At 71.7% G+C, this 57671-nt stretch carries 48 protein-coding genes and 3 pseudogenes (1 of these 51 only partly in view); 22 read left to right on the top strand and 29 right to left on the bottom strand.

Going from position 1 to position 57671, the window contains the following annotated elements; all coding sequences use genetic code 11:
- On the bottom strand, positions 1–230 hold the 5' portion of the coding sequence (locus ACZ37P_RS34930; RefSeq protein WP_391049870.1) for a chaplin. Its footprint begins 118 nt before the window's first position; the window shows 230 of its 348 coding nt (coding positions 1–230); its start codon is at positions 228–230; the stop codon falls past the left edge of the window.
- A gap of 362 nt (positions 231–592) precedes the next feature.
- Here ACZ37P_RS34930 and ACZ37P_RS34925 point away from each other — a divergent pair, with 362 nt between their 5' ends.
- Entirely contained in the window at positions 593–784 is a 192-nt protein-coding gene (locus tag ACZ37P_RS34925; protein ID WP_188283018.1) for a DUF4236 domain-containing protein, read from the top strand.
- A gap of 41 nt (positions 785–825) precedes the next feature.
- On the opposite strand, the gene ACZ37P_RS34920 is transcribed toward ACZ37P_RS34925, so the two are convergent.
- A complete protein-coding gene (locus ACZ37P_RS34920; protein WP_188283019.1) occupies positions 826–1203 on the bottom strand; it encodes an MmcQ/YjbR family DNA-binding protein in 378 nt (125 codons plus the stop codon).
- 201 nt (positions 1204–1404) lie between these two features.
- Between ACZ37P_RS34920 and ACZ37P_RS34915 the strand changes: the two genes are divergently transcribed.
- Complete coding sequence (locus ACZ37P_RS34915; RefSeq protein ID WP_467350443.1) at positions 1405–1815, top strand: SsgA family sporulation/cell division regulator; 411 nt, start codon at positions 1405–1407, stop codon at positions 1813–1815.
- Between the two features lie 14 nt (positions 1816–1829).
- On the opposite strand, the gene ACZ37P_RS34910 is transcribed toward ACZ37P_RS34915, so the two are convergent.
- Positions 1830–2852: a DUF6745 domain-containing protein gene (locus ACZ37P_RS34910; protein WP_467350456.1), complete on the bottom strand. Its 1023-nt coding sequence runs from the start codon at positions 2850–2852 to the stop codon at positions 1830–1832.
- An 88-nt stretch (positions 2853–2940) separates the two neighbouring features.
- On the bottom strand, positions 2941–3267 hold the full coding sequence (locus ACZ37P_RS34905) for a hypothetical protein (protein WP_188280697.1): 327 nt from the start codon (positions 3265–3267) through the stop codon (positions 2941–2943).
- 195 nt (positions 3268–3462) lie between these two features.
- On the opposite strand from ACZ37P_RS34905, the gene ACZ37P_RS34900 reads away from it, so the two are divergent.
- The 6 genes from ACZ37P_RS34900 to ACZ37P_RS34875 all read left to right on the top strand — a co-directional run bounded on the left by ACZ37P_RS34900 (position 3463) and on the right by ACZ37P_RS34875 (position 9628).
- Entirely contained in the window at positions 3463–4425 is a 963-nt protein-coding gene (locus tag ACZ37P_RS34900) for an STM4015 family protein (RefSeq protein ID WP_391161836.1), read from the top strand.
- Between the two features lie 130 nt (positions 4426–4555).
- Positions 4556–5872: an STM4014 family protein gene (locus ACZ37P_RS34895; RefSeq protein ID WP_467350441.1), complete on the top strand. Its 1317-nt coding sequence runs from the start codon at positions 4556–4558 to the stop codon at positions 5870–5872.
- Between the two features lie 40 nt (positions 5873–5912).
- Positions 5913–6719 carry an STM4013/SEN3800 family hydrolase gene (locus ACZ37P_RS34890; RefSeq protein ID WP_391161835.1) on the top strand — a complete coding sequence of 269 codons (807 nt, stop codon included), beginning with the start codon at positions 5913–5915 and terminating at the stop codon, positions 6717–6719.
- Positions 6716–8176, top strand: coding sequence for an STM4012 family radical SAM protein (locus ACZ37P_RS34885; protein WP_467350439.1), 1461 nt, complete (start codon positions 6716–6718; stop codon positions 8174–8176). The genes ACZ37P_RS34890 and ACZ37P_RS34885 overlap by 4 nt, the downstream gene beginning before the upstream one ends.
- Before the next feature lie 10 nt (positions 8177–8186).
- Complete coding sequence (locus ACZ37P_RS34880) at positions 8187–9089, top strand: STM4011 family radical SAM protein (RefSeq protein ID WP_467350437.1); 903 nt, start codon at positions 8187–8189, stop codon at positions 9087–9089.
- Between the two features lie 89 nt (positions 9090–9178).
- Complete coding sequence (locus ACZ37P_RS34875; protein WP_355349027.1) at positions 9179–9628, top strand: MarR family winged helix-turn-helix transcriptional regulator; 450 nt, start codon at positions 9179–9181, stop codon at positions 9626–9628.
- Positions 9629–9649: 21 nt separating this feature from the next.
- Here ACZ37P_RS34875 and ACZ37P_RS34870 read toward each other — a convergent pair whose 3' ends face one another.
- Both ACZ37P_RS34870 and ACZ37P_RS34865 read right to left on the bottom strand, forming a co-directional pair.
- Entirely contained in the window at positions 9650–11218 is a 1569-nt protein-coding gene (locus tag ACZ37P_RS34870; RefSeq protein ID WP_467350436.1) for a UxaA family hydrolase, read from the bottom strand.
- A gap of 381 nt (positions 11219–11599) precedes the next feature.
- Positions 11600–13711, bottom strand: a complete 2112-nt coding sequence (locus ACZ37P_RS34865; RefSeq protein WP_467350435.1) for an MFS transporter — start codon at positions 13709–13711, stop codon at positions 11600–11602.
- A gap of 518 nt (positions 13712–14229) precedes the next feature.
- Between ACZ37P_RS34865 and ACZ37P_RS34860 the strand changes: the two genes are divergently transcribed.
- A complete protein-coding gene (locus ACZ37P_RS34860; RefSeq protein ID WP_355349036.1) occupies positions 14230–15108 on the top strand; it encodes an SMP-30/gluconolactonase/LRE family protein in 879 nt (292 codons plus the stop codon).
- A 51-nt stretch (positions 15109–15159) separates the two neighbouring features.
- Here the strand turns inward: ACZ37P_RS34860 and ACZ37P_RS34855 are convergent, their stop codons facing one another.
- The 7 genes from ACZ37P_RS34855 to ACZ37P_RS34825 form a co-directional block, all read right to left on the bottom strand.
- Positions 15160–16095 (bottom strand): LysR family transcriptional regulator, encoded by a 936-nt coding sequence (locus ACZ37P_RS34855; protein ID WP_467350433.1) that lies wholly within the window; start codon positions 16093–16095, stop codon positions 15160–15162.
- 268 nt (positions 16096–16363) lie between these two features.
- On the bottom strand, positions 16364–17128 hold the full coding sequence (locus ACZ37P_RS34850; protein ID WP_467350432.1) for an SDR family NAD(P)-dependent oxidoreductase: 765 nt from the start codon (positions 17126–17128) through the stop codon (positions 16364–16366).
- Positions 17125–17883, bottom strand: coding sequence for an SDR family NAD(P)-dependent oxidoreductase (locus ACZ37P_RS34845; RefSeq protein WP_355349045.1), 759 nt, complete (start codon positions 17881–17883; stop codon positions 17125–17127). The genes ACZ37P_RS34850 and ACZ37P_RS34845 overlap by 4 nt, the downstream gene beginning before the upstream one ends.
- A gap of 61 nt (positions 17884–17944) precedes the next feature.
- Complete coding sequence (locus ACZ37P_RS34840; RefSeq protein WP_467350431.1) at positions 17945–18955, bottom strand: ABC transporter permease; 1011 nt, start codon at positions 18953–18955, stop codon at positions 17945–17947.
- The gene (locus tag ACZ37P_RS34835) at positions 18948–19952 is read right to left on the bottom strand and encodes a sugar ABC transporter substrate-binding protein (protein ID WP_401725413.1); all 1005 of its coding nucleotides are present in this window, start codon (positions 19950–19952) and stop codon (positions 18948–18950) included. Before ACZ37P_RS34835 ends, ACZ37P_RS34840 begins: the two co-directional genes overlap by 8 nt.
- Entirely contained in the window at positions 19949–20995 is a 1047-nt protein-coding gene (locus ACZ37P_RS34830; RefSeq protein WP_401725410.1) for an ABC transporter permease, read from the bottom strand. Before ACZ37P_RS34830 ends, ACZ37P_RS34835 begins: the two co-directional genes overlap by 4 nt.
- Positions 20992–22458, bottom strand: a complete 1467-nt coding sequence (locus ACZ37P_RS34825; protein WP_467350453.1) for a sugar ABC transporter ATP-binding protein — start codon at positions 22456–22458, stop codon at positions 20992–20994. Before ACZ37P_RS34825 ends, ACZ37P_RS34830 begins: the two co-directional genes overlap by 4 nt.
- On the opposite strand from ACZ37P_RS34825, the gene ACZ37P_RS34820 reads away from it, so the two are divergent.
- Complete coding sequence (locus ACZ37P_RS34820; RefSeq protein ID WP_391162235.1) at positions 22376–22600, top strand: hypothetical protein; 225 nt, start codon at positions 22376–22378, stop codon at positions 22598–22600. The two genes, ACZ37P_RS34825 and ACZ37P_RS34820, sit on opposite strands and share 83 nt — an antisense overlap.
- Positions 22601–22851: 251 nt before the next feature.
- Here ACZ37P_RS34820 and ACZ37P_RS34815 read toward each other — a convergent pair whose 3' ends face one another.
- A complete protein-coding gene (locus ACZ37P_RS34815) occupies positions 22852–24351 on the bottom strand; it encodes a ricin-type beta-trefoil lectin domain protein (RefSeq protein WP_467350427.1) in 1500 nt (499 codons plus the stop codon).
- A gap of 399 nt (positions 24352–24750) precedes the next feature.
- On the opposite strand from ACZ37P_RS34815, the gene ACZ37P_RS34810 reads away from it, so the two are divergent.
- Positions 24751–26223, top strand: a complete 1473-nt coding sequence (locus ACZ37P_RS34810; protein ID WP_467350426.1) for a serine hydrolase domain-containing protein — start codon at positions 24751–24753, stop codon at positions 26221–26223.
- Between the two features lie 36 nt (positions 26224–26259).
- On the opposite strand, the gene ACZ37P_RS34805 is transcribed toward ACZ37P_RS34810, so the two are convergent.
- From ACZ37P_RS34805 to ACZ37P_RS34790, 4 genes are all read right to left on the bottom strand, one after another.
- Positions 26260–27546 (bottom strand): cation:proton antiporter, encoded by a 1287-nt coding sequence (locus tag ACZ37P_RS34805; RefSeq protein WP_467350424.1) that lies wholly within the window; start codon positions 27544–27546, stop codon positions 26260–26262.
- 62 nt (positions 27547–27608) lie between these two features.
- Entirely contained in the window at positions 27609–29051 is a 1443-nt protein-coding gene (locus tag ACZ37P_RS34800) for a cytochrome P450 (protein WP_467350422.1), read from the bottom strand.
- Entirely contained in the window at positions 29045–30124 is a 1080-nt protein-coding gene (locus ACZ37P_RS34795) for an alpha-hydroxy acid oxidase (protein WP_467350420.1), read from the bottom strand. The genes ACZ37P_RS34800 and ACZ37P_RS34795 overlap by 7 nt, the downstream gene beginning before the upstream one ends.
- Positions 30121–31806, bottom strand: a complete 1686-nt coding sequence (locus tag ACZ37P_RS34790; RefSeq protein WP_467350418.1) for an NAD(P)-binding domain-containing protein — start codon at positions 31804–31806, stop codon at positions 30121–30123. Before ACZ37P_RS34790 ends, ACZ37P_RS34795 begins: the two co-directional genes overlap by 4 nt.
- Before the next feature lie 295 nt (positions 31807–32101).
- On the opposite strand from ACZ37P_RS34790, the gene ACZ37P_RS34785 reads away from it, so the two are divergent.
- A complete protein-coding gene (locus ACZ37P_RS34785; protein ID WP_467350416.1) occupies positions 32102–33631 on the top strand; it encodes a class I adenylate-forming enzyme family protein in 1530 nt (509 codons plus the stop codon).
- 117 nt (positions 33632–33748) lie between these two features.
- Here ACZ37P_RS34785 and glgX read toward each other — a convergent pair whose 3' ends face one another.
- The 5 genes and pseudogenes from glgX to ACZ37P_RS34760 all read right to left on the bottom strand — a co-directional run.
- On the bottom strand, positions 33749–35863 hold the full coding sequence (gene glgX, locus ACZ37P_RS34780) for a glycogen debranching protein GlgX (RefSeq protein WP_467350414.1): 2115 nt from the start codon (positions 35861–35863) through the stop codon (positions 33749–33751).
- 146 nt (positions 35864–36009) lie between these two features.
- A complete protein-coding gene (locus tag ACZ37P_RS34775; protein WP_467350412.1) occupies positions 36010–37053 on the bottom strand; it encodes a zinc-dependent alcohol dehydrogenase family protein in 1044 nt (347 codons plus the stop codon).
- A 103-nt stretch (positions 37054–37156) separates the two neighbouring features.
- Positions 37157–40801 carry an alpha-N-acetylglucosaminidase TIM-barrel domain-containing protein gene (locus ACZ37P_RS34770; RefSeq protein WP_467350411.1) on the bottom strand — a complete coding sequence of 1215 codons (3645 nt, stop codon included), beginning with the start codon at positions 40799–40801 and terminating at the stop codon, positions 37157–37159.
- 273 nt (positions 40802–41074) lie between these two features.
- A complete protein-coding gene (locus ACZ37P_RS34765; RefSeq protein WP_467350451.1) occupies positions 41075–41161 on the bottom strand; it encodes a hypothetical protein in 87 nt (28 codons plus the stop codon).
- 35 nt (positions 41162–41196) lie between these two features.
- A pseudogene (locus ACZ37P_RS34760) lies at positions 41197–41406 on the bottom strand (hypothetical protein); the annotation flags it as partial.
- Between the two features lie 236 nt (positions 41407–41642).
- Between ACZ37P_RS34760 and ACZ37P_RS34755 the strand changes: the two are divergent.
- Positions 41643–42014: a DUF2255 family protein gene (locus ACZ37P_RS34755; RefSeq protein ID WP_467350409.1), complete on the top strand. Its 372-nt coding sequence runs from the start codon at positions 41643–41645 to the stop codon at positions 42012–42014.
- A gap of 48 nt (positions 42015–42062) precedes the next feature.
- On the opposite strand, the gene ACZ37P_RS34750 is transcribed toward ACZ37P_RS34755, so the two are convergent.
- The 4 genes and pseudogenes from ACZ37P_RS34750 to ACZ37P_RS34735 form a co-directional block, all read right to left on the bottom strand.
- Complete coding sequence (locus ACZ37P_RS34750; protein WP_467350407.1) at positions 42063–43061, bottom strand: aldo/keto reductase; 999 nt, start codon at positions 43059–43061, stop codon at positions 42063–42065.
- Between the two features lie 90 nt (positions 43062–43151).
- Positions 43152–44189, bottom strand: a complete 1038-nt coding sequence (locus ACZ37P_RS34745; protein WP_467350406.1) for an alcohol dehydrogenase catalytic domain-containing protein — start codon at positions 44187–44189, stop codon at positions 43152–43154.
- 130 nt (positions 44190–44319) lie between these two features.
- A pseudogene (locus ACZ37P_RS34740) lies at positions 44320–44951 on the bottom strand (IS5 family transposase).
- A gap of 247 nt (positions 44952–45198) precedes the next feature.
- The gene (locus ACZ37P_RS34735; protein ID WP_467350404.1) at positions 45199–45723 is read right to left on the bottom strand and encodes a hypothetical protein; all 525 of its coding nucleotides are present in this window, start codon (positions 45721–45723) and stop codon (positions 45199–45201) included.
- A gap of 410 nt (positions 45724–46133) precedes the next feature.
- Here ACZ37P_RS34735 and ACZ37P_RS34730 point away from each other — a divergent pair.
- Positions 46134–46981 (top strand): IS5 family transposase gene (locus tag ACZ37P_RS34730; RefSeq protein ID WP_467350402.1). Its coding sequence is split into 2 segments (ribosomal slippage): positions 46134–46670 and positions 46673–46981, totalling 846 coding nucleotides; the frame shifts between segments, so codons are not numbered across the junction.
- A 12-nt stretch (positions 46982–46993) separates the two neighbouring features.
- Here ACZ37P_RS34730 and ACZ37P_RS34725 read toward each other — a convergent pair.
- Both ACZ37P_RS34725 and ACZ37P_RS34720 read right to left on the bottom strand, forming a co-directional pair.
- Positions 46994–47344 (bottom strand): hypothetical protein, encoded by a 351-nt coding sequence (locus tag ACZ37P_RS34725; protein ID WP_467350400.1) that lies wholly within the window; start codon positions 47342–47344, stop codon positions 46994–46996.
- Between the two features lie 28 nt (positions 47345–47372).
- A pseudogene (locus ACZ37P_RS34720) lies at positions 47373–47906 on the bottom strand (alpha-L-rhamnosidase C-terminal domain-containing protein); the annotation flags it as partial.
- 367 nt (positions 47907–48273) lie between these two features.
- On the opposite strand from ACZ37P_RS34720, the gene ACZ37P_RS34715 reads away from it, so the two are divergent.
- The 8 genes from ACZ37P_RS34715 to ACZ37P_RS34680 all read left to right on the top strand — a co-directional run bounded on the left by ACZ37P_RS34715 (position 48274) and on the right by ACZ37P_RS34680 (position 57524).
- Positions 48274–48552 carry a hypothetical protein gene (locus tag ACZ37P_RS34715; protein WP_355349093.1) on the top strand — a complete coding sequence of 93 codons (279 nt, stop codon included), beginning with the start codon at positions 48274–48276 and terminating at the stop codon, positions 48550–48552.
- Positions 48553–48756: 204 nt separating this feature from the next.
- On the top strand, positions 48757–49683 hold the full coding sequence (locus tag ACZ37P_RS34710; protein ID WP_467350397.1) for a hypothetical protein: 927 nt from the start codon (positions 48757–48759) through the stop codon (positions 49681–49683).
- 564 nt (positions 49684–50247) lie between these two features.
- The gene (locus ACZ37P_RS34705; protein ID WP_391161812.1) at positions 50248–50988 is read left to right on the top strand and encodes a hypothetical protein; all 741 of its coding nucleotides are present in this window, start codon (positions 50248–50250) and stop codon (positions 50986–50988) included.
- Positions 50989–51235: 247 nt separating this feature from the next.
- Positions 51236–51997, top strand: a complete 762-nt coding sequence (locus tag ACZ37P_RS34700) for a GOLPH3/VPS74 family protein (RefSeq protein ID WP_355349102.1) — start codon at positions 51236–51238, stop codon at positions 51995–51997.
- 125 nt (positions 51998–52122) lie between these two features.
- Positions 52123–52383 (top strand): DUF5133 domain-containing protein, encoded by a 261-nt coding sequence (locus ACZ37P_RS34695; RefSeq protein ID WP_355349105.1) that lies wholly within the window; start codon positions 52123–52125, stop codon positions 52381–52383.
- Between the two features lie 131 nt (positions 52384–52514).
- The gene (locus ACZ37P_RS34690) at positions 52515–52697 is read left to right on the top strand and encodes a hypothetical protein (protein WP_401725744.1); all 183 of its coding nucleotides are present in this window, start codon (positions 52515–52517) and stop codon (positions 52695–52697) included.
- Positions 52698–53030: 333 nt separating this feature from the next.
- Positions 53031–56003 carry an alpha-L-rhamnosidase-related protein gene (locus tag ACZ37P_RS34685; protein ID WP_467350393.1) on the top strand — a complete coding sequence of 991 codons (2973 nt, stop codon included), beginning with the start codon at positions 53031–53033 and terminating at the stop codon, positions 56001–56003.
- 264 nt (positions 56004–56267) lie between these two features.
- Positions 56268–57524, top strand: coding sequence for a S53 family peptidase (locus tag ACZ37P_RS34680; protein ID WP_391049934.1), 1257 nt, complete (start codon positions 56268–56270; stop codon positions 57522–57524).
- The last annotated feature ends 147 nt before the right edge of the window (positions 57525–57671 follow it).

Raw genomic sequence — 57671 nt, 5'->3', positions numbered from 1 at the left:
TAACAGGTGTTGCCGAAGGCGGGGTTCAGCGCGCCGATCAGGTTGATCGAGTTGCCGCAGGCGTTGATCGGCACGTCGATCGGGACCTGGATCAGGTTGCCCGACAGGACGCCGGGCGAGCCGATGGCCGCGCCGGTGGCGTCGGCGTCAGCGGCGGCGACGCCGCCACCGGCAAGCACGATCCCGCCGACGAGCGCGGCCAGGACGGCGCCGTTGCGCATGAGCTTCATGGGTACTCCTTTGGTGCTGGTGGTCTGCACTGAGCCCACCGGCATGCGGAGTGTGATCATCCGCCTTACCGGTGTCCGCACTCAGAGTTCGCCACCCGTCGTCGGCCCGGTAGCTGCCGCGCCCGCAAGTCACTCGTCCGGACGGCAGCGAACACCGCTCCCCGAGTGAGCCCGAGGCCCGACTGCGCCGGACGGCTCTGCCGAACGCCTCTGCCGAACCCCTCGGCCCGAACCCCTCGGCCCGGGGCCTCGGCGGTATCGAACGGTCGGAACGCGGGCGGACGGCGACGGTTCAGGAGTCGTCGGGGTGAGGCGGTGTCAGCTGGGCAGACGAGCCGACAGGCCAACCACCGGAGGACATCATGCCGCTGACGTTCCGTAAGTCGTTCCACATATTTCCCGGCGTACGTATCAACGTGAACCGGAAGTCGCTGTCCCTCACGCTCGGACGCAGAGGCGGCGCGCACCGCACCTGGTCGACCACGGGACGGCGGACGACCTCCGCGGACCTGCCGGGCCCCTTCGGCTACCGGCACACCGACCGGCGCAAGTGATCGGCGCGGGCGACCCGCCCCGCCGGTCTCGGAGACCCGTCTCAGAGACCGGAATCCCGCACGAGGGCTCGCGGCGCCTGGCAACGCCAGGCGCCGACGAGCAGCTCCCGCAGCTCGTCCTCGGCGACGGCCTTGAGCCGTACGAGCACGGCGGGGAATCCGTTGTAATGCGGCTCGGTGAAGAACTTCGCCGGGTCTGAGGCGAGGAGCGCCTCCTTCTCCTCCTGGCCCGCGACCCGGACGGCCACCACGTCGGTCCGCGGGACGCGGGCCTGCTTCGGGTCGGTCCGCTCCAGCCACACCCAGGCGAATTTCTTGTGCCTGCCGCCGTTCGGCACCGATACGGACATCCCGTCGTCCGCCGCCACCGCCTCCGGCAGGGTCAACGCGATCCGGCGCACATCGTGATGATCAGCCATCTCCGCATCCTCCATGGAATGCGGGTGCCCGCGCCCGTGGTGGCCATGCCCCGCCGGGAAATCCGCCGGGCGGCGTACCGGCGGCCGGTATGTGAGCGGCATGTGATCCGCGGGCGGGGGCACACGGAGCCTCAGAGGTCGAGGACCTGTCCGGTAGTACCGCCACCGGCCGCGTCCCGTCGTTCGGCGAAAAGAGACTCGATGCCCGACTCCTGCTGCCACACGGTGACGGCGTCGATGCCGCTGCCCGGCGGCCACCGGCTGCGGATTCCGGCGTGGATGGCCTACGACCCGCAGGACTGCCTCGCGGTGCGGATGACCTTCGGCCTCGGCGGCCCCGAGACCGCCACCTGGATCTTCGCCTGGGACCTGCTGGCCCAGGGCCTGACCGGAGCCGTCGGCCTCGGCGACGTCCGGGTCACGCCCTCGGCCGGAACCGGCTCCCGGCTGCTGATCCGCCTCGGCCGTCCCGGCCAGGACGCCCGCGTCGAGCTGGACGCCGCCCCCGTGCGCCGCTTCGTCTCCTTCGCCCGGGAGCGCGCCCCGCTCGACACCCGGACCGTCCGATCCGCCCTGGACGCCGAGCTCTCCCGCATCGTCGAACGCGCCTAGGGCCTGTCCGCCCGTCAGGTCTGGCGCAGCGGCTCGTAGGCGTCGGCGGTCAGGCCGAACGTCCAGGCCACGCCCTCCTTCGCCGTGCTGGTGCCGGGCGGCACCCGCAGCCAGTACGTACGGCTCGTGCCGTCCGGCTCCGGCGTGGAGTTGACGACCTCGACCATCGTCACGTCCTCGTCCCCGGTCAGCGCGATCCGCCAGAGGATGCCGGTCTCGTCCCGGTGCACGGGGACCGCGCCCGACTCGGTCAGATAGCGGTCGTAGCCGTAGTGCTCCAGCATGACGCGGCGCAGCTCCGCGTTCTCCTCGCCGCGTATCCGCTCCGGCGTGAGGGTACCCAGCTCACGCAGGAACTCGGCGGGGACCGGCATACCGCGCCAGGCGTGCAGCGCGAAGCCGTCGGGGAAGGCGAGCGCGGGACCGTCGGCCCGGTCGAGGCGTCCCGCCTCGTCGCGGTGCAGCTCGGCCGGGCGCTCGCAGACGATCGCGACCCGCTCGTACGGCCACCACCAGCCCGCCGAGCGGGCGACCGCCGCCAGCCCGTCCAGCGGGGAGCCCTCCCGCGTGTCGAACGCGCACAGCCAGGCCGCCTCGTGCTGACCGAGGACCGCGTCGAGCAGCAGCAGCCGGATCTCCGGCTCCTCCTTCCGCCCCCGCGCCCACTCCTCGACCACACCGCCCCTGATCCGGCCCGCCAGCGCCTGCGTCCCCTCCCACAGCCGCGCCCCGGTCGCGTTCCACCGCTCGCTCCAGCCCGCGGGGCCGAGCGCCGCGTGCAGCCGGGCCCGCTCCGCGGCCCACGGCCGTCCGCGCACCTCGTCCCGCACGCTGTGGCCCTTGCCGCGCGTCCCCTGAAGCGCGGCCTCCGCGCGCAGCATCGCCACGGCCGCGCGCGGCGATCCGGCCCAGCGGACGCGCTCCGGCTCCGCGAGCCCCGCGCGCCGGTACGCCAGCCGCACCCCCGCCTCGGCCGCCGCGCGGTCCGCGGATCCGGTGGCCACGGCGGCCTGCCTCCACTGCTCGACGGTCGACATGCCGTCCCCTCCCATGAGTTCTGCTCCCTGCCCTCGTGCTGTCCTGCCGTGCCCGCGCGCCCGGCCCCCGGGCGCCACCGCGGGACGCTCAGTCGGCGACCACGCGGACCGAGCCCGGTACGTACTCCCGCTGCCGCACCACGCGGTACCAGCCCTTGGGCAGCGATATCGCCGCGTGCTCCTCGTGCACGACCCGGCCGCCGTCCGGCAGATGCAGCAGCATCGGCGCGAACGGGGCCGGCGGGCTGAAGAGCCGTCCCGGTCCCATGACGGCGTGCGCGTGACCCGTCACCTCGCCCAGCGCGAGGACGAGTCGGCCGCGCGCGTCCCGCGGCTCCTGCGGCGCGTCGTCCATGTGCGGCGGCAGCGCCGACTCCTCGGTCGGCGCGATGAGCACATCACCCTGCCGGTACATCGCTCTCCCTCCGCGCGGCGCTCCGTGCACCGCGTCGACACCGACCGTAGGCCCGGGGTCTGACAACGGCTCAGAGTCGGCCCGGCCGCAGCCGTTGTCAGTGCGGCTTGGTAGAACTTGCTCACACATCGGCCGGTGATCGCCGCGGCCGAATTCGTACGGCCGTCGAATGTCGAACGTCAGGAGCAGGCGGACATGACCATCGGGAACCACATGCGGGAGCTGCACGGCCTGCCCGCCTTCGACTTCCCCGGACCCGACGACAAGGGCACCGACCTGCCGGAAGCGGACGCCGCCGCCTGGCGGATCGGCGTCGACTCCTACGACAGCGAGGAGAAGTGGGAGGACGCCTTCGCCCGGTTCACCCAGGCCGTCGACATCACCCGGGTGCGCGCGCTGATCGTCGGTTCCTGGAGCGAAGCCTACGAGAGCGGACCGGAACCGCTGATCGCGGCCATCTTGTCCGTGAAGGACCGACTGCCCGCGCTGCGGGCCCTGTTCCTCGGCGACATCGTGGGCGAGGAGTGCGAGATCTCCTGGATCAACCAGGGCGATGTCACCCCGCTGCTCGACGGCTTCCCCGAACTGGAGTCGTTCGGGGTACGCGGCGGACAGGACCTGGCCTTCCCCGCCGTGACGCACGCCCGGCTGCGCTCGCTCACCGTCGAGACCGGCGGCATGCCCGCGCAGGCCGTCCGCGGCATCGCCGCCAGCGACCTGCCCGCGCTGGAACACCTCGACCTGTGGCTCGGCACCTCCGAGTACGGCGGGGACAGCGAGATCACCGACCTGGCGCCGTTCCTCACCGGCGCGCTGCTGCCCAAGCTCCGCTCGCTGGCCCTGCGCAACAGCGAAATGCAGGACGAGATCGCCGCGGCCCTCGCCTCCGCGCCCGTCGTGGCCCGGCTGGAGACCCTCGACCTGTCGATGGGCGTGCTGACCGACGAGGGCGCCACGGCGCTGCTCGCGGGCCAGCCCCTCACCCACCTCAAGACCCTCGACCTGCACCACAACTACCTCACCTCGCCGGTCGCCCGGCGCCTGCGGGAAGCCCTCGAACCGTCGGGCGTCCACGTCGAACTGGACCGCGACGACGCCGACGAGGAGGTCGATGACGACGACGAGACCGTGTGGCGTTTCGTCGCCGTCGGCGAGTAGCCGGTCGTTCCGTCAGCCGTCCAGCCGGTCGCCGACCGGCCGATGACCACCGCCGGGCGGCGGACCGGTGACCGGTGACCGTCCATCAGCGCCGGGCACGTGGGCGACCAGGGGAGAGGGGGAAGGTGACGTGAGAGACGAACCGCGCTTCGCTGTCGTCGGCAACCCGGAGAACCGGCGGGTCGGTCTCTTCGCGCGCGCCGCGACCGAGGCCGGGCTGCCCGCGCCCCGCGTCGTGCCCTGGCGCGACGTCCTGCGCGAGGGCGGCGCGACCTTCGCGGCGGACGAGGTCGTACGACTCGACTCGCCCGGTGAGGACGCCGAAGTGGACCGCGCGCTGCGGGACATGGACGACCCCACGCGGGTGGAGGGCAGCGCCCGCTGGTACGCCCGATTCACCGCCGCCGTCCGCACCCTGGACGGCGGCAGGCGGCTGGACGACCCGGACGAACTGGCGGTGCTGTTCGACAAGCGGCGCTGCCACCGGAGGCTGGCCGAGGCCGGGGTGCCCGTACCCGCCTCGCCCACCTCGGGTGCCGCCGCCCCCGCGGTGCGCGGCTGGGCCGACGTACGGGCGCTGATGCGCGAGCACGCCATGCCGCGCGCCTTCGTCAAACTCGCTCACGGATCGTCGGCCTCCGGGGTGCTCGCCGTGGAGACGGCGGGCGGCGGGCGCGTCCAGGCCACCACGTCCGTCGAGTCGGCGGACGGACGTCTGCACAATTCGCTGCGGGTGCGCCGTATCACCCGCGAGACCGAGATCGCCGCGCTGGTCGACGCGCTCGCACCGGACGGCCTGCACATCGAGCGCTGGCTGCCCAAGGCGTCGCTGCACGGGCGCGTCGCCGACCTGCGGATCGTGGTCGTCGACGGCCGCGCCACGCACGCCGTGGTGCGCACCAGCCGCTCGCCGCTCACCAACCTCCACCTGGGCGGCGCGCGCGGCGACCTCGGCGCCGCGATCGAGGCCGCGGGCGTCCGGTGGGAGCAGGCGCTGGAGATCTGCGAGCGGGCCGCCGCCTGCTTCCCCGGCACGCTGTGCGTCGGCGTCGACCTGCTCCCCGCGATCGGCTGGCGGCGCTTCGCGGTCGGCGAGGTCAACGCCTTCGGCGACCTGCTGCCGAGGCTCACCGGACTGCCGGGCAGCGGAGCGGAGGGCCTGGACACCTACGCCGCCCAGATCGCCGCCGTACGCGCCCGCGCCGCGTCGCCGACCGGAGTCCGGCCACCGTACGCACCGGTCGCGTACGAACGGAGCGCGTACGAACCGGCCGCGTACGAACGGAGCGCGTACGAACCAGCCGCCGATGAATCCGCCGCGCCCGTACCGGCGCCGCACGAACAAGCCCCGCCCGAACCGGCGCCGCACGGCGCGGCGCGGCACGTACCAGCAGGCCACGAACCGTCGCACCACCAAGCGCCGAGGACCCGACATGCGACCCTCTGACGCGTCCGCGCCCGCCCTCCTGGACGGCGGAGGCCCGGACATGAACGAGGTCGTGGGCCGTGACGACCTCCTCCTGATCACCCTCGACACGCTCCGCCACGACGTCGCGGCCGAGTTGGCCGCGGCCGGCCGCATTCCGCACCTGGCCCGCCATCTGCCGGGCGGGCGCTGGGAGGAGCGGCACGCGCCCGGCAGCTTCACCTACGCCTCGCACCAGGCGATCTTCGCCGGATTCCTGCCGACCCCGGCGGCGCCCGGACCGCACCCCCGGCTGTTCGCCGCGCGCTTCGCCGGGAGCGAGACCACCGAGGCGGGCACGTACGTCTTCGACACGCCCGACCTGGTGTCCGGGCTCGCGGCGGCCGGATACCGCACCGTCTGCATCGGCGGCGTCGGCTTCTTCAACAAGCGCGGCGCGCTGGGCGACGTCCTGCCGGGACTGTTCCAGGAGAGTTACTGGGAGCCGGAGTTCGGCGTCGCCTCGCCCACCTCCTTCGAGGCGCAGGTCGCGCGCGCGGAGCAGGTCGTCGCCGAACTGCCCGCCGACCAGCGGCTGTTCCTCTTCCTCAACGCGTCCGCGCTGCACCAGCCCAACTGGTTCCACACACCGGGCGCCACCCGCGAGGCCGGTGACACCCGCGCCACGCACGCGGCGGCGCTGGAGTACATCGACCGGCACATCGGACGTCTCTTCCACGCCATGGCGGCCCGCCGCCGCTGCTTCGCCATCGTCTGCTCCGACCACGGCACCACCTACGGAGACGACGGCTACACAGGTCACCGCCTCGGCCACGAGGCGGTCTGGACGGTGCCCTACGCCCACTTCTTCCTGGAGCCGTCCTCATGAACGCGCCGATCACCACGACCACACCGATCTCCTTGACGACACCGATCTCCACGACCACACCGACCGGCACGACCACACCGGTCTCCACGGCCACGCCCGCCGACGCGCCGTCTCCTGACCAGCCCGCGCCCCCCGCCGACAGTCCCTACCAGAGCTACGTCTACGCGTATCCGCACAAGACCGCCTACCGCCCGCTGCCCGACCGGCCCGCGCTGAGCGGCCTGTGGCAGGCGGAGCCCAAGGACGCGCTCTCGCTCTATCTGCACATCCCGTTCTGCGAGGTCCGCTGCGGATTCTGCAACCTCTTCACCCGCATCGGCGCGCCCGGCGAGCTGACCACCCGCTATCTCGACGCGCTCGACCGGCAGGCCACCGCCGTCCGGGACGCGCTCGGCGACCGCGAGCCGCTACGGTTCGCCACCGCGGCCTTCGGCGGCGGCACCCCCACCTTCCTGACGGCCGCCGAACTGGAACGGCTCTGCGACATCGCCGAGCGCCGGATGGGCACCGACCTGCGCGCGATCCCGCTCTCCGTCGAGGCGTCGCCCGCGACCGCCACCGCCGACCGGCTCGCCGTCCTCGCCGACCGCGGCGCCACCCGGCTCAGCCTCGGTGTCCAGAGCTTCGTGGACGACGAGGCGAAAGCCGCCGTACGGCCCCAGCGCCGCGCCGACGTCGAAGCCGCGCTCGCCCGCGTCCGCGACGCCGGTATCCCGGTCCTCAACATCGACCTCATCTACGGCATCGACGGCCAGACCCCGGCCAGTTGGCGCACCTCGCTGGAGGCCGCGCTGCGCTGGCGGCCGGAGGAGCTGTACCTCTACCCGCTGTACGTACGGCCGAAGACCGGCCTGGAGAGCCGCACCGCCGTCAGCGACCCGGCCTGGGACGAGCAGCGGCTGCGGCTGTACCGACAGGGCCGCGACCACCTCCTGACGCACGGCTACGAGCAGGTCTCCATGCGGATGTTCCGCCGGGCCGACGCCACGCCCCAAGGGCCCGACGACCACGCCTGCCAGACCGACGGCATGATCGGCCTCGGCTGCGGCGCCCGCTCCTACACCTCCACGCTGCACTACTCCTTCGACTACGCCGTCGACATGCGCGAGATCCGCGCGATCATCGACGAGTACACCACCACCGACGACTTCACCCGCGCCGCCCACGGCCGCCGGGTCGACGCCGACGAGGCCCGCCGCAGGCACCTGCTCCAGTCGCTGCTGCAAGCCGACGGCATGCCCCTGGCCGACTACCGCGACCGCTTCGGCACCGACGCCCACGCCGACTTCGCCGCCGAGATCGACCGCTTCGCGGCCCGAGGCTGGCTCGACGACGAGGCCCCCGCGACCGGCCGCATACGGCTGTCCCCCGAAGGACTCGCCCACTCCGACGCCCTCGGCCCCGAACTGTTCTCACCCCGGGTCCGGGCGGCGATGGCCGCGTACGAGCTGAAGTGAGGACCCCGCCATGGATCTGACACTGCTCTACCGCGGCCCGCTCGCCTCCTGCGACTACGACTGCCCGTACTGCCCCTTCGCCAAGCGCCGCGACAGCCCCGCGCAACTGCGCGCCGACCGCGCCGCGCTCGCCCGCTTCGCGCACTGGGCGCGAGAGCAGCGGGGCGACCGGCTGTCCGTGCTGTTCACCCCGTGGGGCGAGGGCCTGGTCCGCTCCTGGTACCGGAACACCCTGGCCCAGCTGTCGCACGAGCCGCACATCGACCGGGTCGCCATCCAGACGAATCTGAGCTGCCGCACCGACTGGCTCGCGGACGCCGACCCCGGCACCGTCGCCCTGTGGTGCACCTACCACCCCGGCCAGACCCCGTACGACCGCTTCCTGCGCAAGACCCGCGAAGTGGCCGACCGCGGTGTCCGGTTCAGCGTCGGCGTCGTCGGGCTGCCGGAACACCTCGCGGACGCCGCCCGGCTGCGCGCCGCGCTGCCCGGCCACGTCTACCTGTGGGTGAACGCCGCCGAGGGCCACACCTACACCGACGCGGAAGCCGACGCCTGGACGGCCCTCGACCCGCACTTCCCCTACAGCCGCCACCCGCACCGCTCGGCCGGCCTGCCCTGCCGCACCGGCGAGTCCGTCCTGTCGGTGGACGGCGACGGCACGGTCCGCCGCTGCCACTTCGTCCGCGCCGAACTGGGCAATCTCTACGACGGCTCCTACCGGACCGCCCTGGCCCCCCGCCCCTGCCCGCTGGCCGTCTGCGACTGCCACATCGGCTATGTCCACCTGGAGTCGCTGCCGCTCTACGACGTCTTCGCGGGCGGAGTCCTGGAGCGCGTCCCCGCGGACCGCACGGCCACCGCGCCGGAAGCGGGCGCCGCGGGCGGCAGGGCCCTGCTGCCGCTAATCTGACCCGCCGTCACCCCCGGAGGCCGCGGGGGACGGCGGCGGACCCACGGGGAGAATGGGCAGGTGGGCCGCGCGCCGGATAGTCTTGGGCGGTGGGCAGCGAACCGAGACCGCAGGCCGGAACGGCCGCTGAGCTGATGAAGGCCATGACCCGGCTCCGGGCCCGGCTGCGGGCCGAGTCGGCGACGGACGACATGCGGTGGACCTGGTCGCAGATCACCACGCTGGGGCGCATCGTGGACGAGGGCCCCACCACGGCGAGCGATCTGGCCGCGGCCGAACACGTACGGCGGCAGTCGATGGCCGAGACGCTCGCGGCGCTGCGCGACGGCGGGCTGATCACCTCGGGCAAGGACCCCGCCGACGGCCGCAAGACGCTCCTGCACGCGACGGCCGAGGGCCGGGCGCTGGTCGAGACCATCCCCGCCGTCCGGGAAGCCTGGCTGGAGGCGGCGGTACGCGATCTGCTCCGGGCCGACGAGCGCAGGACGCTGCTGAAGGCGGCCGAGATCATGAACCGCCTGGCGGACAGCGACCGTTGACCCGCCGCCGGGGTCCGGCTCCTACAGCACGGCCCCCATGCGCCACGGCACGATCTCCTCGGCCCCGAAGCCGAGCGCCTCGGACTTGCTCGGCGTGCCGGAGGCCATGTCCACCAGCGTCTCGAAGAGCCGGGTGCCGTACCGCACGTGCTCGTCGCGGGACATCGCCGGGCCGGCGTCGAAGTCCATGTCGCCGCTCATGTGCTGGTAGAGCCGACTGGTGGTGCTGATCTTCAGGCAGGGCACGGGCCGTGAGCCGAACAGCGAGCCGCGACCGGTGGTGAAGGCCAGCAGATTCGCGCCGCCCGCGACCATGCCGGTGGCCGACACGGGGTCGTATCCGGGCGTGTCCATGAACGTCAGACCGGGCGCGGTGACCGGCTCCGCGTAGCCGACGACTCCGTTGAGCGGGCTGCTCCCGCTCTTGAGCACCGCACCGAGCGACTTCTCCCAGATGGTGGTGATGCCCCCGGCCCTGTTGCCCTTGGAGGGGTTGTTGTCCAGCGCGGCGCCGTGCCGGGTGACGTACCGCTGCCACCACGCGATCAACTCGTCGAGCCGTTCGGCGATCGCGGGCGTGGCGGCGCGGTCGCGCAGCAGGTGCTCGGCGCCGTAGATCTCCGGGGTCTCGCCCAGGACGACCCGCCCGCCCGCGGCGGCCAGCAGATCGGCGGCGACGCCCAGCGTCGGATTGGCCGTCAGCCCCGAATAGGCGTCGCTGCCGCCGCACTGGAGTCCGAGGGTGAGTTCGTGCAGGCCGACCGGCTCACGGGCCAGCGTCGCCAGGCCGCCGACCATCTCGGCGACGCGGTCGAGGGCGGCGTTCACGGTCGCCGCGGTGCCGCCGAGCGCCTGGATGGTGAGCGTGCGCACGGCCGGATCGTCGCCGAAGACGTTCTCCGGCTGGTTCACCTCGCAGCCGAGACTGACCGTCAGCACACCGGCGATGTTCACATGGCGCGCGTAGCCGCGCAGGGTGCGCCGCAGCAGGTCGTCGCCCTCGGTGCCCTCGGCCATGCCGCAGCCGAGGTCGTGGGTCAGGGCGATGACGCCGTCCAGGCCCGGCGCCCCGGCGTGGCGGTCGTTGGCGGCCTGGGCGATCATCCGGGCCACGGTCGCCGAGCAGTTCACCGTCGGGAGCACGGCCAGGTAATTGCGGGTGGCGGCACGGCCGTCGGCGCGCCGGTAGCCGAGGAAGTGGTCGCGGGTGGCCTCGGCCGGGGGCCGCCAGGCCGGGGGAGCGGGCCGCGGCGCCCCGGCGCGGGCGGTGGCGTCGCCGAGGCCGAGATTGTGGACGTGTACGTGTTCGCCGGGCCGGATGTCGCGGGCGGCGACACCGATGACCTCCCCGTACTTGCGGACCTCGGCGCCCGCGGCGATGGGGGAGACGGCCACCTTGTGGCCCGCGGGGATGTCGTCGGCGGCGGGGACCACACCCCGCGCGACCCGTACGGGCGTGCCCGCCGCCACGTCCGTCCGCACCAGCCCGATGTTGTCAATGCCGGGCCGTGCGACCAGCGGGACGGCCGGTTCACCGGCCGTCCGCGCGGGCGCCGCCGCGCCGGTGTCCGTTCCGCGCACGTTCGTCATGCGCACACCGGCCGGACGGAGTTCGGAAGGAGACCCGCGCCGGATTCCGGCGGGAGATCCCCCAACACCGAGGGAAAGCTCACCCACTCATCCGCTGTGTGCGCTGATTCAGGGTCCCGTTCCGTGAATCCACCGCGGCGGATTTCAGGCAACTCTTCAATTGCGCACAGGGGACTGGAAAGTGGGATGTCCATACCTCAGGACGATACGTGCGCACCGCGGCGACAGTGAAGCGTGGATGTCGGAACAGCCCTATTCGGAAAGCGGATCGGCCCAGTTCAGAGCCGGGAGGCGGTGCACTGCCCGGACAACACCGCCGACCCGTATCGCATATGGGCCCGATCCGATTTCCGGATCCCGACTTCACGTCGGGAGCGGGGCTCAAGCCTGCTTGCCGAGCGCGGACAGATCATCGGTGGTGATGACGTCCGCCTGGCTCGGGAACACCTTCTCGGTCAGCACGCGGTGGACCTCCGGATCGGGGTCGCCGGTCGCGTCCTTGAGGACGTAGAGCCGGTAGTCCTCGTCGGCGGCGTGCCGCACGGTCGAGAGCACCACGCCCGAGGTGGAGAGCCCGGCGAGGACGAGGGTGTCGATCTCCTGGCCGAGCAGCGTCGGGTGGAGTCCGGTGGCGGCGGAGAACGCGCCGACCCTGACCTTGCGCACCACGACGTCGCCCTCCCGTACGTCGAGCGCGTCGTGCAGGTCCGCCTCCGGGCTGCCGTCGGCGAGGAATCCGTGCCGGGCGACGGGGGCGAAGGACTTGTTGCGGTCGGGCACGGCGGCGAAGTCCTCCGGTGCGAAGGCGACGCGGACGTGGACGACGCGGATGTCCAGCGAACGTGCCCAGGCCAGGGCCTGTTGGGCGCGGGCGAGCACGGCCTCGCCGTCGGGAACGGCGGCCAGGACCGCGGGCTGGAAGTCCATCAGCAACAGGGCGGTACGGGAGGCGACGACGGGCTGGGCGGGGGTGGTCATGTCGGTACTTTCTGAGAGACGCGGATCACCTGAGCGGTGCGGTTCAGCGGTGTGGTCGTGTCGGACGGGGGGATCGACCGCCGCCGCGGAGCCCTGTCGGACACCGGCCAGGTGGCGGTCGAAGACGGTCATGAGGAGGACGACGGCGCCGATGGCGACCAGCGACCACGAGATACGGTGCAGGCCGGTGTCGTCGACGCGGCTGTGGAAGGCGATCCCGGTGATGGCCGCCGAGGCGATCGAGCCGATGTACCCGAAGGTGCGCAGCAGCCCCGAGGCCGTGCCGACGCTCTCGGGCGGGGACTCGCGGTAGAGGACCGTCTGGTTGGCCACAGTGCTCGCCCCCGAGGTGAGGCCGAACAGCGCGGTGACGGCGACGACGGCGGCGACCGGTGTGTGCGCCGTGAGCGGCAGGGCGGCCGCCGCGCCGAGCAGCAGCAGGACCGCGGAGCCGATCAGCACGCCCCGCACCGATGTGCGGCGCGAGGCGATCCGGGCCGTGACGGCCGACAGGGCGCCCATCGGGACGAGGACCAGGCCCGCCTGGTACGCGGACAGCCCGTGCGCGGCCTCCAGCCACTGGGTCAGACCGTAGAGGATCACATAGGTGCCCATCAGCGTCAGCCCGTTGCGCAGATACGTGCGGGTCAGCGCGGGCTTCGAGGCGAGCAGCCGCACATCGAGGAACGGACGGGCGGCCCGCAGTTCCCAGGCGACGAGTGCTCCCGCCAGGACGACCGCGGCCGCCAGCGCGGTCCAGTCCGGCGTGGGCAGCCCGGTCAGGAAGACCAGGAGCGAGGTGAGGGCGCCCGCGAAGCCCGCCATGCCGACGACGTCGATGCGTACGGCCAGCTCGCGCGGTGAGCGGCCCCCGGCGCGGGCGGGGTCCTTGTCGATCCACAGCAGCGCCATCGCGAAGGCGGCACCGGCGGCCGGGACGTTGACCAGGAACGCGGTCTGCCACCCGAGCCCGCCGACGAGCAGCCCGCCCACGGCCGGGCCGATCGCCACGGTGGCCGCACCGGCGACCGCCAGACCGCCGAGGACGTTGCCCGGCGGATCCTGGAGACCGACCGCGGTCGCCCGGCGGCGGATCAGCAGCATCGCGGAGGGGTAGGCGGCGGACGTGCCCGCGCCGATCAGGACGCGGGAGAGCACCAGGACGGGCAGATTCCAGGCGATCGCGCCGATCACGCCCGCGGCGAGCACGATGAGCGTGCCGGTCAGGAACACCCGGCGCGGGCCGAACACCTCCGCCAGCCGTCCGGCCGCGGGCTGCGCTATCGCACTGGTCAGATAGAGGCTCGAAATCAGGATCGCGGTCCGCCCGACCGGTATGTCCAGCGAGGCGGCGATGGGGACCAGAGCCGTCGCGATCACGGAGCTGTTGACCGGATTGAGCGCGGCCCCCGTGTACAGCGGGGTCACGAAGCGCGCGCCGAAGGGCTTTCCCCGCCCGTCGCCGTGCGCCCCGCTGACGGGTACCGGTACGGCACCGCGTGCGATGACCTTCACCGCGTGACTCCTCTCGCTTCCCGCGCCCGCCGGTCCCCTGCCGCCCGCGTTCGGGCGTGGTCCAGGGCGGATCACAGCGGCCCCGAATAGGCAGGCTGCCTGTCGAATAGATTAGCAGGTTGCCTGCCTATCTGTGAGGGGTCCCCGTGCAGGGTCCTGCTCGGGTTCTCGTGCGAGGTCCCCGTGCGGGCTCAGGACCTGGTGAGGGCCTCGGTGGCATTCCGAACGGCCGCTGGGCGCGGCGGCCCGCGCCTTCATCAGAGCCGTGCTGCACGCACCCTGGCCGGAGGGAACGAACGCCGTGCCACCGCTGTGAACTGGGCCGTGCGCGACCACGGGAAACGGCCCATTCGCAGCCCGGATCCCCGCCATCCGCTATCCGCCGTTGACAGTGGCCACGGCTGCGGGCGAGGTTGTCCGGCAGGGGCCGCCGCGACTGCCCGGAACAGCACGCAGAAGAGGCACGCGGCCGAAGAACACGCGGGAAAACGTGGAAGTCACGCGGAAACGGAGTCGTCATGGGCAGTGTGCGGACCTACACCGATCTGGATGTCGCGGTGCGCAGCGACACCTCCGAGGTGGGGGAGGGCCCTGTCTTCGACCCCAGGACCGGCCGGCTGGTGTGGGTCGACATCTACGGCGGCACGGTCTACGAGGACGACCTGGCCACCGGGCGGCAGACCGTGACGGAGGTCGGTGTCATGGTGGGCGCGGTCGCGCCGCGGGCCCACGACGACGGGTTCGCCGCCGCCGTGGCCGGCGGATTCGGCTTCGTCGTCGACGGCGTGACCACCGTCGTCGACCCGGTCCTGCCGGAGCCGAACCTGCGGATGAACGACGGCAAGGTGGACGTCCGCGGACGGTTCTGGGCGGGCAGCAACGACATGCGGTTCGCCCCCGGCCAGGGACGGCTCCACCGCTGGGACGCAGACGCCCCGAGCGTCGTCGTCGCGGACGGGCTGGTCCTGCCGAACGGACTGGGCTGGAACGCCGACAACACCGTGATGTACCTGGCCGACAGCTACGCCCGACTGCTCTACCGCAGCGCGTTCGACGCCGACTCCGGGGAACTGGGCGGCCTTGAGGTCCTGACGAAGACCGAGGGCTCCGGGGTCCCCGACGGCCTGGCGGTCGACGTCGACGGCTGCTTCTGGACAGCCATGCACGGCGGCGCCGAGGTACGGCGCTACGACCCGGCGGGCCGCGTGATCGGACGCGTACCGGTGCCCGTCCCGCAGCCCACGAGCTGTGCCTTCGGCGCCGACGGCAGGCTGTACGTCACCTCGGCCCGCGAGGGCCTGTCCGCCGAGGATCTGGAGCGCTCCCCGCTGTCCGGCTCCGTCTTCGTCGTCGCCACGGACACGCGCGGCGTCCCCGTGGCGGCCTTCCGCGGCTGAGACGGGAAGGCCGCTCCGGGGGCGTACGGCGGCGGCGTCCGGGCGACCGGCTCAGGCCGTCGGCGGAAGGGGCCGTACGCTCGCCGGGAGCGGCGTGCGGCCCTGCGCGTTGAGAAAGGCGCAGACGGCCGCGTTGCTCGAACGCCGGCGGAGCCAGAACAGCGCGACGTCCCGGTGGGCGGTGGGCGACTCGATGCGGCGGACGGTGAGACCGTCCGTCGTCGTTGTCTCCACGGCCAGTTGGTTGATGATCCCGATGCCGAACGCCGACCGGACAAGGGCGATGAGCGTGGCGGGATGATCGGTGAGATAGGCGATGTCCGCCTTCGACTCGTACTCCCCGAGCATGTGCCGCAGGTCGTAGCCGCCGCCCTCCTCCTCGGAACCGGCCGGATTGCCGATGAGGGGCCGGGAGAGGATGTCGTCCACGCGGACGGTCGCCTTGGTCGCCAGCGGATCGTTGTCCCGCATGACCGCGACGATGTCCTCCCGCCAGATCGTGCGGTGGCACAGCGTGGGCTCGCGCATCTTCGGCAGCGTCGGCCGGAAGGCGATGTCGACCGTGCCCGTCGCGACGGCCTCCTCCAACGTGGCCGCGGTCCCTTCCCAGAGCTCGACGGTGAGACCGGGATGGTCGGCCTTGAGGACCTGGAGGAGCGTCGGGAGATAGGTGGAGCTGACCGACGGGTAGCTGGCCACGGTGAGGTGGGCGACGATCTGGTCCTGCGTACTGCGGGCGGCGTCGACACCGCGCTGGAGTTCCTGGAGCGCCGCCCGCGCGTGACCGTAGAAGAGGTCACCCGCCTGCGTGGTGCAGACCGGACGGGCCTTGCGGTCGAAGAGCGTGACCCCCAGGGCGTGTTCCAGCGCCGCTATGTGCGCGCTGACCCGCGACTGCGAAAGGTGCAGAGTATGCGTGGCGGTGCCGAATCCGCCCCGGTCGGCGACCGCGAGGAAGCTGCGCAGCCACGCTGTCTGCAGAGACATCGCGTCGCGGGGAACCGTCGTCCCCTGCTCGGACGGGACGTCGTTGTCACCTGTGGACAGGGTCACTGACGGTTCCTTTCGTGTGCGGCCAAATTACCCGATCGCCCCCCGGGCCACTACGGGCGTGCAGGACATCAATGCCTGATCAGCGCGGTCCGGCCGGGGACCGGGGCCGCCTCTCGCGGACGGCGTCGTCCGTGAGAGGCGGCCCCGGCGGACCCCGGACCGTCACTCCCCGGCGTACGGCCGGTCCCCTTCCGAGGACGGCTCACGCCGCGGTCAGGCCGCCGTCGACGATCAGCGCCGCGCCGTTGATGAAGCGGCCGTCCGGGCCCGCGACGAAGGCGATCGTGGCGGCGATCTCCTCGGGCGAGCCGAGCCGTCCGTCCAGTTGGCGGGCGGCCATCGCCTGCCGGGCCGCGAGCGGATCGGGGGCGTTCGCGACGATCTTGTCGATCCACTCGGTCGCGACGGTGCCGGGGCAGACCGCGACGCACCGGATGCCGTCCTTGGCGTGGTCCACCGCGATGGCCCGGGTCAGCCCGACCAGCCCCGCCTTGGAGGCGCAGTACGCGGCCCGCCGGGCGAGGCCGACCTGGCCCGCGACCGAGGCGACGTTGACGACCACGCCACCGCCGTTGTCGAGCATGAGCGGCAGCATCGCGCGGGTGGTGAGGAAGGGCCCGGTGAGATTGACCGACAGGACGCGGTCCCAGTCCTCGTCGCTGGTCTCCAGCACCGTCGCGGCGAGTCCGGTGCCCGCGACGTTCACCAGCAGCACGGGCGTCCCCAGCGTGACGGCGACTTCCCTGGTGACCGAGCCGACCGCGTCGGGATCGCGCAGGTCGACAGGGAAGGCGCGGCCCGTACCCCCCGCCTTCTCGATCTCCGCGCAGGTCCGCGCCAGGCCGTCGGCGTCGATGTCCAGCACCGCGAGGTCGTATCCCGTGTCCGCCAACCGGAGCGCCGTGGCCCGGCCGATGCCGGACGCCGCCCCGGTGACCACCGCGACCCGCGGCTCCCGGGCGCTCACGAGTACGCCAATCCGGGAAGCGCGCCGTCCATCGCGTACCCTCCGTCGACATCGAGACCGGCTCCGGTGGTGTAGCACGCCTCGTCGGACGCCAGGTAGCAGATGGCCGCCGCGATCCACTCGGGCGGCGCGATGCCCAGCGGCACGCGGGACTCCAGCGCCCGCTCGACGGCGGGTGTGTAGATCGGGTCGCTCATGCCGGTACGCACCGGCCCCGGCCGTACGCAGTTGACCGTGATGCCGTGCGGGGCGAGTTCGGACGCCATGGTCCGCGTCATCGCCTCGAGACCGCCCTTGGTCGCGGTGTACGGCGCGGCGCCCGGTTCGGAGACGACGGCGTGCACCGACGAGACGTTGACGACGCGTCCGGGAGTCTTCGTGTCGACCATCATCCGCGCCACCGCCTGGGCGAGGAAGAACGGCGCCGTCAGGTTCACCGCGAGGACGCGGTCCCAGTCGGCGCGGCTCACGTCGAGGAAGGGCGCGATGCGCAGGATGCCCGCCACATTGGCGAGCACGTCGACGCGCCCGAAGCGCGACCGCAGGGTATCGGTCAGGACGTCGGCGGCGTCCGCCGCCGCGACATCGAGGGTGAGCGTGCTCAGCCGGTCGCGGTCGGGCTCGGGCCACGGTGCGTCATGGCGGAGGTCGACCGCGAGCACCTGGGCGCCTTCGGCCAGCAGCCGTACGGCGGTGGCCCGGCCGATACCGGAGTTGGCGCCGGTGACCACCGCGACTTTGTGGGTGAATCTCATTGATCGCCTGCTTCTTCGTCCATGGGTCGAGTTGTTGAGTGAGGTACGGCGACGGCGGCGGTCAGGCGGTGGCCGATCGTGGGCGTATCCAGCGCACCAGACCGTCCCCGCAGGCGGCGACGAAGATGAGCGCGCCGGTCACCATCTGCTGGTCGTAGGAGGCCAGTCCGAGCAGGCTCATGCCGTTGGAGAGGAAGCCGAGGAACAGCACCCCTGTCGCGGTGCGCAGCAGGCTGCCCCGACCGCCGAACAGACTGGTGCCGCCGAGGACCACGCCGCCGACGACGTTGAGCAGCAGGGGGCTGCCCATGCTCGCTCCCGCCCCGGCCAGTTCCGAGGTCAGCACGACACCGGCCAGCGCCGAGAACAGACCGGCCACCGCGTACACGCTGGTCTTCATGAGGGGGACGTTGACCCCGTTGATCCGGGCGACCTCCTCGCTGGCTCCCAGCAGCAGGACCCGGCGGCCCCACGCCGTGCGCGTCAGGGCGACCTGCGCGACCACGTACAGCCCGACCGTCATCCACACGGCGTACGGCACGCCGCCGGGCCCGTCGATGCTGAAGTCGACGAAACCGGTCGGGACGGGGGCGATCGTCCTGCCGTGGCTGAGCAGCGTCGTGGCGCCGCTGACGACGTACAGCGCCGCGAGCGTCACCGCGAACGGCACGACGGGCAGCCTGGCGACCAGCAGTCCGACCAGCACACCGATGGCCGCCCCGGTCAGCAGCGCGAACGTGATGCCCGCCGCGACGCTGTCGGTCGTGGTGATGACCCACGCCCCCGCGACGCCGCTGGCGCCGATCACGCTCCCGGTGGACAGGTCGATGCCGCCGGTGAGGATCACGAAGGTCGCGCCGATGGCGGCGATCGCAACGACGGCCGACTGGCTGAACACATTGGTGATGTTCGACGACGTCAGCAGGCCGTCGGTGGTCAGGCTCAGGACGGCGATCAGCACGGCGAGGGCCGGCAGCATCGACAGATCGCCGAACCAGGCGGGACGACGGGCCGGATCACGCAGCCACGACAGGCGGCCCGGACGCGATCCGGTGTCGGCGGTCTCAGGCACCGCAACCCCACACCTGGGAGCTGACGGCCGCGAAGTTGGCCTGGTCGAGGGTCACGCCCGCGCTCTGGACCGTCTTGGGGTTGACGGTCTGCTTGGCCAGCGCCGTGGCGATCGACGCGACGGCCTCCTTGCCGAACTGGTCGACGCGGGTGGCTATGTCGGCGTCGAGGGTCTTGTCCTTGATGGCCTTGCAGCCGTTCTCGTCACCGTCGATCGTCACCAGGAACACATGCTTGGGGTCGCCGATCGGAGCGAGCCGCTTGGCGGTGGTGAGCGCCGACTGCACCGACGGCAGAAGGAAGTCCGACGGAACGAAGATCGCGTTGATGCCGGAGTCCTTCTGCAGCGCGTTGGAGGTGCCGTCCAGCGCCTGGGACGGGTCCCAGTTGGTGGGGACCCGGCTGACCACCGTGACGTCGGGGTTGCCGTCCAGCGTGTGGTCGAAGCCGTCCCTGCGGCCGATCGCGTTCTGGTCGGTGAGCGCGCCCACCAGCTCCAGCACCTTCAACGGCTTGGACTTGGCCGCCGCGGCGAACTCGTCCGCCGCCAGCTTGCCGTCCGCCTTGGGGTCGCCGGTGATCTGGAACGTGATGTCCTGTTCGTCGGCGACCGCCCGGTCGATGGTCACGAAGGGAACGCGGCGGGCCTTGGCCAGGCTGATCGAGGAGGCGATCTGCTTCCCGTCCTGCGCGATGACGATGAGCGCGTCGACCTTGCGGGTCTGGATCAGATCCTGGATCTGCGACGCCTGCTTCTGCGCGTCCTGGTCCGCGACGGAGAAGACGACCTTGTAACCGGCCGCTGCCGCCGCCTTCTCGATGGAGACCTTCTCCGAGGTGCGGATCGCGTTGAGCAGATCGAAACTGACCCCGATCGTGCCGTGCTTGCCCCCGGACGTCGATCCCGCCCCGGATTTCGAGGACGAGCCACAGGCCGTCAGCGCCAGGCAGGCCACGGCCGCGACGGCCGCGCATCTTGTGATCAGGTTCGGCTTCATCTGAGCTCCTTCAGTTTCGTTGCGCCGGCCTCCGCGGGCACGGTCCGGGGGCCGTCCGACGGAGAGGTACGGGTCGGACCGAACAGCCGGACCGGATTGCGCCACCGGACGGCGGCGGCGAGAACAGCGACGAGCAGAACGGCGCCCCGGACGATGTCGAAGACATAGGGAGAGGCCCCGGAGAACACCAGTCCGGTCTGCGCGGTCGTGAGGACGAGGGCGCCCAGGACGGTGCCGGTGATGCTGCCGCGGCCACCGAACAGACTCGTCCCGCCGAGGACGACGGCCGTGATGACCGTCAGTTCGTAGCCCTGGCCGATGGACGGCTGAACGGCGCCGAGGCGGCCGGTCTGGGTGAGGGACGCGAGCGCGGCCAGCAGCCCGGCCAGCGCGTACGCCCCGACGGTCACCCACTTCACGGGCAGGCCCGCGTTGACGGCGGCGTCGCGGTGGGAACCCACCGCCTGGAGATACCGGCCGAACAGCGTGCGGCTGAACACCCAGCCCCCGCCGAGCGCCGCGGCCGCCGCCAGCCAGACCGGCGCGGGAACCCCCAGCACCGCCGATGTGCCGATGTCCCGCAGATTCGCCGGGAGGTTGATGTTCTGCTGGCCGGTGATATGACCCCCGGCGCCGCGGAACACCTGGAGAGTGGCGAGGGTGACGATGAGGGCGGGCACCCGGCTCGTCGCGACCGCGGCGCCGTTGAGCAGCCCCATGCACACCCCCGCCGCGGCGACTGCGAGGAACACCACGCCCGCGGGCCTGCCGATCAGGGCGTCGCTGGACTCGACGGCGGCGGCCAGGAACAGCATCGAGCCGACGGACAGGTCGATTCCCGACGTGATGACCACGTAGGTCGCGCCGACCGCGGCGATGGTCAGGGGACTCGCCTGTACGGCGATGTTGCGGAAGTTCGCCGTACCGGCGAAGCCGTCGTAGGACACCGACAGAACGATCAGCAGCACCGCCAGCACGGGCAGCAGCGGCTGTCGCCGCACCAGCGCGCGGGGGCCGTCGTACAGCCACGAAGGGGTTCTCATCGGACGCCGCCCGTGGCGAGCCTGATCACCGTTTCCTGAGTGGCCTGGGACCTGTCGAGAATGTCAACCAATCTGCCGTCGTGCATGACCCCGACGCGGTGGCTGAGGCCGAGCACTTCCTCCATTTCCGAACTGATGAGCAGGATGGACGATCCGCTGTCGGCCAGGTCGACGAGAAGACGGTAGATTTCCGCCTTGGCGCCGACGTCGATTCCCCGGGTCGGCTCGTCCAGAATGATCAGACGTGGTTTCCTGGCAAGCCACTTGCCGATGACGACTTTCTGCTGGTTTCCGCCGCTGAGTGAATTCCCGCCGGATTCCAGGCCGCCGCGGGCGACGAGCCCGACCTTGGCGGCGAGTTCCTGGGCCAGACGCCGTTCGGCCCGGTGGTCCAGCCAGCCGCCCTTTCGCGCGGCGGAGACCGAGCCGAGGTCGACATGGGAGAGACTTTCCCGAATGGGCCGCTCCAGAAAGAGCCCTTCGTGCGCGCGGTCCTCGGTGACGAACGCGATTCCGGCCGCGATGGCCGCGCGGACGTCGCCGCGGCGCAGCGGCTGCCCCGCGATCTCGATGCGCCCGGTCCTGCCGCCGAGCCCGAAGACGGCCCTGGCGACCTCGGTGCGACCGGAGCCCATCAGCCCCGCGAGCCCGAAGATCTCGCCCTTGGCGATGTCGAACGAGACCCCGCTGACGCGTGCGTCGTCGTCGAGGTCCCGCACCGAGAGCATGGTCTCGGACCGCGGACGCGGAAGCGCCGGGTATCCGCGGGCGAGTTCGCGTCCCACCATGAGGGCTTCGAGCGCGCTGCGGTCCAGTTCGCTCGTCGGGCGGTCGCCGACGACCTGTCCGTCCCGCATCACCACGATGCGCTGGCTGAGCCGCGCGATCTCCTCCAGATAGTGCGAGATGTAGAGAACCGCCACTCCGTCGGCGCGCAACTGCTCGATGATCCGCATGATCAGTTCGCGTTCCGCGAGGTTGAGCGAAGCGGTCGGCTCGTCGAAGACGATGGCCCGCGGTTCGGTGGCCAGCGCCTTGGCGATCTCCACCAACTGCCGCTGACCGGCGGACAGGTCCCGTACGAGCGCCTCCGGGCCGAAGCGCGCGCCGACGCGGTGCAGGACGGGGGCCGCGAGCCGCTTGAGGTGTCCTGGCCTGACGGTGAGCGAGCGGCCGTCGCGCAGTCGCCCGATGAGGATGTTCTCGGCGACCGTGAGATCCGGGAAGAGACTGGTCTCCTGGTGCACCGTGGCAACACCTGAGCGCTTTCTCGCAGCGCCCGTTCCGGCCGCCGCACCGCCCGTCCCGCCCGCCTTGTCGGCGTCGGCGCCGGGCCCGCCGAAGTCGACCCGCCCGGTGTCGGGACGCAGGATTCCGCCGATGATGTTCTTCACCGTGGATTTCCCCGCGCCGTTTTCACCCGCCAATGCGACGACTTCGCCGCCCGATACGGTGAAGGACACATTCTGGACCGCCGCGACACCGCCGAACGACTTCGACACATTGCGCACCACGATCGCCGGCGCCCCGCCCGTCATCCTCGGCTCGCAATTCCGGCAGACATGTTTCCTCCGTGAAGTGATGGGGACGTCCCGGTACACCTGATCTGACGCCCCGGTACATCTGATCTCCGGACGCCGTATATCGGCCTGTCAGGATGCGGATGACGCTAAGGCCAAGAGTCGTGCGTGTGAAGTTCGTGTTTCGGGAGGCGTCAATCCGTTAAGCGAATGGCCCGGAGCGGCGGCTTCCGCCGTCCCCCGGGCGGTGCCGCCGCCCGCCGACTCGGCGAGCGCCGCCGGCCGCGGGGTGGAGTCTCCGCGACCGGCGGCGCATGTGCCCGGCAGGCGTCCTCGTCACAGGAGCTGCCATTTCTGGTTGGTGCCGTTCCCGCAGGACCAGAGCTGGACGTTCTGGGCGCTGTAGAGGTCGGCGTCCAGGCAGAGGTGCGAGTCGACGCCGCGGACCGTGCCGTCGGAGAAGAACAGCCACTGCTGGTTGGCGGTGCCCAGACAGTCATGGCTGATGACATGAGTGCCGTTGGTCTTGCCGAAGCCCTGGGCGTCCAGGCACTTCGTCCCGTTGTAGACGCTGATCGCGCCGTTGGACTGGCGCGTCCACTGCTGATTGTCGCCGGCGCCGCAGCCCGCCACCTGGAGCTGGACGTCATTGACGTGGGACGCGCCGGGGACGTCGAGGCACGCGGTGTACCCGACATCGCGCAGCCGGGTCGTGCTCGCGCCGGACGCGCCCCAGGCGTATTCGAGGCGGTTGACGGCCGTCTGGTTCGGGACCCACAGCGGCAGATTCTGGGTGCCGCCGCCGTACGCGCTGTAGAGCCTGAGGATGTTCAGCGAGTCGTGGTCGGAACTGGTGGTCCTGCCGCCGATGCCGTGGCACCAGATCGTGCCCAGGTTGTACTGGCGGGCGACATCGGTGACGGCCCGCAGGAAGGCGACTTCCTTGGGCGTGGTGCTGCTGGGCGTGGCGTCGTAGTTGATGCCGTTGTCGGCGTCGGCGCCGAACTCCTCGATGACGGTGCGCGAGGAGCAGTTGCCCATGTAGGTCTTGATGTCGTTGACCCAGTCGCTGTACGACCGCGCGCCGTAGGGGAAGGCGTAGCGGTGCATCGCGAGATAGACCCCGTTGAAACGGGAGTCGTTGCACAGCGGCCTGAGGTCGCTTCCCCAGCCGCCGCCGTCGGCCTGGGCCCCCTCGATGAACATCCGGCTCCTGGGCAGCCCGGCCGCGCTCGCCCGGGCGATCCAGTTGGCGGCGAAGTCGAGCCACTGGGGAGTGGTCATGCCGACGGGCTCGTTCATCGGGTCGAAGGAGATGAGCGGATTGCTGAGATACCGGGCGATCTCCGTGTCCCACATCTGATTCCAGGTGGGCAGGTAAGCGCTGGTTATCGTGTTGCTGCCGTCCTCCGACCAGTAACAGAGAATGACCTTGAAGCCCTTGGCCGTCGCCGCGTCGATCACGGCGTTGTAGGTGTTCCAGTTGACCGTGGCGGGATTCATCGGCAGCCGCACGGTGTTGGCGCCCAGAGTGCTCTGGAACGCGGCGAACATACCGTCGGCCTTGATCCTGGCGGAGTTGTAGTCGTCGTTGGCCGACAGGCCTTGGAGCACGAGCCTGTCGAAGGTGAAGTTGTCCCCGAGGCGCGACCAGTGCACGCCGTGGAACTGGCTGGGGTTGAGGGGGGTCTCGGCGGCGGTGGCCGACGTCGCGGCGGTCACCGTCATCAGCGGGACCACGGTGAGCATGGCCAGGGCGGTCAGCACCCAGGTCAGCAGACGGCGGCTCATACGGGGTGGAGCGGGTGCGATCACCATGGGGTGGGGGGGTGACATGACGTCCTCTCCTGCATGGCGCGAATTGCTGAACACGGCCCGACGTGGGCGGCAACGCGCCGTCGACAAGTTGGGGATGAACGTATCGACGCCTCCCATCTGCGTCGATCGCGTCTTTCGGAAGGCGGTCATCCGCGGGACGAATAGCGGGAGTTCTCGACGGTCGGGCCGCCGATAAATCCGCACCCGTTATGCGAATGGCGGCCATTCGGAATGCGGAATGCCCGCTATTCGGCGCGACCGCGCCGCGTCACCGGGGCCGTACGCGACCCGGCGGAGGGGACGCGGCGGCCCCGCGCGCGGATCTGTCCGGCGGCCCGCCGACGACACCCCCCTGGACACCCGTGCCGGGGCGCGGCGAGGATGGCCGTCGAAGATCCAGCAGCAGGAGGAAGCCCGATGACCGCTCACCCGCTGCCCGTCAGCAGCCCGGCCGCGCAAGGCGTCGACGCCCGCGGAGTCCAGGCGTTCCTCGACGCGATCGAGGCGGCGCCCGGTGTCGAACCGCACGGCCTGATGATCCTGCGGCACGGCCGCGTGGTCGCCTCCGGCTGGTGGGCTCCCTTCACCGCCGACCGGCCGCACCGGCTCTACTCGATCAGCAAGAGCTTCACCGGATCGGCCGTGGGCTTCGCCATCGAGGAGGGACTGCTGGACCTGGACGCCCGGGTCATCTCCTACTTCCCCGAATTCGACGCCGACATCACCGATCCCGGAAGCCGCGCCATGAAGGTGCGGCACATCGCCTCCATGGCCAGCGGTCACCTGTCCGAGACCGTGGTCCAGGCGCACGCGATCGACGCGGAAGAGCCCGTCCGCGGCTTCCTGCTGATCCCGCCGGACCGCGAGCCGGGCTCGGTGTTCGCGTACAACCAGCCCACCACGTACACCCTCGGCGCCATCATCCAGCGCGCCACCGGGCAGACGCTGACCGAGTACCTGCGGCCCCGTCTGCTCGATCCGCTCGGCATCGGCGAGACGCTGTGGGAGCGCGACAGGGCGGGCCGCGAGCTGGGCTACAGCGGGCTGCACGCCGCCACCGACGCGGTCGCCCGACTCGGCCAGCTCTACCTCGACAAGGGCGTGTGGGAGGGCGAGCAGCTCCTTCCGGCGTCCTGGGTCGCGCAGGCGACCCGCGCGCACGTCGACAACAGCGACGGCTCGCCCGAGGCGCGGAACTCGGACTGGGCGCAGGGATACGGCTTCCAGTTCTGGATGTCGCGCCACGGCTACCGCGGTGACGGGGCGGTCGGGCAGTTCTGCGTCGTGCTGCCCGAGCAGGACGTGGTGATCGCGATCACCGCGAACACCGATCTCATGCAGTCCGTGATGGACATGATCTGGGAGCACCTGCTGCCCGCCTTCGGGCCGGAGCCGGTGAGCGCCGCGGGGCAGGACGCGGCGGAGAGCGCCGAGGACGCGGCGCTGCGCGAGCGGCTGTCCCGGCTCGTCCTCCCGACGGTCGAGGGGGAGGCGGCGCCCGCCGACACCGAGGCGTGGTCCGGGGTGCGGTTCGCGCCGCGCGACGGCGAGGCCGAGGCCCAACCGAGCCTGACGGCGGTGGAGTTGTCGGCCGACGGCGACGGCTGGATCCTCACGCTCGACCAGGCGAAGAACGAGGACGAGCCGCCGTTCGCGCTGCGCTTCGCCGGGACCGGCTGGGCGGTCGCCGAACGGCCCGCCGTCCCCGTACCGACCGCGGTCAGCGCGGGCTGGACCGACGCCGACACCTTCGTCGCCGAGCTGGGATTCCTGGAGACCCCGCATCACTTGACGCTCACGTGCTCGCTCGCCGCCCGCGACTTCACGGCGGCCTGGCACGGGAAGCCGCTGCGTCCGACACCGCTCAGCTCGTTCGGCGCGCCCCGCTGACCGCGCCGCGTCCGGCCCGGCGGCGAGGCCGCGTCCTCACTCGCTGACGGCGGAGACCTTCGACGGAGGCGGGGCGGCGGGGACGGCGGGCGCGTCCGGGACGCCGCCGTCCCGCCGGTCCCACAGCGCCAGCAGCGGCGTGGCCATCACCGTGGTCACCAGCGCGACCAGGACGAGCACGGTGAACATCGACCGCGTCACCACGCCCTCCGCCAGCCCGACGTTGATGGCGATGAGCTGCATCAGCCCGCGCGCGTTCATCAGGGTGCCGACCCGCAGCGCCACGGGACCGCTCTGCCCGGCGAGCCTGGCGGCCAGCCAGCACGCGCCGAACTTCCCGACCACGGCGGCCAGCGTGCAGCCCGCGGCGAACAGCAGCAGCGTCGGGTCGGTCAGCAGACCGGTGTCGGTGTTCAGCCCGGAGTACGTGAAGAACAGCGGCAGCAGCAGGACGCGGCTGACCGGCGCCGCGGCCTCCAGCGTACGGTCGATCCTCGGCGCCCTCGGATACGCGACGCCCAGGCTGAAAGCGCCGAAGACCGCGTAGAGGCCGATCCGGTCGGTGTACCAGGCCGCCAGGCACAGCAACAGCAAGGTCATCAGCAGCAGTTGATCCGAGGGCAGCCGCTCCGCGATCCGGATCGCGGGACCGCGCAGCCGCACCAGTGCGAACAGCACCACCGCGAGACCGGCCGCGCCCGCCACCGCGAGCACGACGGGCCCGGAGGTGCCGCGCGACAGGCTGAGGACGCCCGCCAGCAGAATCCACGCGACGACATCGTCCAGCGCGCCGGCCGCGAGCGAGATGGTGCCGAACGCCGTGTCGGTCAGGCCGCGTTCGGTGATGATCCTGGCCAGCATGGGGAACGCGGTGATCGACAGTGTGACGCCGACGAAGGGCGCGGCCACGTACATCGGCACACCGGCGGGAGCGGTGTGCACCGAATCGCGCACGGCCCACACCAGCGCGGTGCCCAGTGCCAGCGGTACGAGAATCCCGGCCGTCGAGATCAGCGCGGCGGGTCTGGCCACCGGTTTGATCCGGTCGACGCGGAATTCGTACCCCGCCTGGAACATGAAGAGCACCAGACCGAGTTGCCCGGCCACGTACAGCACGGGCCGCAGGTCGGCGGGGAAGACGGCGTGCTCCCACGAGGGGGCGACGAGGCCGAGTACGGAGGGACCGAGGAGCACGCCCGCGATCATCTCGGCCACCACGGGCGGCTGGGCGAGCGGGCGCAGCGCCCAGGCGGCGATCCGGCAGGTGAGGAGGATGACGACGACGGCGAGCAGGAAGGCGGGGCCGAGCGCGGTCGCGGACATGGCGGGCTGCCCTTCGGCGGGTGCGGATTCATGGGGGGAGGCAGTGCCTGTGACTGCCGGGGTCAGTGGGGGTGAGGACAGCGGTCCGCGGGCCCGCCGGACGCGTCGTCGTCCGGGCCGTGACCGCCCGGACGCGCGTCGGTCAGCGGGCGGCCCTGCGTGTCGTGCGCGGCGAACCACCGCTCTGTCGGCCGCTGCCGCCGCGCGTCCAGCACCATCCAGGTGCCGAAGGCCAGTTGGAGCAGACTGCGGCCGACGTCCTCCCAGCGGTCGCGGACCCGCAGGAACGCCCGGACGGCGAAGATCCGGTACCGCGGCAGCGGCCGGTCGCGGCGCACCAGCAGGCAGGGCGCGCGGTGCGGGATGGAGCGGGTGTGCGACACCGCGGTGTGCAGGGTGAAGCGGGCCAGCACCTCGCGGGTCGCGGCCCGCATGATCAGCGGGGCGAGCCGCCAGGCGGGACACGGCCGGTTCGCGGCCACCCCGAAGGGGATGTGGTGCGCGTGCTTGGCGGACGTCCCATTCCACCGCTCCGGGTCGAACGTGTCCGGATCGGCGTACCCCGTCGCGTGGTAGGCGGGATAGTCGAAGCACAGCACCGTGCCCGCCGGATAGCGCGCGCCGCCGCCGAGGTCGATCTCCTCGGCCGTGACGCGGTGCGCGATGCCGAACAGCGGGTACATCCGCAGCGTCTCGTTCATCACGTGGGACAGGTACCGGTCGTCCTCGGGGTGGTCCGCCAGCCGCTGCTGGACGTCGGATTCCGCGGCGAGCATCAGCAGCAGATGCGCCATCGCCTCCGACATCTGCACGACCGCGGTGTTGAAGAAGGTGCCCTGGAGGTAGTGCGCGCGGTCCTTCGGCGACGCCAACTCCGGCGGCAGCGCGTGCGGTACGTCGCCCGCGGCCAGCCTGCGCAGCAGGTAGCGGGTCAGCCGCTCGCGCCGCCGCATGTGCCGAAGGCGGGTGTTCTTCAGGGAGTTGATGACGTCCTCGGCATTGGCCACGATGAGCCGGCGCGCGTGCGGCGGGCACGGCTCGCGGAAGACCAGGCCGTAGAAGAACTCCGCCCAGACCGGCATCATCAGATCTCGCAGCCGCACCAACGCGGCGTCGCCCGGCACGAGTTCGTCCAGCACCCGCGCCGTCCGCCGGGCCGCGGCCGCGGCGAGTTCGGCGCTGGTCCCGGCGAGGATCGCGGCGGTGGTCCGGGCGACGGCGTCGTAGCGGGGCCCCGGCTCCAGATGCTCCTGGTGGACCTCGGGACCGGGGGAGAGCCAGTACCAGAACAGATCGGACAGTGCCGCGCCCTTGCTGCGACCGCTGGCGGCCGGATGCTCGTACAACTCGGTGAAGCGGTCAGCGGCCACCTCCGGGTTGGGGACGACCACGCCCTCCGGGCCGTTGATCCGGGCGAAGACCCACACCCGCAGGGCGACGACGGTCCGCGGCAGCCAATAGGGGACGGACAGCGCGAGCGCCGCCGCCCCGGCGCGCCTCAGCACGCCCTCGCCCCCCGCGCCACGACCTGATCGCGTGCCGGGCCGCGGCAGTCGGCGCTGCCGCAGAGCGTCAGCACATGCGCCAACTCGGCCCGCAACTCCTCCAGTACGGCGGTCACGCCCGCCTCGCCGTCCGCCGCGAGGCCCCACAGCACGGGCCTGCCGACGCCGACCGCCGCCGCGCCGAGCGCCAGCGCGACCACCACGTCGCAGCCGCCGCGCACCCCGCCGTCCAGCAGCACGGGGACGCGCCCGCCGACCGCGTCGGCCACCGCGGGCAGCGCCTCGACGGTGGCCGGTGCCGCGTCGAGCTGACGGCCGCCATGGTTGGAGACGATCAGCGCCTGTACGCCCTCGTCGACCGCGCGCCGGGCGTCGGCGGGGTGCAGAACGCCCTTCAGCACGACCGGCAGGCCGGTGACGTCCCGCAGGCGGCGCAGGTCGTCCCAGGACAGGGCCGGTGACATCGCGATGTCGCGGGTGCGGCCGGGCGGCGCGCCGGGCAGATCCCGCATGTTCTCGGCGGCCAGTCCCGGCGGCAGGTCGTGGAAGCCGTTGCGCTCGTCCCGGCCGCGGCGGCCGAAGACCGGCGAGTCCGCCGTGACCACCAGCGCCGTACAGCCCGCCTTCTCCGCGCGCCGGACGAGCGCGGCGGTGACCTCGGCCTCCGGCTGGAGATAGAGCTGGAACCACACCACGGCGTCGGACCGCACCGAGCGGGCGGCGGCGGTGACCTCGTCCACGGCGGTGGTGGCCGCCTGCGAGGTGATCAGTACGGTGTCGGCCGCCGCGGCAGCGCGCGCGGTGGCGCGTTCGCCGTCCGGATGGGCCAGCCGGTGGAAGGCGGTGGGGGAGACCACCACCGGCATCGACGCCCGGCCGCCGGGCAGCGACACGTTGGTGTCCGGGTGGCCCGTGCCGGTCAGCACCCGGGGCAGCAAGGCCAGCCGGGCGAAGGCGCGTTCGTTCTCGGCCAGGGCGGTCTCGGTGCCCGCGCCGCCCTCGTAGAAGTCCCAGTGGACCGGGTCGAGTCGGGCGCGGGCCCTGTCCCGCAGCGCCGACAGCACCCCGTTCACGACGGGTCGGCGGCGGGGACGGGGGCGTCACCCGTGACGGGATGGTCCGTCAGAAAGCGGACGAGCGGGGCGCGGTGGACCTCCTCGCTGTCCCACTCGTTCTCCAGATTCTCCGTGATGTGGTGCTCCGCGACCGGCTTGCCGTTCTCGAACAGCCGGACCACCGGGTGGAGATAGCGGCCGTCGAGCCCGGCGGTCGCCTGCTGCGACACCCGGCCCACGGAGATGTCGAACGGATTCACCTTGTCGTGGTCGGCGCCGTATTCGAGGGTGACCGTCAGATAGCGGCCGACGTCTCCGAAGACGCCGTCGCCGACCGCCTGGTGGAGATGGTCGACCGGCACCTCCTCGTGATAGCCGACCGATTCGCCCGACGGTCCTCGGGAGGCGATGACCGCGTCGCCGAGGAAACCGAAGAGCTGCCACAGGGCGGAGCTGCGGTTCACCCGCTCGATCACCGCTTCGGCGATCGTCCCGGGGAGTCCGGCGGGGTCGGTGCGGTCGGTGCGGTCGCCGGGACCGGCGGGATCGGCGGCCAGTTCCCGGCGCGGCCACGGCCGGTCGTGGTAACGCTGTTCCAGGATGCGGTGCAGCGCGCGGACACCGTAGCGGAAGCCGTGAATGAAACCGCTGGTGGACTTCTTGAAATCCCGCACCTGAGTGATCGTGCCGGCGAAATACAGATCGGGTACGTTCGGGGATTCCCAGGCGTCCGTCTGCGCCGGGAATCTGTCCTTGATGGTCAGTTCCGGGCGGCATTCCTCGGCGAAGACCGAGGCGTCGAAGCGGAAGCCGGTGGCAAGGATAACCCGGTCGTAGGTGATCTCCTTGACCACCTCGTTCACCCGCGCGAATTTCACCGGGACCCGGTAGGGGCCGTCCTCGCCGTCCCTGGTGATGCGCATGATCTCCCCGTCGAGCAGGGCATTTTGCGACTTGAGCTGATACGTGTCCAGGAAATTGTTGTTCACCGCCCGCAGATGCCCCACGAAATGGGTCTGCCAGGCGAGCCGCAGTGAGCCGGGTCCCGCCACATGGATGACCGAGGCCGTCTCGATGAGGTTGTCGGCGGTCTCGAAGGCCGAATTGCCCCGCCCGATGATCAGTACCCGCTGCCCGGTGAACCCGGCTGGGTCGACCGGCATCAGGTCGTACCGCTCGGCCAGTTCCACGCCCTCGATGGGCGGGATGTAGGGGCGGGACACGCCGGTCGCCATGATCAGCCGCCGGGCCCTGCGGACGGTGCCGTCCTGGTCCACGGTCTCGAAGTCCCCGCGCGGGCCGCCGTCCTGCGCCGGTCGCCGGGAGATACGGGTGATCCGCGTGCCGTAGCGGATCCGCAGGCGGTGGGTGTCGGCGAAGTCGGCGAGATAGCCGACCATGTCGTCGGCGTCGGGGAAGTACCGGGGTGTGACCGTGGTGAACAGCGGCGAGCCCTCGTCGGACAGCAGCGAGTTCCAGTCGGTGCGCAGATTCAGCTCGGGATCGTCCCAGCCGGTGTGCACCTTGTTGATGGATATGAGTTTCCTGTGTCTGGGAAACCTCGTGAAGAAGGTGCCGGGAGCCGCGCCCGCCTCGACGATCAGATAGTCGCGTCCCGCGCGTTCCAGGAAATATGCCGCCTGGATTCCCGCGGGTCCCGCACCGACGACGAGGTAATCGATCCGCTCTTCTCCGGACACTGGGCCTCCCGGCTCCTGAGATGGACGGAGTCACCGTAGTTGAGAGTTAAAGGAGACATCTATAGGCAGGGATGTGATCCATATCACACCACAGCCCTTGGTGTTCAGGCGGATAATTTCAGCTTCGGCGCAAGTGCCCGACGTGTGCCGTGCGAGCCGTGCGCACATATGCCCGCCGAGGTTTCCCTCCCGGCATTGCAGTTGTCCGCGGCCGAAACGCGACCCCCGTGACCGCCCCACCGGATCGGAGAGCGCCGTGAACAATCCGGCCGAATCGGTATTTCCCCAGCCACTCGTGGACGCTTTCCTGCGCGATCCGGGCACCCCGGCCTTCGAATTCCGGTCACATCCCGTCAGCCGCGGCGAGGTGCTCGACCTCGTACGCCGCTGCGTCGCGGGACTGCGGGCGGCCGGACTCGGCCCCGGCGGGGGAGTGGCCGTCACCACCGCCGTCACCCCGCGGGGCTTCGCCGCCCAGATCGCCGCCCACCTGCTGGGATGCCGCGTCACAGGGCTGCGCCCCGGACTGACGCCGAGCCAGCTCGCCCATGTGCTGTCCACCGGAGTCGACGCGGTCGTCGCCGACGACTCGACCGCGACCCCCGCGCTTTTGGCGGCGGCGGGCACCCGCCCCGTACTCGACGTGGACCGCGACCTGTCGGCCGCACCGGCGGACACATCGCCCGACGCCCTGACCGCGCACGGCCGCCCCGACGACATCGGCCTCATCACCCTGACCAGCGGCAGCACCGGCCACCCCAAGGGCTGCGCCCAGACCTACCGCGCGCTCAGCGAACACTGGTCGTGGCAGCCCGCGCGGTGGAGCGCGACCACCGCCCGACTCGCCGCCGGATACCGCCGCTACCTCGTCTTCGGCACCCTCACCAGCGCCGTCATGCTCGAACACCTCTCCCTGTGTCTGCTGGACGGCGGCACCGCCGTGATCCCCGAACCCCCGCTCACCTTCCCGGAGATCTGGCAGCGCCACCGCATCACCGCGTGCCTGTGCACCGTCCCCCGGCTCTACCAGATCCTTGACACCCTGCGCACCGAGGACATCGACACCAGCAGCCTGCGCGTCCTGCTCGTCGCGGGCTCACCGCTGCCGCCGCACCGGCTCGCCGAGGCCGCCGACCGGCTCGGCCCCGCCGTCCACCAGGGGTACGGGCAGACCGAGACGGGCATGCTCGCGCTCCTCACCCCCGAGGATGTGGCCGAGCGGCCGGAGCAAGTGATGGACTCGGTCGGCCGGCCGATGCCCGGCGTCGATGTCAGCGTGCGCGATCCCCAGGGGCGCCCCGTGCGGCCGGGCACACCCGGCGAGATCTGGGTCCGCAGCGCGGGCGCCATGTCGCGCTACTGGCAGGACGAGCAACAGACCCGCGAGGTAGTGAGCGACGGCTGGATCCGCACCCGCGACCTCGGCACCCTCGCGGACGACGGCTATCTGCGCCTGGTCGGCCGCGCCCGCGACGTCATCTTCGTCAACGCGATCCTGCACTACGCGGGAGCGATCGAGTCCGCGCTCGCCGCCCACCCGGACGTCGACCAGGCCTATGTGGTCGGGGCCCCCGACGAGACGACCGGTGAGGCCGCCCACGCCTTCGTCGTACCCGTCGTGGGGCGCACGCCGACCGCCGACATCCTGCGCGGCGCCGTACGCGCCGAGTTGGGCGAGGCGGCCGTGCCCGCCACCGTCACCGTGCTGGACGCGATGCCGGTCGCACCCAGCGGCAAGCCCGACAAGCGGGCCCTGCTGGCGCTCCTCCCCGGTGCGCACGGTGTCCCGGGTCCGCCCGGCGCCCCGGTGACGACGACCGGCTGAGCGGACTCGCGCCCGCCCAGCCGTCAGTTCACGCGGCCGTCAGTCCACCCGGCCGTCAGCCCGCCCGGCCGGCCGTCAGTCCACCGGGCCGGGCGTTCGGCTCGCCGCTCAGTCGGTTCAGTCGGTGCGCGGACGGATCAGTACGGTCATCGACCGCGCGTGCACCGGCACCACCGCGTTGGCCGGGATGCGCGGTCCGTCCGGGCCGCCCGTGTCGGACTCGACGGCGGTGTCCACGACGATCTGCCAGCCGTCGCCGAAGGCACCTGCGGGGACGGTGAAGTCCACTTGCTCGTCATGGCTGTTGACCAGGACGAGGAAGGAGTCGTCGGTGACGCGCTCGCCGTGCGGGCCGGGCTCGGGGATGCTGTCGCCGTTGAGGAAGGCGCCCACCGCGTGCGCGTCCTCACGCAGCCAGTTGGCCTCCTCCATCTCGCGGCCGTCCGGGCGGAACCAGACCAGATCCGGCGTGCCCTTGCCGTCCCCGCCGCGGAAGAAGCGCCGTCGGCGCAGCACCGGATGCCGGGAGCGCAGGGCGATGACGCGCTGGGTGAACGCCAGCAGATTGCGCCGGGGTTCGTCCAGGTCCCAGTCCACCCAGGCGATCTCGTTGTCCTGGCAGTAGACGTTGTTGTTGCCGAGCTGGGTGCGGCCCAACTCGTCGCCGTGGGCAAGCATCGGCACGCCCTGGGACACGAAGAGCGTGGCGAGGAAATTGCGCTGCTGCCGGGCCCGCAGGGCCAGGGTCTCCTTGTCCTCCGTCCGGCCCTCGGCGCCGCAGTTCCACGAACGGTTGTTGCTGTCCCCGTCGTTGCCGTTCTCGCCGTTGGCCTCATTGTGCTTGTCGTTGTACGAGACCAGGTCGCGGAGGGTGAAACCGTCGTGGGCGGTGACGAAGTTGACGCTGGCGCGCGGGCGACGGCGGCTGCCCTCGTACAGGTCGGAGGAGCCGGTCAGCCGGGAGGCGAACTCCGGCAGGGTGGAAGGGGCGCCACGCCAGAAGTCCCGTACCGAGTCACGGTACTTGCCGTTCCACTCACTCCACAGGGCGGGGAAGTTGCCCACCTGGTACCCGCCGTCGCCGACGTCCCAGGGCTCGGCGATGAGCTTCACGCGGCTGATCACCGGGTCCTGCTGGACCAGGTCGAAGAAGGCGGACAGCCGGTCCACCTCGTGGAACTGCCGGGCCAGCGCGGACGCCAGGTCGAACCGGAAGCCGTCGACATGCATCTCGGTCACCCAGTAGCGCAGCGAGTCCATGATGAGTTGCAGCACATTGGGGTGCCGCATCAGCAGGCTGTTGCCGGTGCCCGTCGTGTCGAAGCAGTGCCGAGGGTCGTCGTCCACCAGCCGGTAGTACGAGGCGTTGTCGATACCGCGGAAGGAGAGCGTCGGGCCGAGTTCGCTGCCCTCGGCGGTGTGGTTGTACACCACGTCGAGGATCACCTCGATGCCCGCCTGGTGCAGGGCCTTGACCATCTCCTTGAATTCGGTGACCTGTTGACCGCGCGTGCCACTGGAGGAGTACGCGTTGTGCGGCGCGAAGAAACCGATGGTGTTGTAGCCCCAGTAGTTCGACAGACCACGGTCGCGCAGATGGCCGTCCTGCACGAATTGGTGCACCGGCATCAATTCGACGGCGGTGACGCCCAGTTCGGTCAGGTGCTCCACGATCGCCGGATGCGCCATTCCCGCGTAGGTGCCGCGCAGCTTCTCCGGCAGCGCCGGGTGACGTACCGTCAGGCCCTTGACGTGCGCCTCGTACAGCACCGACTCGTGGTACGGCCGCTTCGGCAGATGGTCCTCGCCCCAGTCGAACGCCGGGTCGGCGACCACCGAGAGCATGGTGTGGCCGAGGCTGTCGGCGGTGTCGGGCTCGTCCGAGCCGTCGTCGCGGTAACCGAGCAGCGACCGGTGGCTGTCGGGCTGGCCGTCGATGGCCTTCGCGTACGGGTCCACCAGCAGCTTCGCCGGATTGCACCGGTGCCCGCTGTCCGGCCGGTACGGGCCGTGCACGCGATATCCGTACGCCTGGCCGGGACCGACGCCCGGCAGATACGCGTGCCAGACCGATCCGTCCACCGACGCCAGCGGGGTGCGTTGTTCACGCCCGCGCGTGTCGATGACGGCCAGATCGACTTTCTCCGCCACTTCCGAGAAGAGGGCGAAATTGGTGCCTGAGCCGTCATAGGTCGCGCCCAGGGGATACGGAAGTCCGGACCATTTCTGCATTCGCCGAAGCTAACCGCTCCGCGGCACGACGGCGCCGACGCACGCCGCGTCCGTACGGGTGACACCGCGCCCGCGCCCATAACGTCGAGCCTGCGCCTAGAACGTCGCGCCCTTGGCCGCCGAGCCCGTGCCCACCACGCCCGCGCTCACTTCTTCTGCGGCGTGATCACGGTGACGCCGCCGGCCGACCCGTCGCTGAGGGCGGCCAGCGCGCCCGGTGCCGCGTCCAGGCCGATGACCGAGCCGACCAGCAGATCGGGGCGGAGCGTCCCGGCCGCGACCAGCCGCATCATCTCCGGATACGCGTGCGCGGCCATGCCGTGGCTGCCCAGAATCTCCAGTTCGAGCGCGAGCACCCGGTCCATGGGGACGGCGACACCGCCCGACGGCAGCAGCCCGACCTGCACATGCCTGCCCCGCCGCCGCAGCCCCGCCACGGAGGCCGCACAGGTGGCGGGGGAGCCGAGCGCGTCGACCGAGACATGCGCCCCGCCGTCGGTCGCCGCGCGGACCGCCTCCGCCGTGTCGACATCGGACCGCGAGGCGTCGACCCCCACCGAGGCGCCGAACTTCCGCGCCAGGCCGAGGGCTTGGGCCGAGGTGTCCACCGCCACCACGCGTGCCCCGCAGGCCACCGCGATCATCACCGCCGACAGGCCGACCCCGCCGCAGCCGATCACCGCCACCCACTCGCCCGGCCGCGTACGGCCTTGCGCGACCACCGCGCGGTACGCGGTGGCGAAGCGGCAGCCGAGCGACGCGGCGGTCGCGTACGTCATGGCGTCGGGCAGCCCCACCAGGTTGACGTCCGCGTGCGGGACGGCGACGTACTCCGCGAAGGAGCCCCAGTAGGTGAAGCCCGGCTGCTCCTGCCGCTCGCACACCTGCTGGTCGCCGCGGGCGCAGGCGGCGCAGCTCCCGCAGGCGCAGACGAACGGCACGGTCACCCGGTCGCCGACCCGCCACCGGCTGACCCCGGGACCCACCTCCTCGATCCGGCCCGCGAATTCATGACCCGGCACATGCGGCAGCGTGATCCCGTCGTCATGCCCGAGCCACCCGTGCCAGTCGCTGCGGCACAGCCCGGTCGCCTCCACCCCTACGACCACCCCGTCGGGCGGACATCCCGGATCGGCCACCTCCCGAACCTCCGGCACCCGCCCGAATTCCTCGAACACCACAGCCCGCACGCCTGCCACCACCTTGCCGTCACATCGGTCGTCCCGCCCTGCCGTTGCGCCCTACCCTCGCGCACGGCCGCACTTCGCCGCACCCCGCCGCACCCCGTGGGCGTCAGGCCGCGCCCGTGACGCTGACCTCGGTGAGATGGAAGGAGGTGTTGGCGGTGTTGCTGAGGCCGTCGACACGGATGTAGCGCGCCAGGGCCGTGAGAGAGAACGTGTCCCCGGCGTCCGTGGCGACCCCGGCGGTGTCCTTGCCGCCGAGGGCGAACCAGTGGACGCCGTCGAGACTGCCGGTCAACGTATAGGTGTAGGCGCGCTTGCCGTCCACGTAATTGCGGACGTTGACCGCCGACAGGTCGTGGGCCGCGCCGAGGTCGACCTGCCACCAGGTGTCGCCGCCGGCCATCGCGCTCGCCCAGTACGTCTTGTTGGTGCGGTCGCCGTCGACCGCCGCGGAGGGCGGGCGGCCCGCCTCGTAGGACAGGGCGGTCGTCGGCCTGCCGAGGCTCAGTACGGTGTCGCCCGAGGTGTCCCGTGCGGTGAACGGTGCCAGCGTCAGCCCGTCGAACCGCGCGGCGCCCTGGCGGTGGGTGGACGCGTTGACCGCGGAGAAGAGCAGACCGGCGTCCTCGGCGGGCGCGGCGCCGGGCAGCGGCGCCGATCCCACCCGGGTCCAGTCGGTGCCGTCCTGGCTGCACCAGCCGGTGAAGGTGTCGCCGTCGCGGCTGATCCGCAGGTGGACAGGACCGGTGAATCCGCCGCTCGACGCGGAGTGCTCAAGGGTTCCGTTGCCGTCGGCGTCCCACATGAACACGCAGCCGTGCTCCGGCGTGACGGCCAGCTCGGCGTAACCGGGGCTTCCCGGCCGCGCGAGGTCCGCGCGCACGACGAGTCCGGCGCGCGCCCAGGGGCCGCTGTCGTCCTGCTCCAGCACCTCCGTGCCGACGGCCTGCCCGGAGGTCAGCCACCGCGGGCGGTAGACGGCGCCGTACTGGTCGGTGGACGCGCCGATGTCCGCGCCGCCCCCTGCCATGCCGAAGACGTCGCCGTGCTGGGCGAAGGCGATCGACGCGGGGGAAGCGGAGGACGCCGTGCGATACGGCTCGGCCACCGGTCCTGACACCAGGACGTCGGTCGTGTCGGCCGCGGTCGCCGACACCGCGTCGTCGGCTCCGCCCGACGACCAGCGCACGGTCGCCGTCAGACGCGCCAGGCCGGCGGGTGCGGCGCCGCTCGGAATCGTCACGTCCCAGGCGGCGGTGGCCGTCCCGCCCGCGGGCACCGACGGCGTGGCACCGCCGACCGGGCGGACGGTGTAGCCGCCCGGCGCGGTCAGCGCGAAGCTCGCGGCGCCGGTGGGCCACAGGGCGTTGTCGTTGGTGAAGACCGCGGTCAGCCGTACGGTCGCGCCGGGCGGCCCGGCCTTCGGGTCCGCGGCCAGGTCCACGTGCCCCGCCGGGTACGCGGCGACCTTCCGCGCCTGCTGATAGGCGTCGTCGGTGGGCGTGCTCCGATAGCGCGCCACCTTGTGGACCCATGTCGAGGCGACCGCGCGCCAGTCGACGGCCCGCGGCGGCCCGCCGGTGCTGAGCGCGGTGCGGAGCGAGTCGAAGAACGTCCGCCAGCGCGCCCCGTAGTAGTCGCCGACCAGGCCGTTCCACTCGCGCCCCGCGTAGTCCTGGATCGGATGGGTCTCCGTCCAGTCGCTGACCAGCGTGCGCAGGTCGTACTCGAGGCGCTTGGCCTCCGCGGGAGTCGGCGCCTGTGCGGCGGCCTCCTTCTGCCAGACGCCGAACAGCGACGTGCCGTCGGCGCCCAGCAGCGCGTCCAGCAGATTCAGCTTGGTCATCCACTGCCCGCTGAGCGCGTCGAAGGCGGCGGTGTCGCGGGCGGTGTACGCCTGGCGGATGCGCGGAAGCAGGGTCCGGGTGTCGTTGGACAGCACCTGACGGCCGAGGTCCACGAGGTCGTACGTGTACGCGGTGCTGCCGCGCGACGGCTGTCCCACCTGGAGGAGTTCGCCGAACGCCCGCTGGACGTCCTTCGGGTCGTACGGGACCGAACCGGCCGTCGCGGACAGACCGGGCTGGATCGAGAAAATGCTGCTGGTGTGCCTGGTCCCGGTGTCGCCCGGCCAGGAGTACGCCGTACGGCCCAGGATCTGCCAGGCCGCCACCGCGTGCGGGTCGGCGGCCCCGTAGCGCGCCGTGGCGTACGCGGCCATCCAGGTGTCCATGTCGACCGCCGACGACTCCCACGCCAGATCGGCGAAGAACTCCACGGCCACCGGATTGTTGTCGATCGCCTCCGGCATCAACGCGATACCGCTCAGGGCCGTGCCGGGCTTGGCGAGCCACGCATGGAACTTCGTGTTCCACAGCGCCATGCTCGCGCCCATGTTGGTGTTGCCGCCGAAGTTCCAGATCGTGCCGAAGGCGTACGGGGTCCCGAGGTAGTCCTGGTCGCGGTCGGTCGCGCCCGTGGTGTCGGAGTTGCCGTCGAGGACGAGCATGCGGGAGGTGTCGACGGCCCGGAGGGTCTCCTCGCGCGGGTTGCTCTCCCAGCCGAGGATGGCCCAGATCGCTCCGGGGTGGGCCCGGTCGAGGGCGTTCTGTACGGCCCGGGAGGCGTCGCCGACGTTGACGTCGCCCGCCTGGCCACCCTCGTGCAGCAGGTCCATCTTGTACATCGAGCTGTCGCCGAACAGCTTGCTCTGCTCGCCGTAGAACGCGTCGGCGACCTGGCCGAACAGCGCCGTCGTCGGGTCCAGCCAGTCGGACCGGGGAAAGCCGTTCCAGGTTCCCTGCGCGATCACATGGGCTTCCGCGTTCTTCGCGGCGAAGCCCGGCGGGACGGTGCCGAAGTATCCGGGCAGCACCGGAGTGAGGCCGAGCTGCCGCAGATAGCCGGTCATCCGGCGGCCGAGCGTCACCCGCTGGTCGAGGAGTTGCGCGCTGATCGGGCCGTTCTCGCAGCACATGTTCTGGAGCAGCCACCACGGCTGGTGGCCGGGCTGCGGGATCCAGGCGCGCATCTCGGCGTCGGAGTAGCCGAAGCGCTGGAAGGTCTTGTCGTAGACGGCCTCCTGCCCCTCGTAGACCAGCATCTCGTTGATGCCGTCGAGCGCCAGCACGTCGATCCGCCGCTGCCACTGCTGCCAGGTCGGATACGCGCCCGCGTACCCCTCGTCGGTGTCGTTGAGGGCGAAACGGTGGGCGACGTTCGCGGACCGGCCGATGGGGGAGGACGGCAGGGGCAGCCGGTCGGGCAGCCGCAGTTGCTCCCCGTTGAGCGAGATGTCGGCGTGGGCGACGACGCGCAGGTACTGGCCGAGTCCCGCGAGGAGCGTGCCCGGTGTGGTGCCGCTGATCCGCACCCGCCCGCCCGCCGCCTCGATCAGATAGCGGTCCTGGCCCGACCCGGCGGCGATGCCCCGCAGGTCGATCTGGCGCGCGTGATCGGGGCCGAGCAGGCGCGTGACGGCGGCTTCGGCGACCGAGGTGTCGACGGCGGAGGGCGCGGCGAGGGTCGCCGTGCGGGCCTTCCCCGTCGTCGCGTCATTCCCGGCGGGAAGCTCCCTGGGCCCGCTGGGCCCGTTCGACCTGTTCGACCCGCTCGTCCCGGCGGACGCGGCGGGTCCTGCCGCGACGGCGCCCGTCACGAGGGCCAGGAGGGTCGCCAGGACGGTGAGGAACGCCCTGACGCGTAAGGATCGGCCGCTGACGGCACGCGGGGCGAAGAGACGTGTGGACACGGATCTCTTTCCTGTCGAGGACCGGAACCGTAGGCAAACCGCTCGCAGAGTGAACTCCCCACCCGACCGTCCGTCAACAGGTACCACTCCCGTCACAAGGAGCTGATCTGACGCGCCGTAGGCGACGGCCACCACGGTGACCGGGATGTCCCGGCCAGGACCGCATCCGGCGGCGAGCCGCGCGGGCGCCGCACCACCGTGCGCGTGCCGGGCAGGGCCGTACGGTCGCTCAGCGCTTCTGCCGGGACGGCGTCGGCGCGGTACGGGGGGCGGTCATGTCGAGCAGGAGCGTCGCGTCGTGGTCGGGGCGTCGGGGTCGGTACCGGCCAGGGCGCGCAGCCGGGCGACACAGCCGCGGATCTGGTCCGCCCAGTCGGGGAAGACCTCGCGGGCGGCCGGGTGTAGTAGTCGATGCTGACCCCGGAGAGCGTGGCCAGTTCCTCGCGGCGCAGGCCGGGCGTGCGGCGGACCCCCGGACCGGGGGTGAGGCCGGTGGACCGCGGGCTGGTCTGGGTACGACGGGCGCGCAGGAAGCGCCCCGGTTCGTCGCCGCTGTGCTGCTCAGGAGCCGTGTCGCCGGTCTCTCTCCCCCGCCGCCGTGACACGCGCTTGGAGGGGAGCCCTGTCGCACCCCCGCCGGCCGTCCCTCGGCAGATCCCGGCCTTCCTGGTGCGGGCGAGGCGGGGCCGCAGTGGCGCGCGTCCCCGCACCCGCCGGTCCGACCGGGCGCCCTCTTCGGATGGCGTGCCCCTCGCGCGCGGTGAACGGTGGACGTGACGGCCGACGACTCGGCCGGACCGAGCACCGGCGCTCGGCTCGACGTGACGGAGAGGGAACGACGATGGCGGACTGGAACGCGTCGGATCTGACGAAGATCGCCGAGGCCGAGGAGCTGAACCTCGCCTCCGAACGGGCCGACGGCACCCTGCGCGATCCGGTGACCATGTGGGTGGTCCGCTCGGGCGACCGGCTGTACGTCCGCTCGGTCAAGGGCACCGAAGGCCCGTGGTACCGGGGGGCCCGGGCCCGGCACCAGGGCCGTATCGACGCCGGTGGCGTACGCAGGGACGTCACCTTCCACGAGGCGGGATCCGGCGAGTACGCGGAGGTGGACGCCGCCTACCGGCAGAAGTACGGGCACTACACGAGCATCGTCGAGCACGTACTGACCGACCGGGCCCGCGCCTCCACCCTCAGCCTCGAACCGCGCTGAGCGGCCCACCGGCACTCGCCCTCGCCTCGCACCAGCCGCTGTTCAGGCTCAGTAGCCGGAGGCCGAGCCGTAGTACGTCGGCTCGCGCAGCGTGTAGTGCCTCTCCAGCGCCGTGACCTCCTTGTCGGTGAGGTGGACGTCGAGCGCGGCGACCGCGTCGGTGAGGTGGTGGGGCTTGGTGGCACCGACGATCGGCGAGGTCACCACCGGGTGGTGCAGGACCCAGGCCATCGCGACCTGCGCCATCGAGATGCCGCGGGACTCGGCGATGGTCTGCACGGCGTCGACCGTGCCCTTGTCGCTGTCGAGGAACAGCGGCCTGCCCGAGGAGTCGGTGGTCGGGTTCTGCCCGCCGCGGGTCGTGCTCCGGTCGCCCCACGGCCGGGTGACCAGACCCCCGGCGAGCGGCGACCAGGGCAGGCAGCCCACGCCCTGATCGGCCAGCAGCGGGAACATCTCGCGCTCTTCCTCACGCGCGATCAGGCTGTACTGGTCCTGCATGGACACGAACGGCGTCCACCCGTGCATCCGCGCCGTGTACTGCATCTTCGAGAACTGCCACGCCCACATCGAGGACGCGCCGAGATAGCGGACCTTGCCCGCTTTCACCACGTCGTGCAGGGCCTCCATCGTCTCCTCGACGGGAGTCCGCGAGTCGAAGCGGGGGATCTGGTAGAGGTCGATCCAGTCGGTGCCCAGCCGCCGCAGCGAGGCGTCGACCTGCTCGAACACCGCGCGCCGTGACAGGCCCTGGCCGCCGGGGCCGGTGCCCATCTGGCCGAACATCTTGGTCGCGATGACGACCTGATCGCGGCTGGTGTATTTCCTCACCGCCTCGCCGGTGATCTCCTCCGAGGTGCCCGCGCCGTATGTGTTCGCGGTGTCCCAGAAGGTGATGCCGGTCTCGACGGCCTGCCGGAAGAGCGGTTCGGCCTCGGGGCCGTTCAACGCCCAGCCGCGGCCGGTGCCCGACCGCCGGAAGCTCATGCACCCCAGGGTGATACGGCTGATCTTGAGTCCTGAGCTTCCCAGGTTGGGGTACTCCATGGGTCCATGGAATACCCGGCGCACGCGAAGAGGGAGGCCGTGACACGGCCTCCCTCCGTCCCTCACCGCGTCGGTCCCGCGGGGGAGCGGCTACGGAATGACGAGCGTTTTGAGCGCGGTGCGCTCGTCCATGGCCCGGTACCCCTCGGGTACGTCCTCCAGCGACACGGTCTGGTCGAAGACCCGGCCGGGGTCGACCGTGCCGTCCAGCACCCCGGGCAGCAGCTCCTCGATGTAGGCGCGCACGGGAGCCGGGCCACCGGTCAGGGTGACATTGGGGCCGAAGAGGCTGCCGAAACCGACCGGCGCGTTCGCGTACTGCGGGACGCCCACCCGGCTGATCACTCCGCCAGGGCGGACGACCCCGACGGCCGTCTCGTACGCGGGCATGTGGCCGACCGCCTCCAGGACGGCGCGGGTGCCGTGTCCTCCGGTCAGTTCGCGGACCTTGGCGATCCCCTCCTCGCCGCGCTCGGCGACGACGTCGGTGGCGCCGAATTCACGGCCCAGGTCGGTGCGGACCTTGTGGCGGCCCATGAGGATGACGCGCTCGGCGCCGAGCCGCCTGGCGGACAGCACCGCGAGCAGGCCCACGGCCCCGTCACCGATGACGGTGACGCTGTCGCCGGGACGTACCCGCGCCTGCTTGGCGGCGTGATGGCCGGTGCCGTACACGTCGGCCAGCGTCAGCAGCGACGGCAGCAGCGCGGTGTCGACTCCGGTGGGCAGCTTCACCAGCGTGCCCTGGGCCTGCGGGACGCGGACCGCCTCGGCCTGGGCGCCGCCGACGCCGCCCGCCGCGAAGAAGCCGCCGTGCGGGCACGAGGTGTGCAGGCCCGCGCGGCAGAATTCGCAGGTGTTGTCGGCGAAGGCGAACGGGGAGACCACCAGGTCGCCCACGCTCAGTCCCGAGACCTCGGCGCCCAGGTCCTCGACGACGCCCAGGAACTCGTGCCCCATGGGGACCGGGCCGTCCGTGGCGGACAGGCTGTGGAAGGGGTGCAGGTCACTGCCGCACACACAGGAACGGACGACGCGTACGACCGCGTCGGTGGGCTGCTCGATCGTCGGGTCCGGCGCGTCCTGCACGCGCACGTCCCCGGCCTTATACATGAACGTTGCCCGCATGGGGGTACGTCTCGCTCTCTGCCTGGAAGGGTGCATTCGCAGACCTGCTGATCAGGTCTCTTTCAGCGTGGCACCCACGCGCGGACGGGCCCAGGGAGAGATCTCTCCCCCCTAGGCCGTGTCGTTCGGATCATCGTGCTGACCAGATGAAGATGGCGGCGAGGTGGAGTCCGGCGAGGTAGGGCGAGGTAGATGGTGGCGGTCTTGTCGTAGCGGGTGGCCAGGCCGCGCCATTGCATGAGCTTGTTGATGCGGCGTTCGACGGTGTTGCGCTGTTTGTACGCGTCGCGGTCGAAGGACGGTGGCCTGCCGCCCCGGCTGCCGCGGCGTTTGCGGCTGGCGGCCTGGTCAGCGGGCCGCACTGGCCGTCGGCGGCCAGGTTGATCTTCGTGGTCAGTCCACCGCGGGACCGGCCGAGGGCATGATCTTTCGGCTCGCAGGCTGGGGCCCCTTTTGACGGGCCCCGGCGGCGTGCTGGTGAGCGCGTACGATCGTGGAGTCGACGGCGACGACCCAGTCCAGGTCGCCCTCGCCTTCGGCGTCGGCCTGGGCGAGCAGCGCGGACAAGACCCTCTCCCAAGTGCCGTCCGCCGCCCAGGTCCGCAACCGGTTGTGGACGCCCTTCCAGAACCCGAAGCGTTCGGGCAGGTCCATCCACGGCGTGCCAGTGCGGTTCTTGAACGCGATCGCATCGATCACCTGCCGGTGATCACGCCACCGCCCACCCCGCTCCGGCGTCCGGTCAGGAAGCAACGGTTCAATCCGGGCCCACTGAGCGTCAGTTCACGACACACATCAATCAACGATCAGATGATCCTCAAGAAGCGCCCTAGACGAGGGGCAGGCCGCCGCCGAGGTGCACGCCGAAACTGCGGTGGCGGAGAGCAGGACGGGCAGGGTTCGCCGCAGCCGGGATTATGCCGCCTGGGGCGGGGCTCGCCCGCAACACCGTGTTCAGTTCGGCGAGTTGGACGCGGTGACGCCGGAAGGCAATCAGGAGGCGGGAGTTTTAGTCAACATCGTTGCAGTTGACACTGGCGCCTTGGTCGCTGCCATCTGAGTAGTCCCAGCCCACTACGGCATAGCACTCTGCTATGTGGCTGCCCGTCCAGTAGTAGAAATGAGTGCTGGCGTTGAAATACTCGCCGTCGGGCTGCTCGACCGAAACTGATCCGGCATCCCAGTACAGCGCACCGCGAGGAAGGTTGCGGTTGCTAATGCCCGGACTGCCGTCCGGAAAATGCTGGATTTCGATATCATTATCGGTGTATGGGTCAGTGGATGTGACCTCGCTCGATGCGTGTGAGGTATCGAAGTGAAGCTCCGCGTAGGCGGTCTTGTTGCACTGATCGAAGCCCTGGTAGAACACGCCGATGTGTTGACCGTCGGCCACCAGACTTTTGATCTGACCCACCGTGCGAAGGCAGGATGCGGCGCTTGCGGATTCGGCCGTAAGCAGAGGCAGCGAGCCTCCGGCGAGGGCCGTAATCGCGGTGACGGCGAGGATGCCTGATGTTTTCCGGAGCCTGATCACGATCTCTGTTACCTCCTAGAGGGCGACAGGTCTGGCGGTAGTTCGCAGAGAAGCGCGGGTCCTGGGTGCGTTCGGTGCTTCAGCCAAGACGTTGTCCGGAGACCGCCCACCCGTGAAGACGCTAAGCACAGAGGTCCTTCGACCGTCCTAGATTCGTCCTAGTGCGTGGTCAGCCGGGTGCATCATCGACTTCTGGCAGCCAGTGAGCACGCCAGCTGTCACTCCACGGCGTGGTGTGAGCACGGCAGCTTGCGCGCCGCCGTACGCCTCGGGCGCCACGAGGCAGACACATCGGTGCCGGTGACCGACGACCCGGAAGTGGCCCGCATCTGGTACGAGTCGCTGCGGGCAGGGGTGGGGCCACCGTGGCTAGGTCATTTCCTTCGGGTCATCTGATCGTTGGTTGATGTGTGTCGTTGACTGATGCGCAGTGGGCGCGGATCGAGCCGTTACTGCCGGACCGGAGACCGAGACGCAGAGGGCGGTGGCGTGATCACCGGCAGGTGATCGACGCGATCGCCTGGAAGTTCCAGACCGGGGCACAGTGGGTGCATCTCCCCGCGGAGTACCGTTCGTGGAAGGGCGTCTATACGCGGCTGAGGAACTGGGCCATCGACGGCACCTGGGATCGAGTTTTCACCGCCCTACTGGCCCAGGCCGATGCTGACGGCGAGTTGGACTGGGTCGTCGCGGTGGACTCCCCGGTCGTGCGCGTGCACCAGCATGGTGCCGGGGCCCGGGAAAAGGGGGCCTCGGCTGACGAGCGGGCCGACCACGCGATCGGACGGTCGCGTGGTGGGCTGACCACGAAGGTCCATCTCGCCGCTGACATCCGCTGCCGCCCTCTGTGCTTCGTGCTCACGCCCGGCCAGGCAGGAGTCGCGCTGGCGTTCGACCACGTGATGGCTGCCATCCGGATCCCGCGTCGGGTTGGCAGGCCCAGGACCAGAGGCCCTTCATGGTGCTGGCTGACAAGGCGTACTCGTCACGGGCCATCCGGGACCATCTGCGAAGGCGCGGAGTACGGACCGTGATTCCTCAACCCGCCGACCAGATCGCCAACCGCAAGCGCAGAGGACGCGGCGGCGGGCGGCCGCCCGGATTCGACCGCGCGGCCTACAAGCGACGCAACACCGTCGAACGCTGCATCAATCGCCTCAAGCAATGGCGCGGTCTCGCCACCCGCTACGAGAAGACCGCCACGGTCTACCGCGCCGGCCTCCTCATCGCGGGCATCTTTCTCTGGTCCGTCCGCTGAAGGACAGCCCGCTCAGGGGCGGAGACGTTCTCCCTGCGGATCGAAGCAGACGAGCTCATGCTCACGGGCCAGCTCAGCGGCGTACTCCGACACCTCCTCGGCCTTGCCGTAAGACATGATCAGGTACACGATCGGCCCCGATGCCTCATCGATGACCGGTGTCGACGCCGACACCATGCTGCGGTCGATGCCATCCGGGTACTGCGCGACGAGGGCTTCCACGTACTCCACGATGCGCGGTGCCGGAGGCGCGACGACATCGTCCGACTCCAGGTAGCGCTCATAAAGCTCGTCGTACATCGAGACCGCTTGGCGGACATCGAATGGACGGTCGCCGTCCCACACAGCAAGGTCATAGCTCACAGACGCATCGTCGCAGGCAGCAGTTCTGTCAACGCCAGCAGGTCCTGCGACCGAATCTCCGCCAGTGATCCATAAGAGAGCTCGTAGAGCCGGATGCGGTCATGGCCGGGGCGCGGGGGAGGAACGGGAGCGAGAACTCATGGCGTCCCGAGCCCACGCCGAAGGGCGCCCGGCCGTCGGGGAGGCGCACCTCGGCGCGGGTGTTCGGCGGGACCACGGCCGTGACGGAGAGGGTGCCGCCCTCGGTCCGCCAGCCGGCCTCCGCCCTGCCGTACGGCGTCTCGTGCGCGGCGGGGGCCCGGGTGAGACCGGCGCCGGGCACGGGCGCGACGCGGATGTGCCGCCAGCCGGAGGAGGCGGCGCCGAGCCCGGCGACCGTGCGGTGCAGCCAGTCGGCGACGGCGCCGAGCGCGTAGTGGTCGAACGACGTCCCCCCGCCCGGATTGACCGAGCCGTCCGGCAGCAGGGAGTCCCAGCGCTCCCCCACCGTCGTGGCGCCCACGGCGACCGGAAACGGCCAGGACGGGCAGTCGCGCTCCAGCAGCATGCGGTAGGCGAGTTCGGGCTCGCCCGCGCCCCGGCCGAGCTGCCGCGCTCACACAACGACGGGGCGGCGGCGGGCGGATGACCGGGGGGCGGGGACGCCGAGCAGGTGGGCGGGCGGTGGGGAATCGGGCCCTCCTCGGCTGGCTCTGGCGCGCGAGCCCGGCCGGTGGGGCGGCTCGCAGGGGTGCGCGCTCCATGGTGACGGGAACACCTGCCCGCGGGCGGTGCGGAACGGGAAGCGGCGGCGGCCGGGTCCGGCAAGGGCGCTCGCCGCCGACCGGCGCCGTCGCGCCGCGCTCGCGGATTCGCACGCCGGACGCGGTCAGGGGACACCGACCTGGAAAACGTGCGCGAGCCGCGGTGCGGAACGTAGTCTCGAACACGTGAGTCGGCTGACGGGTGTTGAGCAAGAAGAGTGCGTGCGGTGCGCGGAGCTGGAGGCCCGGTTCAGGGATCCGTCGACCGTCAACCCCGGTGCGTATCTTTACGGTTGGGCCACCCACCAGCTCGACGACCACGACGCCGAGCCGGAACCCCTGCCCGACTGCCCCGAATGCGGCAAGTACGCGGCGGGACCCGGCACCGTCCACGCGCGGGTGTGGCAGCGCTGGGCGCGGACGCACTACATGCAGTGCACGCTCGCTCCGTACTGGAAGCCGTAGCGGGAGTCCGGCGGAAACCGTTCGCACCGCCACTGAGCTGGGAAAAAAGTGTGCTGGGAGTCGGCCGCTGCGGGCTCCGGAACGGTCTCGAATGGCGCAATATGGACATATCGGATGTCATGGTACTAAGCGTGTGTCTCTCGTGACGCACAGCGACCGCCGGGGAAGTCTCACCCCTGGTAGTTCGGCAAAGGAATACGCACCATGTCATCTGATCCCAGCTCATCCCCCGACGAGCGATCCCCCATAGCCACGCGCGACGAGCCCAGGCACACCCTGCTCCGCACCGCGGCGACCACCCGCCCGCTGGCCGAAGTGGCCAGTCTGGTCAACCTCCTCAAGCAGAACGGCGAGTCGCCGAGTCCGGCCGACGAGGCACTGCGGCTGGCCGCCGTGTCCCGACCGGTCGACGAGGTACGGCAGTTGGTCGTCCTGCTCAACGAACCGCCGCACGCGGACGGCGAGGCCGGTACGACCCTGCGCGCGGCGGCGATGGGCCGTCCCATCGAGGACGTCGCCCACCTGGTCACCATCTTCGGCCCGGAGAGCGACGGCTCGCCGATCCGCGGCCCGGAGCCGACCGGCCCCGACACGTCAGGGAACGCCTGGCCGGAACAGCGACCCGAGGGGGAGGGGCAGGGCACCGACGAGCCGCCCGCCACGGGCGGCGGCGCGGGCCGCCTCGCCTGGCGCCGCCCCGGCTCGGGCCCCGCGCGGACCCGCCGCGCGGCGCCCGCCCTGGCCTCCGTCCTGCGCTGGCCCGCCGCCGTCGCGCTCCTCGCGGTCGCCGCGATCCACCTGCCCACCGACATCGCGGGCCTGCGCGCCGGCGACCTCGCGGCGGGTGTGTCCCTGGCCATCACCGTCCTCTGCCTGGTCCTGGCGGTCATGCTGACCGTGCAGGACACGGTCTGGACGTGGGCGGCCAGCGCGACCGCGGCCGTGGGCACACTGGTGCTGCACTCGCTCGCCGCCGGCTTCGGGCCCGTGCACCTGCTCAGGGACAGCCTCGGCCGGTCCTTCGCCGGGTCCACCACAACGGTGCTGGCCTGCGCCGCGGTGGCGGCGGCCCTGGCGGGCTCCGCGCTGCTCCGCAGGCACAAGCCCGCGGTCGCCGCGACCGACGCCTGACGGCCCACAGGCGGTGCCAGCGGGCTGACGCTGACGGCCCACAGGCGGTGCCAGCGGGCTGACGCCCGGCCGGTGCCGCCACGAATGGCGGCGGTCATTCGCCCGTCGGCGTGCGTGCGGCCGCCACGTGTGCCAAGGTAGGAGAGGTCCCGCAGCCACCCCCCCCGGCTGCGGGACCTTCGCTTGTCCGTTCCGCGGGTCCCGCGACGCGACGCCACGGCCCTCGGACGCGCCCTGTGCGGACGCACGTCCTCCGCATACGGTACGAACCGACACACCCCCTGCCCCGGCCCCCGCGCCGGGGCATCGTGCTGCCGCCCGGGCCCCCGCCGGACCCCGACACGCGCCCCCGCCGCGCCCCGTCCTCCCCTTCCCGCCCGTCCCTCCCGGGCCGCCTGGACGATTCGGGCGTTGCCGGGGCACGACAGGGCGTACGGTCACTGGTGCGCCGAGCGGGGCGGCGGCGACAATCTGCTGACCAGGCGATCGACGTGTGCAGCGCACGACGGACCACACCAACGCGCACCGCCGGACGCACGACCGGGCGCACCGCGAGGAGCAGCCGTGATATCCGAGCCGGAACTGACGGGCGGACTCGACGAGCCCACGCCCGCGGACATGGTCTCCGACGGGGACCCCGCCCCCCGACCGGCCGCCTTCGGCCCGGGCGGCAGGCGCCTGTGGGCGGTCGGCCTCGGCGGCGCCCTCGTCGCGTCCGCCGCGTGGGCGGGCGGCCTGTACGCGTACGGCCCGCGGCACAGCGGCGCACCGGACATGCACGGCTACGTCCTGCACGGCAGCCCGTGCGCGGGACTCACCCTCAAGCCGCTCACCGACGCGCTCAAGGCCACCGACACCCAGACCGTCTCACCCGCGGTGGTCCACCTCGGCCCCGCGCTCGACCAGATCCGCTGCACGATCGAGACCACGTCACCGATCCCGCTGCGCGGCGGCACGGCGCGTTACGAGGTGGTCGTCGGCGTCGACCTGCACAAGGCGACCGACCCCGCCGCCGAATTCGAGGACCAGCGCGATCTCGACACCGCCGACCTCATCCCCGTCACGACCACCGAATCCGTCCCCGACCTCGGGGACAAGGCGTACTTCCTCACCATCAACGCGGGGTCGCAGCAGCTCAAAGTCCTCGACGGCGGCGCGGTGTTCACCCTCACCCTCAACGGCTACAACTACCTCGCCACCAGCGTGGACGGGCAGCAGGGCGACAGCACCTCCGAGACCGACCTGCGGGCGTACCAGCCCGCGCTGATCGCCACGGTGCGCAACGTGATGAAGGGGCAGAAGTAGCGGGCACGGCGGCGGTGACGTCCCGGACGGACATGGCAGTCGGGGCGGAGGCGGCGGTCACGCCGACGCGGGCCCGCGCCCCTATCGGGTGTCCTTGAGAGCCCCGCCGCCGGAGTACCCGCCGGGTCGCGGTCGCGTTGGGTAGTTTTGTGGCACGTCCTTCACAGCGGTCCAGGCCGGACCGCCTCCGGGCCGGCGACCGCCGTCCGGCGGCCCGGCCGCGCCGCCCACGATGCGGAGCAGCGCGATGACCACACCACGAGACCTGATCGTCGTCGCCATGGACGTGCCGCCCGACCTCCTCGTGGACCGCGGCGACCTCTCCCTCGCCCTGGCCGGGGCCGAGCTGATCGACCTCATCGCGGCGAAGGAGCTGACGCTGCGCGGCGACCGCGTGGTGCCCGTACCCCGGCCGGAAGGCGAGCGGCGCACCGCGGACCGGCTGCTGGGGGAGGCGCTGACGGCGTACGAGACGGCGACGCGCTCCGCGGAGGCCGCCGACCGCGACCCGGGCAGGGCGACGGACAAGGCGACGGAAAGAGCGGCGGGCGAGGCGGCGGACAGGCCGACGGGCAAGCGGGCGGAACCGGCCGCGGAGAGCGGCGCGGACGACAATCCGGGGGAGCGCGTCGAGGACTGGCTGTGGCGCCGGGGCCGGGACCTGCCGACCGCGTACATCGCCGCGCTTGAAGAGGACGGCACGCTGGTCCCCGAGCGGCACCGGCGCTGGGGCCTGCTCCCCACCAGCCGACGCGTCCTCGCCGACACGCCGGGTCGGCGCCGGGCGGCCCAGCACTGGGCGTCGGACGCGCCGGTCCTCAGGGCGCTCGCCACCCTCATCGGGGTCAAGGGCGACGAGCCGCCGCCGGACGAGGTCCCCACGGGCAGCCCGTCGCGGGTGGTGCTGCGCGCACTCCGGCACGCCGTCGAGGAGTTGGCCGAGGAGCGCCGTCTGCGCACCACCCGACTCGATCGCGCCAACGCCACCTACCGCAGCCGCGGTTACTGACGGTCTGACGGTCGGTCACCCGCTCCCGATCAATCACGATTTAGGGGAGTGGACGGCCTGTTACGGGGTAGGCGACTCTTGCCCCGTGACACGGGGTGAGCAATTTTCCACGAGAGGCTGTGACGATGTCGGCCCACCCTGCCGCGCTGCGTGAACTGGTCGAGCGGTACGAGCACTTGAATTCCCAGAGCCCCGAGGTCCGCTCCGAGCCGCGGATCCGCGACCTCCTGCGTGACACCGCCTACACACTGTGCGTGGCGACCGGCACCGGCGAGATCGGCGCCGCGCTGGCCGCCGCCCGCGCCCTGCTCGCCGAAGCCGGGGACACCGAGGCGCTGGACGACGAGGCCGGAGACGCGACCACCGCCCTCGAAGCGGCGGCTTAGGGCCCCTCCCGAACCCCACGTCACCTCCAGAACCTCACGTCACCTCCCGCGCCCACGGGCGGCGGTACGCGGACCGGCACATATCAGCTCCAAACCCGTTGTGAACCGGCCCGACGGGGCACACTCACCGCATGGCTGATCTTGACGACGACCCGGTGATGGTCTGCGCCGAATGCGGGCGCACCAGCGACTGGAACCCCACGACCTTCTGCTCGTGGGCGTGCTTCGACACCGAGCCGCGGCCGGGCGCACCCGAGGCGATGGCGTACTTCACCGGCACGGCCCCCGAGGACCCGGCCGACAGCGAGGAGTGAGGGGCCGCTTACGCGCTGCCCCTCTCGCGTCCCGGCGTGCCGACAAGTCGGTTTCAGGCCGCTGCCCGCGCGTCCCGGCGTGCCGACAAGGCGGTCTCAGGCCGCCGCCAGCCCGCCCCGCAATGCCGTCCTGCCCGCCGCGATACGAGCCCGGCCCGCCCCTGGCGTGACGCTCGCGGTCATCCCTCGACGCGACGGCCGCGCCCGCCCCCCTGTCCGATCCCTTGACGCGCGGGAGAGCGCTCTCATATGTTCCCCACGCACCGCATGAATGAAACGATTCACTCACGTCTGCCGTTGAGTCACCCCCCACCTCGCACGGAGGCCGGAGTCATGCCCTTCCCCCACCCGCCGGGGCGACGATCGCCCTTATCCGCTTCCCGCCGCTTCAGGGTCGCGCTGTTCCTCGCGACCCTGTGCGCCGCCGTCGGCCTGTCGACCACGCCGCCCGCGTCCGCAGATGCCCGCACCTCCGAAGCCCGTACCGCCGCGGCCCCCGCGGTTCCGGCCGCCGCCCCCACCGGGCTCGCCGGCCGGTCGGCGGGCGACGCGTACATCTACGCCCCGCACAGCAGGACGCTCGCCCCGGTCGCGGTCAAGGGCACGTCCGGGTCCGTCACCTCACCGGGGAACGTGCTGTCGGGCGCCTCGACCCGCATCTCCGGGACGAACGCGTATCTGGTCCTCGACTTCGGCAAGGAGGTCGGCGGGCTGGTGACGCTGAGATTCGCCGGGGCGAGCGGCAGCGGGCAGCGGGTCGGCCTGGCCTTCAGCGAGTCGTCGCTGTACGTCGGCCCGGTCAGCGACTTGAGCAGCGGCACCGTGTACTCCGGTTCCGGCACCGACGGCGCGCTGACCGCGACCGTCGACGGCGCGGGCACGTACACCATGCCGACCGACAAACTGCGCGGCGGCTTCCGCTACTTGACGGTCTTCATGGGGACGTCCGGCTGGGTGGACCTCAACGGGGTCTCGCTGGCGTTCACCGGCGCGGCCGGGATGAGCGACCCCGCCGCGTACGCCAACTACTTCTATTCGAGCGACCCGCTGCTGAACAAGATCTGGTACGCCGGGGCCTACACCGTCCAGATGGACACGATCGCGCCCGACACCGGCCGCGCCTATCCGCCGCCCGCCTCCGGGTGGGAGAACAACGCCGTGATCGGCACGGGAGCGGGCATCCTCAGTGACGGCGCCAAGCGCGACCGCGCCGTCTGGCCCGGCGACCTCGGTGTGTCGACGCCCACCGAATACGTCTCGACCCATGACATCGCGTCCACCAAGAACGCCCTCAACAGCCTCTACCAGCACCAGAATTCCTCGACCGGTGAGCTGGAGTACGGCGGTCCGGCCGTCAACTTCTACGGCTCCGACACCTATCACACGTGGACGCTCATCGGGTCGGCGTCGTACTACACCTACTCCGCCGACAAGGCGTGGCTGGACTCGGTGTGGAGCCGCTACCGCCTCGGCATGTCCTTCATCACCGCGAAGATCGACGGCAACGGCCTGCTGAACGTCACCGGGACCAACGACTGGGCGCGCGGCGGCCAGGGCGGCGAGAACATCGAGGCCAACGCACTGCTCTACGCGGCCCTCACCAGCGGCGCGACGCTCGCGTCCGTCGAGGGGGACACGGCGGACGCCACCGCCTGGCGTCAGCGCGCGGCCACCGTGAAGTCCGCCGTCAACCAGCGGCTCTGGAACGGCGCGGTCGGCCTCTACCGCGACAACCCGACCAGCACGCTCTATCCGCAGGACGGCAACTCGCTCGCGGTCTGGTACGGGCTGACCGACAGCGCGGACAAGGACACCGCCATCGCGCACGCGCTCGCCGCCCGGTGGAACGACCACGGCGCGGCCAGCCCTGAGAAGGACGGCGGCGCCATCGGCACCTTCCCCGGATCGATGGAGGTCCAGGCCCACTTCGCGGCCGACGACGACATCAACGCGCTGGCCCTGATCCGCCGCGAGTGGGGCTACATGCTGGGCAGCCCCACGGGCACGGGAAGTACGTTCTGGGAGGGGTTCCGCTCCGACGGGTCCTTCGACTACGGCGGCACGTACATGAGCCTGGCGCACGGCTGGGGGACCGGACCGACCTCCGCCCTCACCTTCTACCTGCTGGGCCTGTCCCCGACCGGCACCGCTGCCTACGACTTCGTGCCGCACCCCGGCGACCTCGCCCACACCGAGGGCACCATCACCATGCCGCAGGGCACGGTGACCGGCTCCTGGGACCGGGACACGGCCGCGGGCACCCTCACCGAGTCGCTGACGAGCCCGGCGGGGACCACCGGCCGGATCGGCGTACCCACCAACGGCTCCGCCGACGCCACCGTCACCGTCAACGGCGCCACCGTGTGGAGCGGCGGGGCCTTCCACCCGGGCGCGGGCATCAACGGCGGGTCGAGCGACGGCCGTTACGTCTACCTCACCGGCGTCCCCGCCGGGACGTACGCGGTGTCCGCCACCGGCCTCGGCGCCCCCGTGCCCTTCGCCACCTCGGTCGCGGGCACGACGCTGCCGACCGGCTACACCCTGTGCGCCGTCGAGGGCGGCACCTGCACCCCGTCCGGCAGCCAGGTCATGGCCTACGGCGCGGGCGCGTACGCCTACCGGTCCGTGAGCGGCGCGACGCTCTGCGCGGCCTCCGCCTTCGGCGGCGCCGACCCGGCGTACGGCGTACTGAAGTCCTGCTATCTCGCCCCGTCCGGCGGCCCCGCGGGCTACACCTCGTGCGCGGCGGAGAAGGGGACCTGCGCGGTCAGCGGCACCCGGGAGGTCGCCTACGGCGCGAACGGCGCCTTCCGCTTCCAGGTGGTCACCGGCAGCGTCGCCTGCACCAACGACGCCTTCGGCACCGACCCGTTGTACAACACGGCCAAGAGCTGCTGGGCCGCCCCGAACGGTCCGCCCGCGGGCAACTGGACGCAGTGCGCGGCCGAGAAGTCCGTCTGCGCGGCCACCGGATCGCAACCCGTCGCGTACGGCGCCGCGGGCGCGTTCTGGACCGGCCGCTCCAATGGCCCGACGACCTGCGGCAACGACACGATGGGGGTCGACCCGGTCTTCGGCGTGGCCAAGAGCTGCTCCACGTACGCGGGCGCCCCGCCCGGCTTTCCGGCGACCTGCTCGGCGGAGAACGGCAGTTGCGCCTTCACCGGCCGCAGGACCGTGGCGTACGGGGCGGCGGGCGACTACCTCTACGCGACGTTCACCGGGGGCACCCCCTGCACCACCGCGGCCTTCGGCGGCGGTGACCCGATCCCGAACGTCGCCAAATCCTGCTACCTGACGTCGTAGGGCGGACCCAAGCGGCGGACCGCGCAGGGGAGTTGCGAAACCACGCAAGTGGAATCCATGCATCCTGCGCGGTCATTTCTCGACCACGTCTTCCCCAAGGCGAACTGACGAAGGCAAAGCGGAGGTAGAGACTTCGCCCGGTCCCTGTATTGACGTGACCGCGTCACCCATAGTGGCGGTTCGGTGCCTCAGTCACCCCACCTGGCACCACAGGCACCACTGCATCCGCAGGCCCCCAGGTAACCCACCACAGGAGGCAGTTCGTTGCGCATCACCCTGAATCCGGCGATACGTCGCGCCGGTCTACCCCTCACCGCGGTCGCCGCTCTGGCCGCTTCCGCGCTGGCCCTCACCCCGTCCGCCGTCGCGCAGACGCCGGCCGCCGCGCAGCCCGTCCACACCGCGCGGGCCTGTGCCACGCCCGCCAAGGCGGGCGACATGGCCTGTAAGGCGCTGCGCGTCACCAGCGGCACCGTGCACGCCGCGCGGACCACCACGGTCTCGCCGGACGCGGCCACCGCCGCCACGCCGTCGGGCTACGGTCCCACCGACCTGCGCGCCGCCTACGGCCTCACCTCGGCGGCGTCCACCAACGGCAGCGGCGAGACGGTCGCGATCGTCGACGCGTACGACGACCCCAACGCCGCCAGTGACCTGGCCGCCTACCGGTCGTACTACGGTCTGCCCGCCTGCACGGTGGCCAGCGGCTGCTTCAAGAAGGTGAGCCAGACCGGCTCCACCACGTCCCTGCCCAGCGCCGACTCGGGCTGGGCCGAGGAGATCTCCCTCGACCTGGACATGGCCAGCGCCATCTGCCCGAAGTGCAACATCCTCCTGGTCGAGGCCAGTTCCGCCTCCATGGCCAACCTCGGCAAGTCGGTCAACGAGGCCGTCGCCCTGGGCGCGAAGTTCGTCTCGAACAGCTACGGCGGTTCCGAGTCGTCCTCCGACACCAGCTACGACTCCTCGTACTTCAACCACCCCGGTGTCGCGATCACCGTCAGCGCCGGTGACTCCGGCTACGGCGCCGAGTACCCCGCGGCCTCGAAGTACGTGACCGCCGTCGGCGGCACCAACCTCAAGAAGTCGTCCACGACCCGCGGTTGGACGGAGACGGTCTGGTCCGGCTCCGGCTCCGGCTGCTCGGCCTACGACGCCAAGCAGTCCTGGCAGAAGGACACCGGCTGCTCCAAGCGGACCATCGCCGACGTCTCGGCGGTCGCCGACCCGGCCACCGGTGTCGCGGTCTACGACTCCTACGGCGTCACGGCCGGCTGGTACACCTTCGGCGGCACCAGCGTCTCCTCGCCGATCATCGCCTCGGTCTACGCGCTGGCGGGCAACCCGTCCTCCGGCTCGTACCCGACGTCCTTCCCGTACGCCCACACCACGGCGCTCAACGACGTGACCAGCGGTTCCAACGGAAGCTGCTCCGGCAGCTACCTGTGCACCGGCAAGGCCGGTTACGACGGTCCGACCGGTCTCGGCACCCCGGCCGGGACGACGGCCTTCGCGGGCTGACCTCCCGTTCCTCGCGGGCGGGGGGGGGGGGGGGGGGGGGCCCCCCCCCCCCCCCCCTCTCCCCCCCCCCCCCCCCCCACAACCCCCCCCCCCCCCCCCGCACCCCCCCCCACCACGGTGGAAGAAGGCGCCCCCACCCCGGTAACA

Source organism: Streptomyces sp. NPDC024632 (assembly GCF_055559175.1).
This window is presented reverse-complemented; position numbering and strand designations above follow the sequence as displayed.

Excerpts from the sequence above, each read along its gene's own strand:
- ACZ37P_RS34910 (WP_467350456.1), bottom strand. The coding sequence starts at position 2,852 with ATGTCGACCGTCGAGCAGTGGAGGCAGGCCGCCGTGGCCACCGGATCC.
- ACZ37P_RS34915 (WP_467350443.1), top strand. The coding sequence starts at position 1,405 with ATGCCCGACTCCTGCTGCCACACGGTGACGGCGTCGATGCCGCTGCCC.
- ACZ37P_RS34690 (WP_401725744.1), top strand. The coding sequence starts at position 52,515 with ATGGCTGATCTTGACGACGACCCGGTGATGGTCTGCGCCGAATGCGGG.
- ACZ37P_RS34885 (WP_467350439.1), top strand. The coding sequence starts at position 6,716 with ATGAACGCGCCGATCACCACGACCACACCGATCTCCTTGACGACACCG.
- ACZ37P_RS34925 (WP_188283018.1), top strand. The coding sequence starts at position 593 with ATGCCGCTGACGTTCCGTAAGTCGTTCCACATATTTCCCGGCGTACGT.
- ACZ37P_RS34890 (WP_391161835.1), top strand. The coding sequence starts at position 5,913 with ATGAACGAGGTCGTGGGCCGTGACGACCTCCTCCTGATCACCCTCGAC.
- ACZ37P_RS34835 (WP_401725413.1), bottom strand. The coding sequence starts at position 19,952 with ATGAAGCCGAACCTGATCACAAGATGCGCGGCCGTCGCGGCCGTGGCC.
- ACZ37P_RS34905 (WP_188280697.1), bottom strand. The coding sequence starts at position 3,267 with ATGTACCGGCAGGGTGATGTGCTCATCGCGCCGACCGAGGAGTCGGCG.
- ACZ37P_RS34805 (WP_467350424.1), bottom strand. The coding sequence starts at position 27,546 with ATGTCCGCGACCGCGCTCGGCCCCGCCTTCCTGCTCGCCGTCGTCGTC.
- ACZ37P_RS34695 (WP_355349105.1), top strand. The coding sequence starts at position 52,123 with ATGTCGGCCCACCCTGCCGCGCTGCGTGAACTGGTCGAGCGGTACGAG.
- ACZ37P_RS34745 (WP_467350406.1), bottom strand. The coding sequence starts at position 44,189 with ATGCGGGCAACGTTCATGTATAAGGCCGGGGACGTGCGCGTGCAGGAC.
- ACZ37P_RS34750 (WP_467350407.1), bottom strand. The coding sequence starts at position 43,061 with ATGGAGTACCCCAACCTGGGAAGCTCAGGACTCAAGATCAGCCGTATC.
- ACZ37P_RS34920 (WP_188283019.1), bottom strand. The coding sequence starts at position 1,203 with ATGGCTGATCATCACGATGTGCGCCGGATCGCGTTGACCCTGCCGGAG.
- ACZ37P_RS34700 (WP_355349102.1), top strand. The coding sequence starts at position 51,236 with ATGACCACACCACGAGACCTGATCGTCGTCGCCATGGACGTGCCGCCC.
- ACZ37P_RS34900 (WP_391161836.1), top strand. The coding sequence starts at position 3,463 with ATGACCATCGGGAACCACATGCGGGAGCTGCACGGCCTGCCCGCCTTC.
- ACZ37P_RS34860 (WP_355349036.1), top strand. The coding sequence starts at position 14,230 with ATGGGCAGTGTGCGGACCTACACCGATCTGGATGTCGCGGTGCGCAGC.
- ACZ37P_RS34855 (WP_467350433.1), bottom strand. The coding sequence starts at position 16,095 with ATGTCTCTGCAGACAGCGTGGCTGCGCAGCTTCCTCGCGGTCGCCGAC.
- ACZ37P_RS34820 (WP_391162235.1), top strand. The coding sequence starts at position 22,376 with ATGATGTTCTTCACCGTGGATTTCCCCGCGCCGTTTTCACCCGCCAAT.
- ACZ37P_RS34880 (WP_467350437.1), top strand. The coding sequence starts at position 8,187 with ATGGATCTGACACTGCTCTACCGCGGCCCGCTCGCCTCCTGCGACTAC.
- ACZ37P_RS34830 (WP_401725410.1), bottom strand. The coding sequence starts at position 20,995 with ATGAGAACCCCTTCGTGGCTGTACGACGGCCCCCGCGCGCTGGTGCGG.
- glgX (WP_467350414.1), bottom strand. The coding sequence starts at position 35,863 with ATGCAGAAATGGTCCGGACTTCCGTATCCCCTGGGCGCGACCTATGAC.
- ACZ37P_RS34815 (WP_467350427.1), bottom strand. The coding sequence starts at position 24,351 with ATGTCACCCCCCCACCCCATGGTGATCGCACCCGCTCCACCCCGTATG.
- ACZ37P_RS34870 (WP_467350436.1), bottom strand. The coding sequence starts at position 11,218 with ATGACGAACGTGCGCGGAACGGACACCGGCGCGGCGGCGCCCGCGCGG.
- ACZ37P_RS34710 (WP_467350397.1), top strand. The coding sequence starts at position 48,757 with ATGTCATCTGATCCCAGCTCATCCCCCGACGAGCGATCCCCCATAGCC.
- ACZ37P_RS34685 (WP_467350393.1), top strand. The coding sequence starts at position 53,031 with ATGCCCTTCCCCCACCCGCCGGGGCGACGATCGCCCTTATCCGCTTCC.
- ACZ37P_RS34845 (WP_355349045.1), bottom strand. The coding sequence starts at position 17,883 with ATGAGATTCACCCACAAAGTCGCGGTGGTCACCGGCGCCAACTCCGGT.
- ACZ37P_RS34755 (WP_467350409.1), top strand. The coding sequence starts at position 41,643 with ATGGCGGACTGGAACGCGTCGGATCTGACGAAGATCGCCGAGGCCGAG.
- ACZ37P_RS34810 (WP_467350426.1), top strand. The coding sequence starts at position 24,751 with ATGACCGCTCACCCGCTGCCCGTCAGCAGCCCGGCCGCGCAAGGCGTC.